Here is a 57,671-nt window from a genome sequence, read left to right on the forward strand (position 1 = left end):
GATGCTGCTGCGGCTATCTACAGATCTGAAATCTGACTACTGAATAGACTGTCTAACTAAATAGCGAGCGGCACTAACCAGTCCTTTTGCTTGCGCCCGGGAGGGCCGCATATGAAGTTTATCGCGAGTTCCGCACGCAAAGGAAAGCACTTAATGTGCTTTCCGTCTTGCGCAGGACTGTAGAGCAGGAAACTTCATATGCGGCCCTCCCGGGCGCAAGCAAAAGGGCGACCCCTGTCCGGAGTCGCCCTTGCGGTGCTGGTTATGTACGGCTGTTACTCGGCGTCGTGGTGACGGCGGGGCTTGCGGCCTCCGTTGTCGCCGGGACGGCGCGGACGGTCGCTGCGCTCAGAGCGCTCGCGACGCGGACGCTCACGGCGCTGGAAGTGCTCGCCGTCGCCCTCAGAGGAACCCTCGGCGCGAGCCGGGGCCTCGGGCTTGTCAAGACGATCGAGCGAGATCTTGCCACGATCGTCGACCTCGATGACGACGACCTTGACCTCGTCGCCCACGTTGAGGACGTCCTCGACCTTCTCCACGCGGCCCTTGGCGACGCGGGAGATGTGCAGCAGGCCGTCCTTACCGGGCAGCAGGTTGACGAAGGCGCCGAAGGGCTGGATGGAGACCACGCGACCGGTGTACTCCTCGCCCGGCTCGGGAACCTTGATGATGAGCTTGATGCGCTCGACGGCCTGGTCGACGGACTCGCCGGTGCCGCCGACAAAGACGGTGCCGTCCTCCTGGATGTCGACCGAAGCGCCGGTCTCGTCCTGGATGCCGCGGATGACCTTACCGCCGGAACCGATGACGTCGCGGATCTTGTCGGTCGGAACCTGGATGGAAACGATGCGCGGAGCGGTGCTGCGCGTGGTGTGGCGCGGCTCGGGGATCACATCGAGCATCTTCTGCAGGATGAAGGCGCGACCCTCCTTGGCCTGCTGCAGGGCGCGGGCCAGGATGTCGAAGGTGAGGCCGGTGGCCTTGTTGTCCATCTGCAGGGCGGTAATGCCCTCGGTGGTGCCGGTGACCTTAAAGTCCATGTCGCCCAGGAAGTCCTCGAGACCCTGGATGTCGGACAGGACCACGGTCTTGCCCTCCTCCTGGATCAGGCCCATGGCGATACCGGAGACCGGGCGCTTAATGGGCACGCCGCCGTCCATAAGGGCGAGCGTGGAGCCGCAGGTCGAAGCCATCGAAGAGGAGCCGTTGGACTCCATGACCTCGGAGACGACGCGGATGGCGTAGGGGAACTCGTTCTCGTCGGGAAGCACCGGAAGCAGAGCGCGCTCGGCCAGATTGCCATGACCGATCTCGCGGCGCTTGGGGCTGCCCATGCGGCCGGTCTCGCCGGTGCAGAACGGAGGGAAGTTGTAGTGGTGCATGTAGCGCTTGCCCTCGGTGGGCTCGATGGTATCCAGACGCTGGCCCTCGTTGAGCATGCCGAGCGACAGGACGGAGAGCACCTGGGTCTGGCCACGCTGGAACAGGCCGGAGCCGTGAACGAGCGGCAGGTAGTTGTCCTTCACCATGATGGGGCGAATCTCATCGGCGGCACGACCGTCGACGCGCTCGCCGGTCTCGACGACCATGGTACGCATGGCCTTCTTCTCGAGCTTCTTCAGCGCCACGGGGATCTCGCGCTCCCAAGCGGCCTGCTCCTCCTCGGTGAACTCGGCACGGATGGACTCCTTCAGAGCCTCGACCTTGCCGATACGGGAGAGCTTGTCGGCGTCACGCAGGGCGGCTGCCATCTCGTCGTAGTGGGCGAAGATGCGCTCCTGGACCTCCTCGACGGGCTGGTCGAGCGGGTACTCCTTCTTGACGATGGGGCCGTTGACCTGCTCCCACTCGGCGACGAACTCGTCCTGAGCCTGGCAGAAAGCAGCAAGGGCCTCCTGGCCAAACTTCATGGCGGCGAGCATGTCGTCCTCGGAGATCTCCTCGGCGCCGGCCTCGACCATCGAGATGAAGTCGGCAGAGCCGCCCAGCTCCAGGTCCAGATCGGAGTTCTCGCGCTCCTCATAGGTGGGGTTGACGATAAACTCGCCGGTCTCCACGTTGCGGCCGATGCGCACGCAGGCAAGCGGGCCCTCGAAGGGCACGCCGCCGAGCGTCATGGCCAGGGATGCACCCATGACGTTGATGACATCGAAGGGGTTGACCTGGTCGGCGACGAGCGAGGTGGCGACGATGTGTACCTCGTTACGGAAGCCGTCCGGGAAGCTCGGGCGAATCGGACGGTCGATCATGCGGGCCGTGAGCGTGGCCTTCTCGCTGGGACGGCCCTCACGCTTGAGGTAGCCACCCGGGATGCGGCCTGCGGCGTACATCTTCTCGTTGAAGTCGACGGTCAGCGGGAAGAAGTCGTAGTTCTTACGCTCCTTGGAGACGACCACGGTGTCGAGCATCGTGGTATCGCCCTGCTTGACCAGGCAGGCGCCGGTGGCCTGCTTGGCAAGCTCGCCCGACTCGAAGGTGTAGGTCTTGCCGTACAGCTCAAAGGTCTTGGATACGAGTGTCATTGTTCTCCTTTACCCCACAGGCCCCTTGCCTGCGGGCTTCTCATGTGACGCGGGCCCCCTGCCCCCGCCACGCTTCAGAGCGTGATTGTTCGCGCCCTTACACAAAAAGAGCGCCCCGCTGCGCAGGACGCTCTTAGCATGTACAAATCCTACTGGATGTTGTCGCGGATGCCCAGAGCCTTGATGAGCTCACGGTACTCGACGATGTCGTTCTTCTTGATGTAGGAGAGAAGACGACGACGACGGCCGACGAGCATGAGCAGGCCACGACGGGTGTGGAAGTCCTTCTGGTGGGACTTCATGTGCTCGGTCAGCTCCTTGATGCGCTCGGACAGGATGGCGACCTGAACCTTGGGGCTGCCGGTGTCGACCGGGGTGTTACCGAACTGGGCAGTCAGCTCCGCCTTGCGCTCTTTGGAAACAGTCATTGTTTCACCTTTCGTTTCTTGTCGCCCGCGGGCGACTCGATTCGCCTCGGACTGGGAAGCCGCCGGTGGAGCGAGCAACCAAGGTCGAGGTACCAACAGGTCGGTATGTTACCACAAGCAGCCCGCGCCTGCGCATCATCACCGACCCAACATGAATTCCATCGCACGGAGGCGCTGATCGGTGTGCGTGGCGGCCCAAACATGCGAAAGCCCGAGCAAGAACGCCGCCGTATGCGGGTCGATTTTCTCGGCCATAAGCGCATCGAAGGTCATCGACATGAGGGCGCGCAGCCACGCGACCTCACCGGTCGACACCAGCTCGGCACCCGGAACGCTCGATGCGCACGACCCGCACATGAGACCGCCCGCCTGGGGCGAAAAATACGACAGCATGGGGTCTCCGCACAGCACGCAGGCCGAAAAATCGGGTCGATAGCCAACGTGCGACAGCAGCTTAAAGACATATGCCGCCACAAGTAGATCCATGTGCGCTGTGTCGAGCCCGCTGCCCGCCAGGGCAAGCGCTCGCTGCGTGATGGCAAAGGTAAACGGGTCCTCAGCGTCCTCGAACGAGCATACGCGCGCGACCTCGGCGATCGCGCTTGCGGCGCAGGTCGTCTCGTAATCGGGCGTAGCGCTGAGCGGCGCCTCCATAAGCTCGGCCTGGGAAACCACGTCGAGCGACCGTCCATGCGCGAGCAGCATATCGACGGTACAGAACAGCTCGCAGCGCGCAGCCAGGCGCCCACCGGGTTTGCGGGCGCCCTTTGCCACGGCACGAACCTGCCGACCCCGCTCGTCAAGCATCGTCAGGATCAGGTCCGTCTCTTTAAGCTTCGTCTTGTCGAGGACGAGCACCTTGGTGCGATATGTCCGGGAGCCTGCCATGCGCGCCGCGCGTCCTTAGTCCTCGGCGTTGTAGCCAAAGCGGCGAATCTGGGCCTCGTCGTCACGCCAGCCGGCCTTGACCTTCACGTCCAGCTCCAAAAAGACCTGCGTGCCAAAGATACGCTCAAGATCGCGACGGGCGTCGATACCGATATGCTTGATCATCTCGCCGCCCTTGCCGATGATGATGCCCTTTTGGCCCTCGCGCTCGACGTAAATGGTGGCGTGCACGCGCAGTACCTTCTTGGTCTGCTCGAGTGCATCGCAGATCACGCCAACGGAGTGCGGGATCTCATCACGGGTGCGGCGCAAGACCTTCTCGCGCACAAACTCGGCAACGAGCGTTTCGTCGGAAGCGTCGGTACCCATATCCTCGGGGAACCAACGCGGACCCTCGGGCAAAAAGTGCGCAACGGTCTCGATAAAGGCATCGACGTTGAAGTTCTTGACCGACGACGTCACGATCTCGTCGTCATATTCCATGAGCTCGTGGGCTGCCTTGAGCTGCTCCATGACCTGTGCGGGGTCGGCCTCATCGGCCTTAGTGAGCACCAGGACCTTCTTGCAACGGGCGCATCTGACGCGCTCGGCAACCCAGGCGTCTCCCCTGCCGATCGGTTTGGTGGCATCAATCAAAAACGCGACGACATCAACATCGTTCAGCTCGAACAGCGCGCTCTTGTTGAGCTCGGATCCCAGGCCGTCCTTGGGCTTATGAATACCCGGGGTATCGACAAAGACCAGCTGGTAGCCGGGACGGTTGACGACGGCGCGCATGCGGCGGCGGGTCGTCTGGGCCACCGGCGAAGTGATGGCGACCTTCTTGCCATAGCAGGCGTTGAGCAGCGTAGACTTGCCGGCGTTGGGACGACCGACCAGGGCCACAAAGCCGCTGCGGAAACCGGGCTCCACGTCGCCAAAGCCCGCGAGGTTGTCGTCCTCGTCGCACAGGGCGTCGAGCTCCTCATCGCTCATGCCCTCAAACGGGTCGAACTCCTCGACTTCCTCGAGCTCCTCGGTATCCACCGCGTCCAGGGACTCGTCGTCCAAAATCTCATCGGCAGACTGCATATTGTCGGACATGGGAATCCCTTTCTAAATAAAGCCGAGCGCGTGGGCAAATACCAGCACGCCCACAATTGCGGCGGTGATGGAAAGAATGTAAACAGAGGCGGCGGCGATGTCCTTCGCACGCTTGGCCAGCGGATGGAGCTCCTGGGTCGCTAGGTCGACGATAGCCTCCATAGCGGTGTTGCACAGCTCGCCGTGAATCACCAGGCCACAACAGATGATAATCGTGGCCCACTCGGCAATGTCGAGGCCCACGATACAGCCGGCAATGACGGTGCACACGCCCGCCACGAGCATGACCTTGATGTTGCGCTCGGTCTTGACGGCGGTAACGAAGCCCTCCATGGCGTAGGAAAACGACTTTAAGAAGGACGGATGGTCCTTGTTCGATCCGGGAATCATAGACGGCTCCTAGTCGTGGGCGTGGTTGGTGATGGGGCCGACGTGGACTAGCTTGGGGTCCTCGCCGCGCTCGAACGCCAGATCGCGCAGGATGGCGTCCTCGCGGGCCTCCATGACCTCGGCCTCGTCGTCCTCGATATGGTCATAGCCCAGCAAGTGCAGCATGCCGTGTACGAGCATCAGACGACACTCGTCAGCGGAGCTATTGCCAAAACCGGGGGCCTGACGGGCAATAACCTGCGGGGCCAAGATGATATCGCCGAGCTCGAGCGTCTCGTCGGCGGGAATATCCTCGTCAAAGGCCGAGTCGCATTCAAACGAGAGCACATCGGTGGTGCGGTCGATACCGCGCCACTCGTGGTTGAGCTCGTGCATCTCGTCCTCGTCGACATACGAAAGGGAAATCTCGACTTCACGCTCAACGCCCTCGGCGGCAAGCACAACCTCGCAGATGTGCTCCACCTCCTGAGCATCGAGCAGCGTATCGAGCTCGGCATCGTTGCTGATCAATACACTCAACGGGACTCCTTTCGGTCGCGTGAGCGTTGCTCACGCACGTCATCATAAGCATCATATGCCTCGACGATACAACCCACTAGGGCATGACGCACCACGTCGGCACGCTCGAGGTGAGAAAATGCCACATCGTCGACACGGCCCAAAATCTTCTCGACATCCGCCAAGCCGCCACGACGACCCACCAGGTCGCGCTGACTCAAGTCGCCGGTAATCACGAACTTGGAGTTGAAGCCCAGGCGTGTCAGGAACATCTTCATCTGCTCGGGCGTGGTATTTTGCGCCTCGTCGAGCACCACGAAGGCATCGCTCAGCGTACGACCGCGCATGTAGGCGAGCGGCGCAATCTCGATCACGCCGCGCTCCATAAGCTCGTCGGTACGCTCACGATCCATCATGTCAAAAAGGGCATCGTAGAGCGGACGCATGTAGGGATCAATCTTTTCCTCGAGGGTACCGGGCAAAAAGCCCAGGTTCTCCCCCGCCTCGACAACCGGGCGCGTCAAGATCAGACGGCCCACCTCATGGCGCTTGAGCGCGGCAACGGCGAGCGCCATGGCCAGATAGGTCTTACCGGTACCGGCTGGACCCAGGCCAAATGTGATGGTGTGCGAGCGAATGGCATCCACATAGCGCTTTTGCCCAAGCGTCCTGGGGCGAATGACGCGGCCGCGATACGAAAGCAGCACGTCATCGCGAAGCGATGTGGCCTCATGCTCGCCGTCGCGTAAGACGGCCAGGCAACGCGAGACATCGTCGGCAGAAAGGGCACGGCCGGCCGCCGCCTCGCGAAAAGCATGTTCGAAAAAGCGCGCCACGAGCTCGACCTCGTCCGGGTCACCGCTCACGGCGATGCTATCGCCACGGGCGACCACATGGGCGCGAACCAAGCTCTCGAGCGCACGAAGGACGCCGTCGCCGGCGCCCAAAACGCGCGAGGGATCAATCCCCTCGGGAACGGTAAGTCTAATCTTCGAGGCTTCCATGAACCTCCCTGCGCGCATGGACCAAGCCGGAATCATCGACTTCGATGATAGCAACATCGAGCAGGCACGGGGCTGTAAGTCCACAGGTATCGTCAAGACGGGCATGATGGAACGAGCCGAGCGTCAGGTTGTCACCATACTCGAGCACGGCGCGCTCAACGGTGCCCACGCGACGACGAGCTTCGGCGATAGCGAGTTCCTGCGCCGCGGCCCGCATACGGCGGCTGCGCTCGGCCATAACCTCGGGCGGTACCTGGTCGGGCATATCGGCGGCGAGGGTGCCGGGACGCTTGCTATAGCGGAACACGTGCATACGCGAGAACCCCACGCGGCGGCACAGCGCCAGCGACTCCTCGAACTCCTCGTCCGTCTCACCAGGAAAACCGACGATGACGTCGCACGAAAGAGACGCCTGCGGCAGGATGGCGCGAATCATGCGCACCGTGTCCTCAAAGGCCTCGGCACTATAGGGACGACCCATGCGATGCAGCGTCGCCGTACAGCCGGACTGTACAGGCAGGTGCAAAAACGGGGCAATACGCTGCGGATAGCGCGCCATAACCTTAAGCAGGCGTTCAGAGATATCCATGGGTTCGACCGAGGAAATGCGCACATGCGCAATAGTCGTGCGCTCCATGATGGCCTCGAGCAGCTCATCGATTTCGACATGCTCGTCGGTCGCGCTCTTGCCATCGTAGGCACCCAGGTTCACACCAGTCAGCACCACCTCGGGCACGCCGGCCTCCTGGGCCTCGCGAACTTGCTCAAGCACGGACTCGACAGGCACGGAACGCTCGGGGCCGCGGGCCTTCCACACGATGCAATAGGTGCAACGGTGGTTGCAGCCATCCTGGATCTTCACGCCCAGCCGCGAACGACCGAGCGCATCGACCACGTCGCCATCGCTGCAGGCGGGAACGCTATCGGACTCAACGCCCAGCACATCGCAGACACGTTCGGCGACATCGATCTTAGACGGCTCGGCAATCACGCGATCCGAAAGCTCCAACAGCTCCTCGGGATGCAAATTGACCACGCATCCGGTCACGACCACATAGGGCTCATTTGGATGGGCCAGCGCATGACGGACGGCCTTACGGGTCTTGGCCTCGGCCTCGCCCGTAACGGCACAGGTGTTAATGACGATCAGATCGGCATCGTGGGGCTCCACCATAGCAAAGCCCAGGCGCATAAGATCAGCAGTGATGCGGTCAGACTCAACCCGATTGACACGGCAGCCGAGGTTGACGACGGAAATATGGGGTGCGAGCACGCGGGCTCCTTAATCGAGGATATCGTCGAGGGCACTCTTGATACGGTCGGTCACCGACTTCTTACCGGAAGCGACGTCATCGCCCATCTCATCGGCAAAAGCACGGAGCAGCTCGCGCTGCTTATTGGAAAGATTGGTGGGAACGACCACGCGCAGTTGCACGATCAGGCGGCCACGCGAACCGCCACCGCCAATGCGCGGCATGCCGTAATTATTGACGCTCACGGTGTCGCCGTACTGGGCGCCGGCGGGAACCGTCACCTTAACGACCTCGTCGGGCATAATGCCCTCGACCTCGATCTCGCAGCCGAGCGCAGCCTGTGCAATCGAGATATCGCTCACCAGGTACAAGTCGTCACCGTTGCGCTTAAAGCGCTCATGGTCGGCAACGCGCACGTTGACAATCAAGTCGCCCGAAGGCTCGCCGCGAAGGCCGGCCTCGCCAAAGCCGCTCACACGCAGCTGTCGACCGGTCGAAACGCCGGCGGGAATATCGATGTCGATCTTTTCATGCGAAGGCGTGCGGCCCTGACCGTCGCAGGTCTCGCAGGGATGGTCGATAACCGTACCCTCGCCATGGCAGTCGGGGCAAGGCGAGGAAGACTGAACCTGGCCCAGGAACGAACGCTGAACCGTCGTGACGTAGCCCGTACCGTGGCAGCGGCCGCACTGCTTTTCCTGTGCGCCCTCTGCCCTACCGGTGCCATTGCAGTCCTCGCAAGGAGCAAGGCGGTCATAGCTGATAGTCTTTTTGCAGCCGAGCGCCGCCTCCTCGAGCGTCACCGAAAGCGAGATGGCCATGTCACGACCGCGACGACGCTCGCGACGGCCGCGGGCACCACCGCCGGCGCCGCCGCCAAAGAACGACGAGAAAAGGTCGTCCATGCCCATGCCGCCAAAGATGTCGTTAATGTCGACATAGCCAGAGCCACCGGGGCCGTCAGGAGAGCCAAAGCGATCGTAGTTTGCACGCTTCTGCTCATCGGAAAGAACGGAATATGCCTCGTTGAGCTCTTTGAACTTGGCCTCGGCCTCGGGGTCGTCCGAAACGTCCGGGTGTACGGTACGGGCCTTCTTTAGAAACGCGCGCTTAATCGTCCGCGCGTCGGCATCCTTTTCGACGCCAAGTACCTCGTAGTAATCCCTATTTTCCGACACGACCGAATCCTTCCGACTTTCATTATTGTCACAGTGCGTCCTATACCCAAGCTGGGGCGGCCGCAAACAGAGGGTTTGATGTTAGTACATTCCGTACGGCGAAAGCATGGCACGCTGCGAGCAGCTCGCAAACCAAACCGACACGAGTGCAAACATAAATCCGTTGGCAAAACCGTTGGCAAACTGCATCGCGCCGCGTTTCCACCACAGCAGGCTGCGATGAAGCACGCCGTCCGAGAGCACCATGAACAGGCCCATGGCAAACGGAATAAAGCACATCATGGCAAAGGCCGAGAACACGCCCGAGATGGCCGACAGCACCAAAAACGGCGCCACGATGCCCATCAGGTAAAAACCGGTACGGGCCTTGCCTTCCAGGCGCTCGGCCTCGACATGGGCACGGCCGACCAGGTCGCCGCCCGCGGCACCGTTGGTGCCGGCGTGACCCATGCCGCCAATACGAACCTCGTCGCCATCGTGCGTGCCGGCAGGAAACTCAATCGTCTGCTCGGAGGTCACGCGGGTTCGACCGCTGCCACCGCAATCGGGACAGGGGTCGGCGACGACCTTACCGGAACCGCCGCACTCGGGGCAGACCGACTGGAACGTGCCGGCGCCAAACAGGAAGGACAGGTCGACATCGATGTGGCCGCGACCGCCGCAGCTCGGGCAGGTATGCGCATGCTCGGACGAGACGGAGCCCGAGCCGCCACAGTGACCACAGGTATCAAAACGCGTATAGCGGACGGTCTTACGGGCACCGCCCTTGGCCTCCTTGGCGTCGAGCTTGATGTCGACGACCACGTTGGCGCCGTTCTCGGGATTGTAGGCAGCCTGCCCACGACGCTGCTGGCCCCAGGCGCCACCAAAGGGGAAGCCGCCCTCAAAGGGATTGCCATAACCCGTGCTGCCGGCGTAGCCGCCACCATAGGGCGAAGCCGTAGGAGCACCGGCAAAGGGATTGCCCGAGCGCATGGCGTCATAGCGAGCACGCTTCTGCTCGTCCGAAAGCACGGCGTAGGCCTCGGAAACCTCTTTGAACTTTTCCTCGGCATCCGGCTCTTTATTGACGTCCGGATGGAGCTTGCGGGCCTTTTGCTGGAAAGCCTTTTGTATATCACGCGAGGTGGCGTCCTTGGAGACGCCCAGGATCTCGTAGTAATCTTTTTCGTTCATCGTCGCCATGCGCGGCAACCTCCTGCTCACAGCAGCGTATATAATGCGGTCATTCTACCCGAGCGGCCTAAGCTAGACCCCAAAACAGCTCGAACAGCACATTTCCATCGAGCCAACCCAAGTGTGTCGGCGCCAGGCGGGCACAGGAGCGGCCAGCGATGACATCGACAGAGGCGATAGGCCCCGCATGGGTATCACCGTGCTCGGGCACCCAAGTGGCAAGCCCAAGTTCAAGAGCGCGGTCACAAGCCGCTGTCAGTTCATCGGCAGGGATGACACGAGCCGCGCGAACCAACAGGTCGGACGCGACACCGCGCGTCATGCGACAAGCGAGCATCAAGTCTTCGGCGACAGCCTCACGCTGCGACAGATATTCGGCCTCGAACGCCGTCGCGTCATCGTCACGTTGCACCAGACGCACGCGGTACGCATCGCCTCGAGCAGACACGCCGGGGAACAAACCTGCAAGACGGTCGAAATCTTCGTCGTCGAGCATGCCCGCGGCAGAACGACCCAGGCCCAGGTAGCCCCGTCCGGTCCAGTAGGCAATGTTATGGGCGCACTCATGGCCGTCGAGCGCGTAGCTTGCCACCTCATACGGATGATAGCCGGCCGCACTCAGGCGCTCACGCGCCGCGTCCATGCACGAAGCCTGAAAATCCTCGTCGGGCTCGAGCGACTCGTCACGGCATGCCATGCGATAGAGTGGTGTGCCCTCCTCGAGCGTGAGCGGGTACACCGATACATGATGCGGCGCCGCCGCCAGCACGCCATCGAGCGTGCTCCGCCAGCTTGCGGCCGTCTGCCCGGGAAGGCCGCACATCAGGTCGCACGACACATCGAGCCCAACATCCTTCACCGCCGCGATAGCCTCAAGCGCCCGTTCGGCATCATGGATGCGGCCAATAGCAGCCAGCTCGGTATTGTCGAGGGTCTGCACGCCCAGAGAGATGCGCGTGACACCCGCCTCGGCAAGCGCTGAGGCGAGCTCAGCGGTCAGGGACTCAGGATTGGCTTCGCAAGTAAACTCAACGGGTTTGCACCACATGGAGATACGCCGGGCAAGTTCCACCAGGCGCTCCCCTGCCAGCGATGGCGTGCCGCCGCCAGTATAGACCGTGCGGACCTGCGCAAGCGCCCCGGCGTCGCTAAAGGAATCGAGGCGCGCATACAACTGCTCAAAATAGGAATCAAGCGCGGCATCCAAATCACACGCAGCGAAGCTGCGCGAGTCAAAGTCGCAGTACCGGCACTTTTGAGCGCAAAACGGCACGTGCACGTACAGCGCGGTAACGGCCACCGTTAGGCCTCCAGCGGATGAGCAGGCACCGACTCGCCGGCGGCAAACGCGGCCTCGCAGGCCACCACGTCGCGCTCGATATCATCGACCAGCGCCATAAACTCCTCGTACGTAGAGCAACGCACCACCTGAGCGCGCCAGGCGGCGGCATGGGGCATGCCCTTTAAGTACCAGCTTGCGTACGTGCGAGCACGCGACATGAGCGGCAGAAGCTCGTGCGTCAACGTCAGGTGCTCGCGCAGAGCCTCCAGGCGCTCGACCGAGGAGCGAGAAGGAACCGGCGTGCCATCGAGTGCAAGGGCTCGGGCATCGCCGAACACCCACGGATTGCCGTAGATGCCGCGCGCGATAAACACCGCGCTGGCACCCGAGCCGTGCAGATGCTCAGCAGCGTCCTCGGCCGAGAACACATCGCCCGAACCAATCACGGGAATCTCGACAGCGTCGGCAACCTCATCGACGACCGACCAATCGGCCTGGCCCGTGTAGAGCTGCGTGGCGCAACGACCATGCACGGCGACTGCGGCAGCCCCTGCACTCTCAAGCATCTGGGCAAATGTCGCGGTATTGCGGTCCTCGGCATAAAAGCCCTTGCGAATCTTGACGGTCACGGGCACGTGCGCCGCGCCAACCGTGGCCTCGACGATCTTCTCCGCCAGGTCGGGCGTGCGCATGAGCGCCGAACCCTCGCCCTTGGTGACAACCTTGCGGGCGGGGCATGCCATATTGATATCGATGAGCGACAGGCGATCGCCAACGCGCTCCTCGACGGCGGCGACGGCGCTCGCAAACTGCTCGGGCTTGGAGCCAAAGAGCTGCACGCAAATCTGCTGCTCCTCGTCGGCCGGCAGCACCAGGCGCCAGGTCTTGTTGCTGGCATAGGCAAGACCCGCCACGCTCACCATCTCGCTGTAGGCAAGGTTGGCACCGCGGCGGCGACACATGATGCGATAGGCGGGGTCGGTCACGCCCGCCATGGGAGCCATAAGGAACGGCTGCTCGGCATAGGCACCCAGCAGCCGCTTGCTGTATTCAGAAAGCGCCATGGACCTACTCGTCCACCTTGAGGATCGCCATAAACGCCTCCTGCGGGACCTCGACCGATCCGATGGCCTTCATACGCTTCTTGCCCTCTTTCTGCTTCTCGAGCAGCTTGCGCTTACGCGAGATATCGCCGCCGTAGCACTTAGCAAGAACGTCCTTGCGACGCGCCTTGACGGTGGAACGGGCGATGATCTTGTTGCCGATAGCACCCTGGATGGGCACCTCGAACAGCTGACGCGGGATGATCTCCTTGAGCTTGTCGCACAGGCCACGGGCCAGGCCATATGCCTTGTCCTTATGGACGATAAACGACAGCGCGTCCACCTCGTCGCCCGAAAGCAGGATGTCGAGCTTGACGAGCTCGGAGGGACGATACTCGTTGAACTCGTAATCGAGCGAAGCATAGCCCTTGGTACGGCTCTTGAGCTGGTCAAAGAAGTCCAAGATGAGCTCGGCGAGCGGCATATCGAAGCGCATCTCGACCGATTTGCTCGTCAGGTGGATCATGTCGGTCGTGACGCCGCGGTGCTCGATGGCGAGCTGCATGACGGCACCCGTGTACTCAGGCGGACAGATGATCTTTGCCTTGAGGTAGGGTTCCTCGATACGTTCGATGCGCGTGGCCTCGGGAAGGTCCTGCGGACTGCGGACATCGATCATTTCGCCGTCGGTCTTGTAGACGTGATAGTCGACCGAGGGACTCGTGGCAATGAGGTCCAGGTTGAACTCGCGCTCCAGGCGTTCCTTGACGACTTCCATGTGCAGCAGGCCCAGGAAGCCCACGCGAAAGCCAAAGCCGAGCGCCACCGAGGTCTCGGGCTCCCACACCAACGACGGGTCGTTGACGTGCAGCTTATCGAGCGCGTCGCGCAGGTTCTCGTAGTCCTTGTTGTCGATCGGGAACAGGCCCGTGTAGACCATGGGCTTGGCCTCGCGGTAGCCCGGCAGAGGCTCGGGACAGGGGTTGGAAGCCCACGTAAGGGTATCGCCCACGCGCACAGCCTCGGGGTCCTTCAGACCCGTGACCACATATCCGACCTCGCCGACCGACAGCGCGTCGACCGGGGTCTCGGCAGGACGCTTGACGCCCACGCCGTCGACCAAAAAGTCGCCCTTGACCTGCATCATAAGCAGGGTATCGCCCTTTTTGATGGAACCATCAAAGACGCGCACCGTGGCGACGACACCACGATACTCGTCGAAGTACGAATCCAGGATGAGTGCCTTGAGCGGCGCGTTCGCATCGCCCTTGGGCGGAGAGATCAAAAAGACAATGGACTCCAGCAGATCGTGGATGCCCTCGCCGGTCTTGCCCGAGACGCACACGGCATCATCGGCAGGGATCGCCAGGTCATCCTCGATCTCGGTCTTAACCTCGTCGGGATGCGCCGAGGGCAGGTCGATCTTGTTGATGGCCGGCACAATGTCCAGATTGGCGTTCATGGCGAGCGTCGCGTTGGAGACGGTCTGCGCCTCGACACCCTGGGTGGCATCGACGACGAGCACCGCGCCCTCGCAGGCGGCCAGAGAACGCGAGACCTCGTAGGTAAAGTCAACGTGGCCCGGCGTATCGATCAGATTGAACTGATACGTCTCACCATCGTCGGCGTCATAGGAAACGCGGACGGCATTGGACTTGATCGTAATGCCGCGCTCGCGCTCGATATCCATGGTGTCGAGCAGCTGCGACTCCATGTCGCGTTCGTCGACGGTATGGGTGAGCTCGAGGATGCGGTCACTGATCGTGGACTTGCCATGGTCGATGTGCGCAACGATCGAGAAGTTGCGGATGTGGGAAATGTCAATTGAAGTATTCATGCGAACTATCTTACCCGAGCGGTACAAAAAATGGAGCCTGTTCCATAAAACAGGCTCCATTTATGCGCGTAATCTGTGTGGTGTGAAATTTACAACTTAGGCGTTGATGCTGTTCACGAGCTTGGCAAGACCGGACTTGCGGTTGGAAGCCTGGTTCTTGTGGATAACATGCTTGGCGGCAGCCATGTCGAGACGCTTGGTGACGGTCTTGAGGGCAGCCTGGGCCTTCTCGGCGTCGCCCTCGGCGACGGCGGACTGGACGTGCTTGGTCAGCGTCTTGAGCTCGGACTTGACAGCCTTGTTACGCATGCGAGCTGCCTCATTGGTGCGGATACGCTTCTTCTGAGACTTGATGTTTGCCACTTCTGGAGTTCCTTTCGAGTTCCTTGCAAAAAATGTATGACACCTCTGAGACACGGTGAGGTCATGCAAGCGCCTACTATAGCACGCTCCCCCTCAAAGGGATAGAACGAATTTGTCAAATAGGCAGGTATCATCACGATTTTCTCAAGATGTTCGTAATCCAGAGCAAAAGCGCCGTCTGAGAATCGGCCGAACCCTTGAGCGCGAGCTCCACATCAACGGCACCCTCGAGCGCTACGATGAGCTCTGCCATCGAAAAGCGACGTGCCCAGGTCAGGTGATTCTTGACCTGCCAGGACTGGAGCTTGAGCGTTGCGGCCAGCTCGCGACCCTGCCCACGCGCGTCGAGCGCCTTGGCGACGATAAGCTCGCGAATGCGACCGCACAGCAATGTGTAAGTCCACACGTAGCTCTTGGAGGGTAGGAGCTTAAAGAGCTCGAGCGAACGCCGCATATCGCGAGCCGAGACGGCGTTGAGGAAGTCCCAGGGTTGAACCTCGGCCGTACGAACAATCCAGCGCTCAACATCGGCAAGTTCAATCTGAGGCGACTCGACCATCTGGGCAAGCTTAGCCAAGTCGTTATCGAGCATGCGCGTGTTTTCGCCCGAACGCGAGACGAGCTCCTCGGCGGCCGCCGTCGAAATCGACTTACCGCGCTGCGTCGCCATCTGCTGAACACGGCGCGGCAGTTCCCAGCGCTTGGTACCCGAGCAATCGACGATAGCCTTCTTGTCGATCTTGGCGATTGCCTTATACAGGCGCGTATTCTTGGCAAGTGAGTCGGCGATGATGAGGCAGACCGTTGTGGGGCTGGGACTCGCCAGATACCCAACGAGCGGCTCCGAGACCGCCTTGGCAAGCTTTGAGCAGCCATCGAGGATTACCAGACGAAACTCGCTGCCCATCGGAAAGGTGTTAAGCGATCCGATAATGGACTCGATATCGGGGTCCTTGGTCATGTCTCGCTCGTCGAGGTTGAACTCGACCATACCCGACTTTTCCAGACGCGCTTTCATACGCGAGACGGCGTGGTCGCGCTTAACTCCGTCGGTACCGACGATCAGATATGCCGGCAGCAAACCAGTTTCGGACATTGCGCTCCCCTCCCGCAGGCCTTCGAATTCGTTCCGTGCCATTCTAGCCCAGGGGCCCACCACACGCCAACGACGTCGTCACGGTCGCTGGCATCGCATCGCAAAGCCATTCGCAGTCGGTGTGACGGTAATGTCGCCGTGTTCGACGGTACACGCGAACACACCACCCGCTTCCTTAACGGCATCGATGCAGGCATCGGACGGATGGCCGTATCGATTCCCCTCACCGGCGCTTGCGAGGGAAAGCTCGGGCTTCAGAATGTCCAGCAACTCACCATCGACTGAAACCTTGGAGCCGTGATGCCCAAGTTTAAGGACATCGATATCCCCCACCTCCTGCACGAATTCCCGTTCTTGGTCGAGCTCGGCATCACCGGTGAGGAGTATGCGCAGGCCCTTGCCTTCCTGAACATAAGAGAGCAGCAGGACAAGCGAGTCCTCATTTCCCTCGCCATCCACGGACTCGAATGGCCACATCACGCGGGCGCAAAATGAGCCGATGTCGACCATATCCCCACGGCGCACCTGCCGATACTCCACGCCAGGTCGGTTCAATACCTCGGCAGGAGCATCCTCCAGCGCATCCGCGGCCACGGCAATCGTTCCGACCGAAAACTGTTCGAGCACGGCAGGCAGACCACCCCAGTGGTCCTCATCCCAATGCGTCACAAAGACGGCGTCGATATGGTGCACGTTATTGCGAACCAACGCCGCCACCACGCGCTCGTCGAGTCCGCAGTCGACAAGTGCAACTGCGCCGCCCTGGCGGATAAGAATCGCATCGGCCTGGCCCACATCGAGCACCGTCACCGAAGGCGGAGCGAATCGATCCCAGTAGACGTACGGAATCGCAGCCAAAAGCACTAGGCATACAAGGCCCACCGCCATAGGACGTGCACGGGGACGCGGCCACCAGACCAGCAGAACCACCAGAAAACACGGCACTAAGTAAATCCACATGCTATCGGGCGGCACATTCACGGATGCACCCGGCACGGCGGCAAACAGCTGCTCGAAGAACAGCGCGCAACGGGCGGCAATCATGGGCACAACGAGCGCCCAAGTCCGCAACGGTGCCACGAACGAAAAGGGAACCAGCACGATCGACACAGCGAGCAGTACGCTCACCACCGGACCGAGGACCGCATTTGCCAGCGGAGCAATGAGCGAGAACGTACCGAAGGCAGGAATGGCAATGGGAAGTGTCGCCAGTTGCGAGCACAGCGTGACGGAAAGCATGCTGGCAACGCCCGATGGCACACCCAGCTCACCCAAAGCGTAGGTCGCATAGGGGCAAAAGCACAGAATGGCTAAGACGCTGGCGCATGAAAGCTGAAAGCCCATCTCGAACAGCACCGTCGGCCGCAGTAGCACAAAGATGAACATGGTTACGAAGAGTGCCGAAAGGCCGTGCCGACGACGCCCCGCGCCGTTTACGACAAGCGTCACGAACACCATGCAGCACGCGCGCACGGCCGAGGGAGACGCGCCCGTAAAGGCAGCGTAGCCCACAAGCGTTATCGCCAATATCGCCCGCTGAAGACCACGTGAGCACCGAGTCTTTTGCAATACACCCTCGATTACAAACCCCACGATAGCCAAATGGCTGCCCGAGACGGCGATAAGATGCGCCGTTCCCGTCACCGAAAACCAGTCGCCCGCCGGCTGGGCGCGCAGCTCGGCCGAACGACCGCAGACGACACCGGCTATGAGCGCACGCGCCGGGTCGGTCGCAGGCGCGATGGACGCAAGCAGCCCATTTCGCAGCCGAAGCAGCGGCCTCGGAGAACCCTCATCGACCGACACAATCCGAACGGCTTTAACCTTGCGCACCTCGCCTCGAAGCACGCGCGATCGTCCATACGCATCGTTCTCAAAACGTGACACGCGACCGATAACACGCACGTGCGCCCCGACCTTGAACTCACGGTCACACGATAGGCGAACCGTTGCCAAGTTCTTACCGTCCGAGCGTGCCTCGCAGGTATAGGAATACACGTCGTCATTTATGGATGGGTCACCCTGCACGACAAACTCGAGGCCGCTTGCCGCTCGACCGTCGAGCGCCTTCGAGGCGTTGAGCGCACCCACGGCCCACCACGCCGAAACGACCGCACCCGCCACGAGACCGACGGACGCGGCATACAGCCACCGCTTCAAAGGGGCAAGCCGCGCACAAGAGTGAGCCAGCACAACGAAAACCGCTGCCGCAACGGGAATGGCCCATAGCGGCCCGACCGCCGTCGCCCGCTCCCTCAGCAGCGCATCAGCGGCTATGCTGAGCACCAAGGCGCAGCTCACGCACATGCCGGCACACAGGGCCATCGTCCACGGAATCAGGGGTCGCGGAGGCATCACGTGCTCGCGCTCGGTCGCGCTCATACGCAGATGCAATCTTTGATTTTGGCAAGCTTCTTCTCGCCGATTCCCGACACACGCATCAGATCGTCAACCGAGGCGAAAGCACCGTTCTTTGTCCGCTCATCGATAATCGACTGGGCCATGGAGGGGCCGATGCCCGAAAGCGTCTGCAGCTCTTCTGCGCTTGCCGTATTGATGTTTACTAGGCCTGTTGCGCCACTAACGCCCGACGATGCGGAAGTCCCACCATCAACACCGGCTTCCGCAATGGACGCCTGCTGCTCCCCTACCGTTGGAACGTGAATTTTTTGTCCATCAGTGACCTTGGATGCACGATTAAGCCCCGTAACGTCTGCTTCGGGCGCCAGCCCGCCGGCGGCATCAATCGCCTGAGCCACCCGCGCCCCGTCTTTGAGGCGATATACACCGGGTGACACCACGGCGCCATCAACATCGACATAGACCTCTGCCGCGGCAGACGCCTTAGGCGAAGAGCCTTCGGATGTCTTTCCGCTCGAAGCATCGCCGGATCCCGGCTCCACTAACGTGCCCGAACCATCAGTGCGCTCAAACGACACACCGCCGGCACCGCCGCCAAGGTTCGCCATCGCCAGCCCACTCGCCATCGCAATGACGACCAGTATCGCCATCACCACTGCCTTATGACCGAGCAGTTTGCCCGCCCAGCGGTCCATCTTTTTGACTCGTTCGTGTTGTTCGCGCTGCGCCATGGCAAAACCTCCCAACACCATCGTGTCAGGAAAGGAGCTCCACAACAGCCACGCCCCAAAACCGGTTTTTGCGGTCAAACCAAAAACCGACCAAAACCTTGCACAAATCTGTCCATTTATTCAGGCACACGTCAGCAAATGAACGCTTAGCCGCAAAATGCCCAGATAGCAAAAGACCGACGATGCAGGCGCATCGTCGGTCTATGCACAAATTTACTCGTAATCTTGGTAAATCTCACGCGGAGCAAGCTCCGAATGTTTGCGTTTTAAGGTCTTAGGGGCCTTATATGTGTTGCTCTCGAAGTCGATGTACTCGGTCTGCTTGAGCAGGCGCTCGATCATCTCCTCATGATCGAACAACTCCCAGGCCTCATGCACGGCATCGAGTTTAGCGTGCGTCTCGGGTCGGCGCGGCATAAACAGCGTGCAGCAGTCGGGAGCGGCCTCAGTCGAGATATCGAACGTACCGATCTCCTCAGCACGCGCGATGATCTCCTGCTTGTCCGAACCGATGAGAGGACGGAACACGGGGATCTTCACGGCCTCGTTGACGGCCATGATGTTCTCAAGCGTTTGGGAGGCAACCTGCCCAAGCGATTCGCCCGTAACGATGGCCTTGGCGCCCTCGATGCGCGCAATGCGCTCGGCAACCGAATACATAATGCGACGATACATGATCACACGCAGGTTGCTGGGGCAGGTGACCGAAATCTCACGCTGGCAGTCGCCAAACGGCACCACGTACAGGCGGCCGATCTGGACACCCGGCTCAAGCGCACGGATGATGTCCTGCACCAAATACTCGCTCGTATCAGGCGTCTGCGGACGACCGGAGAAATGCACCGGCACGCACACCGCGCCGCGACGCGCGAGCATCCAGGTCGCCACCGGAGAATCGATACCCGACGACAGCAGCGTCACGACCTTGCCGGCAGAACCCACCGGCAGACCGCCCACGCCGCGCTCGGAGCGCGCGTACACATAAACGCTACCCTGGACCACCAGTACGTGCACCATCACATCGGGGTCGTGCATTTGAACCTTTTTATCGGGGAAGGCCTCACACAGCACCTCGCCAACCTGTCGATTGATATCGATCGAGGTGAGCTCATAGTCAGTATTGGAGCGCTTGGCGTGCACCTTAAACGAATCGAAGGAACCAAACTCGCGCAGCGCCTTCACAGCGGCGGCGCAGTACTCCTGCGGGTCGCGGTTGGTGTGATACGCCAAAGACACACGGGCAACGCCGGGGACGGTGCGAATGACACGCGCCGCCTCGTCGGCCTGATGCTCGTTAAAGGTCACGAGGATATAACCGGAAATTCGAGACACGGCGTTCACGGAAAAGGCGGTCAAGGCCGCCTTGATGTTATCCATGAGGATATGCTCAAAATGTGCGCGGTTCTTGCCCTTCAGTCCAACCTCGTGATAGTGGACCAGGCAGACGCGAGCTGCCATTTAGGCTTCAGCAACCTTGTGGCCGAGCGCCTTCTCGTAACGGGCCTCGTCGTAAGAGATGTCGCCGTCGACAATCTCGTCCATAGCCATCGAGATGGTATCGGCACCGGAAAGCCCGATGGTGATGTCATCGACATCCTGGACGGCAAGCACGCGGTTGTGCTGGCCACGCAGCATGCTATTGATGTCGCAGGCGCGCTTGGAGGCAAGCGAAGCGAGCAGGAAGCGGTTGTGATCGGTCTTCTCCAGAAGATCGTCAATGCAAGGCTTTACAACGGACACGGACCTCAGATCCTTTCATGCATATCGAGAACGCGAACGAGCTCATCGGTCGCGCGGTCGAGATCGTCATTCACCACGACGTCGTCGTAGCGGTCGGCAAGGGCAAGCTCATCGGCGGCGTTTGCCATACGCAGCTCAATCGTCTCGGGCGTCTCGGTACCGCGACCGACTAGACGCTCGCGGAGCACCTCAAGCGAAGGCGGCTTGATAAAGATCAGCACGGCCTCGGGGAAACGCTCCTTCACCTGCAGGGCGCCCTGGACATCGATCTCCAAAATCAGAGACGAGCCCGAGGCGAGCTTGGATGTGACCTCGCTCACCAACGTGCCGTAGCAGTTACCGTGGACCTCGGCCCACTCAACAAACTCACCGTTTGCCACGCGGCGGTCGAACTCCTCGCGCGTCAGAAAAAAGTAGTTGACGCCGTCGACCTCACCTTTGCGTGGTGCTCGCGTGGTAGCCGAAACCGTCAGGCCCAGGTTCGAGCGGCGCTCGCGCACACGAGTGACGAGCGTACCCTTGCCTGCGCCTGACGGTCCAGAAATCACAAAGAGCTTGGAATCCTGAGCGCTCACTTATTTGGTCAGCTGCTCGAGGAGCTGCTCGCGCTGACGGACGCCGAGGCCCTGGACGCGACGGGTAGCGGAGATACCGAGCTCCTCCATGATCTTGGCGGCCTTGGCCTTGCCATAACCAGGGAGAGACTCGATGAGAGTGGAAACCTTCATGCGGGAAGCGATGGGGTCATCGGAGTTGAGCACGGACTCGAGGGACTTCTCGCCCTTCTTGATCTGCTCGCGAAGCTCAGCGCGGGCGTGACGTGCGGCAGCAGCCTTCTCAAGAGCCTGCTTGCGCTGCTCGTCGGTAAGCTGAGGGAGTGCCATTCGTACCTCCAAATAGTTGGGTTATATCTGATTCAATAATTAGCATTTTAGCACGTAGAACGTACAAAATGCCCAATCGCGGCTCCATAGGTTAGACGATACCCGCAAAAAGTGCAATATACTGCGCCCAAAGTTAAGCCCCTGACCTGCGATTCCACACAAAGGATGGGAAAGTTTACGCAGGCACAGGGGCTATTTTGTGCTAATGAGACCCAAAAGTGGTGACTTAGGGGAATCTTTTACGCGACGTTTTCGACCAGCTCGGCGACGATGGCGTCAAAGGCGGCAACCGGATCGTCGGCACCGGTGATGGGACGGCCCACCACAATGTGGCTTGCGCCACGCTCGATAGCCTGGGAAGGCGTCGCCACGCGGGACTGGTCACCAAGGGCGGCACCCACCGGACGCACACCCGGAGTCACGATCAGGGCATCAGGACCCAGCAGCTCACGCATGTCGTGAGCCTCCATCGGTGAGCACACGATGCCATCGATGCCATTGGCCTGAGCAAGCTTTGCCAAGCGGGCGGCCTCCTCGGCCACGGGCGACTCGACGCCGATCTCGCTCAAGGCATCCTGATTCATGCTCGTGAGCACGGTGATGGCGACGAGCTTGGCGCGGTCCTCACGCGCCTCCTCGGCACCCTCGCGGCAGGCAGCGAGCATAGCACCCGAGCCCAGGCCGTGGACCGAAAGCAGGTCGGCACCGGCAAGCGAAGCCGAGCGGGCAGCGCCGCGCACCTGATGCGGAATGTCATGGAACTTAAGGTCGAGGAAGACCTTAAAGCCCAGGTCCTTGAACGTCTTGACGATCTGGGGACCCTCAGCGTAATAGAGCGTCATGCCGACCTTGAGCCAGGCAGCATGACCCGAAAGCTCGTGGGCGAGCTCGAGCGCGCGCTCACGGTCGCAGTCGAGGGCGACGATAACACGGTCGCGGGCATCATTCTCTAGCATTCGAAAGCACCTACCAGCTCGTTGATGTCCTTCACGCCCTGGGACTCGGCCCAGGCCTCGAGCTCATGCGCGATCTTAAGCGAAGCACACGGATCGACGAAGTTGGCCATGCCGACCGACACGCAGGTGGCGCCGGCCAGGATAAACTCAGCCGCATCCTCGCCGGTCATGACACCGCCGACACCGTTGATGGGGATATCGACGGCCTGGGCAACCTCCCAGACCATGCGCACGGCGATGTGGTGGCACAGCGGGCCCGAAAGGCCGCCCTTGGGTTTGGCAACGCGGGACTTGCGGGTGTGCACGTCAATGGCCATGCCCTGGATGGAATTGATGACCGAAAGGCCGTCGGCGCCTGCGGCCTCGAGGGCTTTGGCAATCTCGGCAACGTTGACCGGAGCCATCTTTACGAACAGCGGCTTATCGGTCACCTTGCGGCAGGCAGCCATAACGGAAGAGGCGCCCTCGGGCGTTGATCCCATGGCGGCACCGCCGGCGGCAATATTAGGGCAGCTCACGTTGATCTCGTAGCCGGCAGCCCAGGGGCACAGCTCGACATACATCTCGAGTGCGCGGACAAACTCGTCAACGGAGTGGCCGGCAACCTGACAGATGACCTGGCAGCCGTCCTTGGACAGCTGTTCGAGCCAAGGACCGGACTCACGGGCAAAGGCGGCCACGCCGGGGTTCTGAAGGCCCACGGAGTTGATCATGCCGCCCGGGATCTCGGCCATGCGAGGCGCGGGATTGCCGGGCCAGGGCTCGGCAGCGCAACCCTTGGTGGTGATGGCGCCCAGCTGGGAAACATCAAAGAAGTTCTGGAACTGCCAACCGTAGCCAAAGGTACCGGCTGCGGTGTTGATGGGGTTCTGCATCTTGACGCCGCCGAAATCGACGGCCATGTTCACGGTACCCACTAGAAGACCACCACCTTGGAAGCATCGAACACAGGGCCGCACATGCAGGCGCCCTTCATACCGTCGACCGTCTCGACATTGCAGGTGTTGCAGGCGCCAAAGCCACAGCTCATCATGCGCTCAAGCGACACCTCACAGTACGCACCGGCCTCGGCGGCTGCGGCGGCGACCTTCTTCATCATGACGGCGGGACCGCAGCTGGCCACGTAGTCGTAGCCGCCCTCGCCGAGCAGCTCGGCTGCCGGGTCGGTGCAAAAACCGTGCGTGCCGAGCGAACCGTCGTCGGTGCACACGTTAACCGTGGCGCCCAGCGCGCGGAACTCATCGACACCCACGGCCTTGGAAGCGGTGCCAAAGCCCAGGCAAACGTCGACATCCACGCCCTGCTCGACGAGCATGCCGGCAAGGCACAGCACGGGCGGAACGCCGATGCCGCCCGCCACGAGCAGCGCCTTCCTGGTGCCCTCGGGAACAAGCCAGCCGCGGCCGCCAGGGCCCAACAGGTTGGACTTGGAGCCGGGGGCCATCTGCGATAGACGACGGGTGTCGTCGCCCACGACGGCGTACCACAGCTCGACGGTACCGGCCTGGGCGTCGGCGCGATAGAAGCTCAGGGGCACGCGAAGCAGCGAGGACGCATCACCGGGCACGGCGATGTTCACAAACTGACCGGGCTTGAGCGCACTAGCAAGCTTGGGGGCCGAGATGACGAGCGAGAAGATGCCGTCGGCGATCTCCTGGTTCGAGACGACCTCGAAGTCGTGCATGCGTGCAGTGGAAGGTGTGGGCATAGACGCTCCAATCCCCCATGCGATTGCATGGTCAAAACGAACAGAAAGCGCGGCACCGCAAGGGCACCGCGCACAAAAGCGATAAGGCTATGCTAGCAGATGCAGCCGTCGGCGAGCGTCTGCTTACCGCCGACAAACACATCGGTGGCACGACCGGTGAGCATGCGGCCGGCAAAACCGGAGTTCTCGGCACGCGACTCGTAGCCATCCTCGCCGACCGTCCAGGTGGCGGACGCGTCGAAGACGGTCAGGTCGGCGATGGAACCCGCCTTGACCTGAACCTGGTCGAGACCCAGGATCTCACGCGGCTTGATGGCCATGAGCTCGACCATGCGGCCCATGCTCATCTTGCCCGTGTTGACCAGCTCGGTGAGCACGAGCGACAGCGAGGTCTCGAGGCCGATCATACCAAAGGGCGCAAGCTCGAACTCGCGGGCCTTCTCCCACGGGGTGTGAGGAGCGTGATCGGTGACGATAACGTCGACGGTACCGTCGATGACGCCCTGACGGATAGCCTCGGCATCCTCCTCGGTACGCAGCGGCGGATTGACCTTGAGCGAGGTGTTGTAGGTCTCGTCCAGGTCGTTCTCGGTCAGGAACATGTGGTGCGGGGTAGCCTCGCAGGTAACCTGAACGCCAGCGGCCTTACCGGCACGCACGATCTCCAGACCATGGGCGGTGGAGATGTGCTGGATGTGCAGCTTGGCACCGGTCAGCTTGGCGATCTCGATGTCGCGGGCGATCTGGAGCTCCTCGCCGGCAGCCGGCCAACCCTCGAGGGCCAGACGGGTCGAGACCTTGCCCTCGTTGATCTGGCCGTGGCCGACCAGGTCCTCGTCCTGGCAGTGGCTCATAAAGACCTTGCCGAACATCTTGCCGTAGTCCATGCAGCGACGGAGCATGCCCGCGCCCTGCACGCCGCGACCGTCATCGGTGAAGGCGACGGCGCCGTGGGCGACCATATCGCCCATCTCGGACATGGCCTCGCCCTTAAGACCGCGGGTCATGGCGCCCGACGGATAGACGCGGCAGTGGCCGACCTCGGCAGCGCGGGACTTGACGAACTCCACGACGGTGCCGTTATCGGTGACGGGATCGGTGTTGGGCATGGCGCACACGCCGGTAAAGCCGCCCTTGGCAGCTGCGCGGGTGCCGCTCTCGATGTCCGCTTTGACCTCGTAGCCGGGCTCGCGAAGGTGAACGTGCATGTCCACCAGGCCGGGGACGAGGTACTTGCCGGAAAGGTCGCGGACCTCGGCCCCCTCGACGGCGAGATTCTCGCCGACCTCGGCGATCTTGTCGCCGTCAATCAGGACGTCAACGACACCGTCAAGCTCGACGGACGGGTCGACGACGTGGGCATTCTTAAGAAGCAAGGCCATTATCGGCACCTCCAAGCAGCAGATACAGGATAGCCATACGCACGCAGATACCGGCGTAGACCTGCTCCAGGATGACGGAGCGTTGCGGGTGGTCGGCCATATAGGAATCGAACTCGACGCCGCGGTTGATGGGGCCCGGGTGGCAGATGATTGCGTCGGGCTTCATGAGCTTCTCGCGGTCCTTGGTCAGGCCGAAGAGCTTGTGGTACTCGCGAATGGTCGGGAACGGGGCACCCTCGAGGCGCTCCTGCTGCACGCGCAGCATGTAGACGACGTCCAGCTCGGGCAGGACGGAATCGAGGTCGCTCGTCACGTGGTCGCAGCCCAGGACCTCGGGCGACGGCGGCAGCAGCGTGCCGGGGGCGACGGCGTAGGTCTCGCAGCCCATAATCTTAAGGGCGGGGATCAGCGAGCCGCAGACGCGGGAGTGCGCGATATCGCCGACGACGGCGACCTTCAAACCGTGGAAGTCACCCTTGTGCTCCCAGATGGTGTACAGGTCGAGCAGGGCCTGCGTGGGATGGTTGTGCTTGCCGTCGCCGGCGCAGATGACGCTCGCGGGCGAATTCTGCGTGACGATATAGGGCGCACCGGCGTGCTTGTCGCGCACGACGATGCAGTCGATCTTATAGGCGTTGAGGGTCTCGACGGTGTCGACGAGGCTCTCGCCCTTGACCGTGGAGGTCGAGGAGCCGCCAAAGTTGAGGCTGTCGGCCGAAAGACGCTTCTCGGCGAGCTCGAAGGAGCTGCGGGTGCGCGTCGAGGGCTCGTTGAACATGTTGACGATGGTCTTGCCCTTGAGCGTGGGGACCTTCTTGATGGCACGCTCGTTGACCTCGGAGAACGCCTTGGCGGTCTCGAGGATGAGCTTGATGTCCTCTTCGGAGTACTCGGTAATGTCGATCAGGTGCTTATGGTTGAACGCCACGGTACTACTCACCTCCCAGCGGCGCGGAGCCCACGTGGGAACCCGGCGCGACGTCGTTAATCTCGACGGCGGTGTGGCCGTCGACTTCCTTCATATATAGGTGCACGTTCTCCTCATGCGACGAGGGAACGTTCTTGCCGACAAAGTCCGGCGAGATGGGGAGCTCGCGGTGACCGCGGTCAACGAGAACTGCCAGCTCGATGCGGCTCGGACGGCCCAGGTCCATGACGGCGTCTAGAGCGGCGCGGATGGTACGACCCGTGTACAGGATGTCGTCCACCAAAACGACGCGTTTGCCATCGACGCTGAAGGGAATGTTGGTGGCGTGGATCGCGGGAGCGAAATTGGTAGCGTAGTCATCGCGGTAGAAGCTGATGTCGAGGCTGCCGAGCGGAACGTCGACGCCCTCGATCTCCTTGATCTCCTCGGCGAGCTTCTTTGCCAGAAGGTCGCCGCGCGTGACGATGCCGACCAGAGCGAGGTCTTCACAGCCCTCGTTGCGCTCGAGAATCTCGTGCGCGATGCGGGTCATCGCTCGATTGACGGCGGTCTCGTCCATGATGACCGCCTTGGGGGAAGTCGTGCCCATCGATCTCCTTCCTCACATGTCTTGACTGCTGACACAGTCAAAAAAATAGATGCCCGACCGCTTAAAGCGGACCAGACACCCACAGGAAGGGCTGCTCGCATGGCAGCTATGTAATTCCATGTGGGTATCTCGTACCCCTTTAATGGTCAAGGAATAGTGTAGCCAACCTCGAGCTTAATTGCGAGCATAAATACAGAGCAATCCGTAAACGGAGCCCAATGCTCAATAAACCTATATATATTTGTGGGACGAGCTTGAAAACGCACGCGCGAGCTGGCATAATCCCCTCTGCTGCACGCAAATCGGATCTACGTCCAGGGCCGTGGCGTGAGCACTATCGCCAAAAGAGGAATATCTCTGTGTAGATTACGCACAGGGAGCTGCTTCTGTGCTATAGTTCAGGCTTGTTTGTTAACGCGACATGTTCGTTTGTCGCCCAAGGAGGGTCAGTTATGTCCAAAGTTTGCGAAGTTTGCGGTAAGCACCCCGTTGCCGGTCGCTCCATCAGCCACTCTCACCGCGTCACCAACCGTAAGTTCCGCCCCAACATCCAGCGCGTCTACGTCGTCGTCGATGGTCACCGTCGCAAGATGAACGTTTGCTCCACCTGCCTCAAGTCTGGCAAGGTTGCGCGCTCCTAAATAAGGTCTTACCAACAAGTACCTCGGACTCTCCGGGTCAAAGACCTCGCGTTCACATAGAACTTACCAAAGGCGCCCTCCCCTAAGGAGGGCGCCTTTTGCACTCATTGGGGACAGACTTACATGAGTGTTTGCAGATGTCAAAGGAATCATAGCCTAGCTGATATGCCTTAAAGCTTGACCAACGGTACGTCTCGAGTGAGTCGATTGCACTTTTCACAGGATTGAGATGGATATAATCGAGAAGCTGCACCGCCTGCGTGTCCGACTCAACAGCGACCCGCGAATAGCGATTATCAAACAGATGCCCCGTTCTCCCCGTTTTCCCATTGAAATACTTATTTTAGTCTGTCCCTAATGAGCGGGGCGATGCACTGGCAGATAGTTTTAGTTAAAACGCTTCAGTATATTGAAGCGTTTTAGTATGCCTTTTACGGGAATCTTGCCGTTCGCCGAATAATTTCTTGCTATCATGCAAGTCGTAGGGTAAATCTCCGATCGCAAGGAGACACAAATGGTGAAAAAGTCACCGGAAAACACTACTCCCGCAATTGTGGACAACGTAGAGGCGCTTGAGGCTAAGCTCGCTCAGATGCGAGAGGCCCAGGCGCTTTTTGCTACGTACACGCAGGAGCAGGTCGACAAGATCTTCTATGAGGCCGCCATGGCCGCCAACAAGGCTCGTATCCCGTTGGCGAAGATGGCCATCGAGGAGACCGGCCGCGGCGTTCTTGAGGACAAGGTCATCAAGAACCACTACGCCGCAGAGTACATCTACAACGCTTACAAGAACACCAAGACCTGTGGCGTTCTGGAGCGCGACGAGGCTTACGGCATCACCAAGATCGCCGAGCCCATCGGCATCGTGGGCGCCGTCATCCCGACGACCAACCCCACCTCCACCGCGATCTTCAAGACGCTGATCAGCCTGAAGACCCGCAACGGCATCATCATCTCCCCGCACCCGGCAGCCGCCAAGTGCACCATCGCCGCCGCCAAGCTCGTGCTTGACGCCGCCGTCAAGGCCGGCGCCCCCGAGGGCATCATCGGCTGGGTCGATGTCCCCTCCATCGAGCTGACCAACATGGTCATGCGCGACGTCGACATCATCCTCGCCACCGGTGGCCCGGGCATGGTCAAGGCCGCCTACTCCTCGGGCAAGCCCGCCCTGGGCGTTGGCGCCGGTAACACCCCGGTCATCATCGACGACACCGCCGACGTGCTGCTCGCCGTCAACTCCATCATCCACTCCAAGACCTTCGACAACGGCATGATCTGCGCTTCCGAGCAGTCCGTGACCGTCATCGACACCATCTATGACCAGGTCAAAGCCGAGTTCCAGAAGCGCGGCTGCTACTTCGTCAAGCAGGGTGCCGAGATGGAGGCCCTGCGTGCCGCCATGTTCAAGAACGGCGCTCTCGATCACCGCATTCCCGGCATGGCTGCCGCCAAGATCGCCGAGCTCGCCGGCATCGAGGTTCCTGCCAAGACCAAGATCCTGATCGCCGAGGTCACCTCCACCGACCCCGCCAAGGAGGAGTTCTCCCACGAGAAGCTCTCCCCGGTCCTGGCCATGTATCACGCCAAGGACTTCCAGGAGGCCGTCGACAAGGCCGAGCACCTGGTGCTCGCCGGTGGCCCGGGCCACACCGCCTCTCTGTACGTGCACCCCGCCCAGGCCGAGAAGATCAGCCTGTTCGAGCACGTCATGAAGGCCTGCCGTATCGTCATCAACACCCCGTCCTCGCACGGCGGCATCGGTGATCTGTACAACTTTGGCATGAAGCCGTCTCTGACCCTGGGCTGCGGCTCCTGGGGCGGCAACTCCGTCTCCGAGAACGTTGGGGTGAAGCACTTGATCAACGTTAAGACTGTGGCCGAGCGCCGTGAGAACATGCTGTGGTTCCGCGCTCCCGAGAAGGTCTACTTCAAGAAGGGTTCCACGCCCGTCGCCCTCGACGAGCTCGGTACCGTCATGGGCAAGAAGCGCGCCTTCATCGTCACCGACCAGTTCCTCTTCAAGAATGGCAACACCCGCGCCATCGAGGCCAAGCTCGACGAGATGGGCATCGCCCACGACTGCTTCTACGACGTCGAGCCCGATCCGTCGCTGCAGTGCGCACGTCGCGGCGCCAAGCAGATGGCTCTCTTTGAGCCTGACGTGATCATCGCCGTCGGCGGTGGCTCCGCTATGGACGCCGGCAAGATCATGTGGATGATGTACGAGCACCCCGAGTGCAAGTTTGAGGACATGGCCATGGACTTCATGGACATCCGCAAGCGTATCTTCACTTTCCCCGAGATGGGCAAGAAGGCCTACTTCGTCGCCGTCCCGACCTCTTCGGGTACCGGCTCCGAGTGCACGCCGTTCGCCATCATCACCGACAAGGAGACCGGCATCAAGTGGCCGCTCGCCGACTACGCGCTGCTCCCCAACATGGCTATCGTCGACGCCGACAACTGCATGACCGCCCCGCGCGGCCTGACCGCTGCCTCCGGCATCGACGTCATGACCCACGCCATCGAGTCCTACGTCTCCATCATGGCTTCCGACTACACCAAGGGCCTCTCCGAGCGCGCTGCTAAGCTCGTCTTCGAGAACCTGCCCTCCAGCTTCACGAACGGCGCCAAGGACCCGCACGCCCGCGAGGAGATGCACAACGCCTCCTGCATGGCCGGCATGGCCTTCGCCAACGCCTTCCTGGGCCTCAACCACTCCATGGCTCACAAGCTCGGCGCCTTCCATCACCTGCCCCACGGCCTCGCCAACGCCGTCATCCTGACCCGCGTTATGCGCTACAACGCCGCCGAGGCTCCCGTCAAGATGGGCACGTTCTCCCAGTATCCTTACCCCAACGCGCTGCACAACTACGCCGAGATGGCCAAGTACTGCGGCATCGAGGGCAAGGACGACAAGGAGGTCTTCGAGAACTTCATCACGAAGCTCGAGGAGCTCAAGGACTTCATCGGTGTCAAGAAGACCATCGCCGACTACGGTGTTGACGAGCAGTACTTCCTCGACACCCTCGACGAGATGACCGAGCAGGCATTCAACGACCAGTGCACCGGCGCTAACCCGCGCTACCCGCTCATGAGCGAGATCAAGGAGCTCTACCTGGACGCCTACTACGGCCGCGAGCCTCAGGACTACGCCGTCTGCTAGTTTTAGCACGGTTTTTAACGGCGGGGGTGCACGGGTGTTTCACACCCCCCCGCCGTCGCTTCTATCGCATCGTTGAAAGGATGCAACCATGCTGCTACCCGATTCCAAGACCGAGCTCGTCCGCCGTGGCAACAAGGTCGTTTACGACCTGGGCGACAAGATTGTCAAGGTCTTTAACGAGACCAAGCCTGTCTCCGACGTGTTCAACGAGGCTTTGAATCTTGCCCGCATCAATGAGTGCGGCATCCGCAGCCCCAAGGCTCTCGAGGTTTCCCAGCTCGAGAACGCCAACGGCTGGGCGCTCGTGACCGAGAAGGTTCCGGGCACCACCCTTGCCGAGAAGATGACTGCCGAGCCCCAGCGCTTTGGTGAGTATCTCGAGATGTTCGTCGACCTCCAAATCGAGATCCACGGCTACACCTCCCCGCTGCTCAACCGTCAGCGCGACAAGTTCGCCCGCATGATCGACAGCCTTGATCAGCTCAATGCCACCACGCGCTACAACCTTCAGGAGCGTCTGGACGGCATGACCAAGGAGTTCAAGGTCTGCCACGGCGACTTCAACCCCTCCAACGTCATCGTCGGCGACGACGGCCAGCTCTATGTGTGCGACTGGGCACACGCCACCCAGGGCTCCCCTGCTGCCGACGTTGCCACCACCTACCTGCTCTTCGCCCTCAACAGCAAGGATCAGGCCGAGGCCTACCTGGAGCTCTACTGCGACCGCGCCGACATGCCCATGCAGGTCGTGCGTCAGTGGACGAGCATCGTCGCCGCTTCCGAGCTCGCTCGTAAGCGCAACGTGAACGATGAGTTCCTGAAGAACTGGATCGACGTCGTCGATTATCAGTAATATCTGAGCGATTTATTTCGCATCGGAGGCACAAGAAAACCCCGCAGCTCATATGGGCTGTGGGGTTTTCCTTTACCCATCGAGTTTATTCACGCAACAAAATAGACTGCTCCGCATCTCTTCCTAAGAGAGATACGGAGCAGTCCCGCAATTACATCTAATAGCAGAAACATCGATTAACGGCGGGCCGCCTTAACAAGCTCGGCAACCTTGGCGACGACCTCGTCAATCGCCACGTCCTCGCGCTCGCCCGTGGCACGGTCCTTGAGCTCAACGGTGCCATTCTTAAGGCCACGCTTGCCAAGCACCACCTGATACGGGAATCCCATAAGGTCGTTATCGGCAAACTTAAAGCCGGGACGCTCGTCACGGTCGTCGACGACGACCTCGATACCCTCGGCGCACAAGCCCTCGATGATTTGGTCGCAGACGGTTGCGCACTCCTCCTTCTTGGGATCGAGCGGAATCACCGCGACCTCGTACGGGGCAACGGAAACCGGCCAGACGATACCGTGCTCGTCGTTGTGCTGCTCCACGACGGCAGCAAGCGAGCGGGACACGCCCACGCCGTAGCAACCCATGATAAGCGGCTTCTCCTTGCCGTCCTCGTCCATAAAGGTGGCGCCCATGGCCTCGGAATACTTGGTACCCAGCTGGAAGACCTGCGAGACCTCGATGCCGCGAGCAGCAGAGAGCGGCTTGCCGCAGTGCGGGCAGGGATCGCCGGCAACGACGGTGACCAGATCTGCCCACTCATCGACGGTAAAGTCGCGCTCGGGGCAGGCACCGGTAAAGTGATAATCGACCTCGTTGGCACCGCAGGCCCACTGCTTGGACTCGCGCAGGCTCTCGTCGCACACCAGACGGATGCCCTCGGGCAAGTTAACCGGTCCGATAAAGCCCTTGTGCAGACCGTAGGTCTGGAGCTCCTCGTCCGTCATCATGCGATAACCCTTGCCAAAGACATGCTCGGCCTTGCAGTCGTTGAGCTCATGGTCGCCCGGGACGATGGCCACGACGGGCTTGCCCTCGGCATCGATGAGCGCCAGGGACTTGCGCGTACCGTTCTCGGGGAATCCAAAGAACTTAGCAACGGCCTCAATGGTGCCCATGCCCGGAGTCTCGACCTTGGTAAGCGTACCGTCACCGGGACCCTCAGTCACGACGACCTTGGTGCTTGCAGCCTCATCATCGGCGGCAAAACCGCAGTCATCGCAATAGGCGAGAGAAGCCTCGCCGGCGTCGGCCAAAGCCATGTACTCGACGGAGGTATCGCCACCGATCTCGCCGGAGTCGGCAACGACGGGCAAGGCCTTGATGTAGCAGCGCTCGCAAATGTTAGCGTAGGCCTGCTTCATCTTGTCATACTCCTCCTGCAAGCTCTCCTGCGTGGCGGAGAAGCTGTAGGCATCCTTCATGATGAACTCGCGACCGCGCATCAGGCCAAAACGGGGACGGAACTCGTCGCGGAACTTATCCTGGATGTGATAGAGGTTCACTGGCAGCTGCTTATAGGAGCGCAGCTCGTTGCGCACCAGGGCCGTGACGGTCTCCTCGTGCGTGGGGCCCAGCACGAACTCGCGACCATGACGGTCGTCAAAGCGCACAAGCTCCTTGCCATAGGCATCGATACGGCCGGACTCACGCCACAACTCGGCATCGACCATGATAGGCATCATAAGCTCCTGGGCGCCGGCGGCGTCCATCTCGTCGCGCACGATGTTCTCAATCTTGCGAATCGAGCGCCATGCGAGCGGCAGGTAGGAATACAGACCGGCGGCCTCCTTGCGGATCATGCCGGCACGGAGCAGCAGGCGGTGGCTGGCGAGCTCAGCGTCCGCCGGATCCTCTTTAAGCGTCGGCGCATAGAGCTTAGACATATACATTGCTCGGGTCATTTATTTCTCCTCAATAAGCTTGTCGACCTCTGCCATAAGCGCGTCGACAATTTGGTCCTCAGCTACTTTACCAATGATCTGGCCATGCGAAAAGAGCAAGGCCTGACCACGTCCGCAAGCAACGCCCAGGTCGGCATCAGAAGCCTCACCGGGGCCATTAACGGCACATCCCATGACGGCAATCGAAAGCGGCGCGGAATAGTTCTTAAGCCGCTCGGTGACCTCCTCGGCGATGGGAATGAGGTTAACCTGGCAGCGGGCGCACGTGGGGCACGAGACAATCTCGGGACCACGGCGACGCAGGCCCAGCGACTGTAGAATTCCCCAGGCGACCGGCGGCTCCTCAACCGGATCGGCCGTGAGCGACACACGCATGGTGTCGCCGATGCCTTCGGAAAGCAAGATACCCAAGCCTACAGAGCTCTTGATGGTGCCCTGAAGCTTGGTCCCCGCCTCCGTCACGCCCAGGTGAAGCGGAACGTGGGGAATCTCACGTGACAGGGCTCGATAGGTATCGAGCGTCGTTTGCACGCTATGGGCCTTGGCCGAAAGCACAATGCTCGTAAAGCCGCGATCCTCAAAGTGCTTGACGAAGCGCTCGCTCGACATCACGAGCTTTTCGGGCTGCGTGAGGTCGTCGCGCTCGGCAATATCTTGCTCAAGCGAGCCCGCGTTCACGCCAATGCGAATCGCACAGCCCGCGGCACCCGCAGCATCGATCACCGCGTCAACCTTGGCCCAATCGCCGATATTGCCGGGATTGATGCGCAGCTTGGCGGCACCGGCCTCAACGGCACCAATGGCGAGCTTATGGTTAAAGTGGATATCGGCGACAATCGGCACCGGAGACTCGGCACAGATGGTGCGGAAGCCCTCAAGCGCGGCCTCGGAGGGCACGCTCACGCGCACGATATCGCAGCCAGCCTGCGCCAACGCGCACACTTGCGCAAGCGTTGCCTGGGCATCAGCGGTATCGGTGCAGGTCATAGATTGGACCACCACCGGCGCGCCGCCACCGATCTGCACGCCGCCCACATGCACGGAGCGCGTCAGCTCGCGAGGCAAAGGATGGGATAAAGACAATCCAAACACTCCCCTACAGAATAAATCGAAGGATGTCGGAACGAAGCATATAGACAAACAGCAGCGCAAAGAGCGCGATGCCCACATAGCTCACAATCGTCTGGACCTTGAGCGGAAGCTCGCGGCCCGCAATCTTCTGAATGATCTCGATGACTAGCTTGCCGCCATCGAGTGGCGGGATGGGCAGCAGGTTCATAAAGCCAAGCGAGAACGAAATGAGGGCGGCAAACGAAAGGAACGCGGCAGGGCCGGCAGCAGCAGCCTGTGAGGACATAACGCTAATACCCACGATCGAAGAGGACTGATCGAGAATCTCCATCGTATGCTGCGGCTGGAGCAGGCGCATCACGCCCTCCGCTGTCTGCACGACATAGGAGAACGACAGGCGAGCCGACGTGATGGGGTCTAAACGGACCACCTGCGTAGAGGCATACACACCTAGGCGCTCGTCCTCTTTGAGCGCAACCGTGGTCGAATGCTGCTTGCCGTCACGCTCGTACTCGATGGCGATATCGTCCTTACCGGCAGCCTTGCCGATGGCATCGTAGACATCCATCCAAGTAGAACATGAGACACCGTCAACCGAAAGGATCGCATCACCGGCCTCGATACCCGCCTTGGCGGCAATAGATCCCTCGTCAACCTGACCGATCACGTTGGTATCCATCGGCACGGTGACACCCGCAATGGAATAGATGCTCATAAGGAGCAAAAAACCCGTCAAGATATTGACGATAATGCCTGCGAGCAGCATAAAGGCGCGCTTGAGAAAGCCTTGGCCAAGATAGGTGTGCGAGCGTTCTTGCGCAAGGAACTCGGCCTCGCCGCACGGCAGCTCCCACACATCGCCCTCGGCAGTCGCATGTTCGCGATCGAAACGGCGACCATCAAAGGTGGTATAGCCTGCCGTGTCTCGTGGCAACGTCTGATATTTGGTGGGATAGTAGCTCGGCGAGGGCTTCTCCCCTTCCTCATACCAGGGCGCGATGGAGCCCCAGCCCAGCAAAAGGGCGCATGCCTCGAGCACATCCTCCTCGGAAAGTTCGAGCTCGACAGCAAGGTCGGCCACGGTCACGCGACCATGACGATAGATAGCCGCGAGCACGCGATCGGCGCACGAAACATCGGTCGGATCCATACCGCAGATGGCAGCGTAGCCACCCAGCAGCAGCGGGGTCACGCCAAACTTGGTTCCAATGCGACGCGACGTGTAATGGATGTCAAAGCGGCACGGCAGACCCAAAAAGAACTCGGTCACACGGACGCCGCAGGCACGCGCCGCCAAAAAGTGGCCGCCCTCGTGCAAAAACACGAGGACGGAAAGCATCAGCAGGCCCCAAAAGACCGATGAGAGAACGCTCAGAACAGTATCCATAAAACGAAAAGCAATCCTTATGGGTTAGGAACGGGTTGCGGCGAGCACCTGCGCAGCCTTTTCACGCGCCCACGCATCGATGTCGCGAAGCTGCTCAAACGAATCGACCGCCTGCATATCGTGGGCGTCCATGCAGGATTCCACAATGCGATCGATATCGGTAAAGCTGCAGCCATCGTGCAGGAAGGCATCGACGGCAACCTCGTTGGCGGCATTGAGCACGCACGGCATGGTGCCACCCGTCTTGCCGGCACGCTCGGCCAGCGCCAGACAGCGGAAGGTATCCATGTCGGCAGCATCAAACGTGAGCTGCCCCAGCTCGCGGAAATCGATACGAGGCGCCGGGGTATCCCAACGCTCGGGATACGAGAACGCGAACTGGATGGGAATACGCATGTCGGATGCACCGAGATGCGCCATCACGGAGCCGTCGGCGAACTCGACCATAGAGTGAATCTTGGACTGACGCTGCACGACCACGTTAATGAAATCGAGGTCGCAGTTAAACAGATGCATGGCCTCAATGCGCTCCAGGCCCTTGTTCATGAGGGTGGCGGAGTCAATGGTGATCTTGGCACCCATGGCCCACGTGGGATGCGCGAGGGCATCGGCACGCGTCACGCGATCGAGCTCGTCGCGCGTGCGGCCAAAGAACGGACCGCCCGAGCAGGTGAGCCAAATGCAGTGGGCCTCGCGCGGGTTCTCCCCCAGATAGCACTGGTAGATGGCGGAATGCTCAGAGTCGACCGGAATAAGCTGGCCCGGTTGTGCCAACGGCATAAGCAAGTCGCCACCGACGACGAGGGACTCCTTGTTGGCAAGGGCAAGGCGCTTATTCGAGGTCAAGGCCGCATGGCTCGCCTCGAGACCGGCGGCGCCCACAATAGCGACGAGCACGCAGTCGACATCGTCGCGACGCGCGAGCTCGCAAACCGCCTGCGCGCCAACGCCGAGCTTCGTTCCCTCGGGCAACTCCTGCAGCACGGCGTCATCGCCATGATCGACATCGGCCACGGCAACCGCCGGAACCGAGAACTCGCGGGCAGCGGCAACGAGCTCGGAGGTACTGGAGTTAACGGACAGCGCCGTCACCTGCAGGCGATCGGCATGCTGGCGGCACACATCGAGCGCCTGGGTGCCGATAGAGCCCGTACAACCCAGGATGGCAACGCGAAGGCGTCCATCGGGGCCATACGTCGTCTGGAAGGACATTACAGCACGCCTCCGATCATCAGCAACAGCTGCGCGGTGATGCAGCCGAAGATAAGCGAATCGCTACGATCGAGCATTCCGCCGTGGCCCGGGATAAGGTTGCCGGAATCCTTGACGCCCACACCGCGCTTGATGCGCGACTCGATAAGGTCGCCGATAACGCCCAGAATGGACACAACCACGCCGCACAGCAGCGCATAGGGCAGGCTGAGCTTGTAGAAGTGCGTCGCCCACAGGATGAGCCAAATCAAAACCGAGCCCAGGATGCCGCCGACAAACCCCTCCCAGCTCTTTTTGGGAGAAATCTTGGGAACCATCTTGTGCTTGCCGATACGGCTGCCCACGATGTAGGCAAACGAATCGGAGACCCAAAGGGACGCGCAAACGCCCACTGAAAGCAGGGCACCGGCAAAACCGGGCACGGCATCGCGCAGCAGCACGATAGCCGACAGCATAAAGCCAGTGTAGATGGGACCCATGAGCGTCACTGCCACATCAGAGATGCGGGTACGCGGCGACCAGACATACCAAATGCCCACAGCGAGCATCAGGGCAAAAAGCAGGGCATTCAGCAACATCGAATCGCCCAACGCCGACAGCGGAAAGAGTACGGCGGCAGCGATACCCATGCGCTCGTTAGCCATCTTGCCATCGAGCCTTGTCATACGGAAAAACTCATAGCAGCACAGACCGCTCATGACAGAAACAAAGATGGCCGTGGGCACGATACCCAAAACCAGGCACAGGATAAAGACAACGGCGTAGACGATACCGGCGGCGGCACGGGTAATAAAGCCCGCCAGCCACGAACCGGTGCCGCTCTTCGCTGCAGGCGCTCCCGCAGTGGCAGCTTTGCGCGCAGGCGTCTTGGGAGCAGATGCCTTGGGACGATCGGACACGATTAAGCCTCCTCGGTCTTGCTCAGTCCACCAAACCTACGGTCACGGCCCTGATAGGCCAAAATGGCGTCGACAAGGCCCCAACGATCAAAGTCGGGCCAATAGGTATCGGTGACGTAGAATTCGGAATAAGCCACCTGCCACAGCAGATAGTTCGAAAGGCGCAGCTCACCAGAGGTGCGAATCACAAGTTCGGGATCGGGAAAACCGGCGGTATAGAGGTGGGAAGCCACCATGTCGTCATCAATTGCGGCAGGATCGATCTTACCGGCGGCAGCGTCGGATGCGATCTGACGGACAGCGCGGGTAATCTCGGCACGCGCGCCGTAGTTGACGGCAAGCGCCAGCGTCATACCGGTGTGATCGGCGCACTCGGCAAGACCGCGCTCAAAGACATCGCGAGTCTTCTTGGGCAGCGCGGAAATGTCACCCAAAAAGACTACGCGCACATTTTCGCGCTTCAGAAGCGGCAGCTCGTCGATAAACGTCTTGGCAAACAGGTGCATCAGAACGTTGACTTCGTGCTGCGGTCGATTCCAGTTTTCGGTCGAAAATGCATAGGCCGAAAGCACGTCGACGCCCAGGCGCACGCAGGCGGTAATGATCTCGCGCAGCGAGACGATACCCGCCTTGTGGCCCTCGGTGCGTGCAAGACCGCGCGACGTGGCCCAACGACCGTTGCCGTCCATGATGCACGAGATATGGTGCGGAATGTTATTGAGGTCAAGGTCGGAAAAACCGACGCCCGCAGGGGCGTCGGCAAAGTACTCGACCAGTTTATGCTCGTCGTATTGCACCTTAGATCTCCATGACCTCGGCTTCTTTTTCCTTCAGAAGCTCCTCGACCTTGGCGACATACTCATCGGTGTGCTTCTGGACCTTGGCCTGCTCGCGACGGACATCGTCCTCGGTGAGCTCCTCATCGCGCTCGAGCTTGTTGTTGAAGTCGCGACGGATGTTACGGATAGACACCTTGGCCTGCTCGGCGTACTCGCGGCACTCCTTGACGAGCTCGCGACGGCGCTCCTCAGTGGGAGCCGGGAACGGAAGACGAACGACGGTGCCATCGGAGTTGGGGGTAATACCCAGATCGGAAGCGCCGATGGCCTTGACGATAGCATTGATGAGCGCCTTATCCCACGGCTCGATGAGCAGCATGTGAGCCTCGGGGGTCTTGACGGCGGCAACCTGCGTGACCGGCGTGGGGACACCGTAATAATCGACGGTGATGTCGGACAGAATGTTGGCGTTGGCACGACCGGTACGGACCTTGGAGAAGTTATGCTTGAGGGACTCGAGCGACTTGTCCATATGGGCGGTGATGTTCTCTGCCATGCTTAATCCTCCTGATAGACGAGCGTGCCGACGGGCTCACCCGCGAGCGCGCGCTTGACGGTGTCCTCGCCATCGATGTTGAGGACCAAAATAGGCATACGGTTATCCTGGCACAGGGCCGTAGCTGTGGAATCCATAACCTGCAGACCGCGAACGAGAACCTCGTGATAGGTAATCTTGTCAAAACGGACGGCATCGGCGCACTTGACGGGATCCTTGTCGTAGATGCCGTCAACCTTGGTGGCTTTAATCAGAATCTCGGCGCCGATCTCGCACGCACGAAGAGCAGCGGCGGTGTCGGTCGTAAAGTACGGATTGCCCGAACCGGCGGCAAAAATAACGACGTTGCCCTTGGAAAGGTGGTTGATGGCGCGACGGCGAATATAGGGCTCGCAGATCTCGTTCATCTGGATAGCGCTCATCACACGGCAGGGAACGTCGTTATGCTCGAAAGCATCCTGCAGGGCGAGCGCGTTCATAACGGTCGCGAGCATGCCCATGTAGTCGGCCTGAGCACGCTCCATGCCACCGGCAGCGCCTGCCATGCCGCGGAAAATATTGCCGCCGCCGACAACGACGCCGACCTCATGGCCAACGGCGAGCAGCTCCTTGACCTGCTTGGCAAGATGATCGGTAACCTTGGGGTCGATGCCATATTGGCCGTTGCCCATCAGCGCTTCGCCGGAAAGCTTAAGAAGCACTCGTTTATATCGGATGTCGGACAAAGCGATCCTCCTTTAATTAGACTCTCAATATGATATCAAAGGCTCTGATAAGAGCCATGAAAAAGCAGGCTGTGAGTAAAACCCACAGCCTGCTCATTACCAGCTACAAGAGCTTATTTACTCGCCACGGACCAGACGGTCAAAGGCAACGACGGTAATGGTGTCGCCGAGCTCCTTGGAGACCTGCTCAGCGTACTTCTTGATGGTGAGGGAGCTGTCCTTGATGAACTCCTGCTCGGTGAGCACGGACTGCTTGTAGAACTTCTCCAGACGGCCAACAGCCATCTTCTCCTGGATAGCCTCGGGCTTGCCGGACTCGGCAGCCTGGGCCATGTAGATCTGCTTCTCGTGCTCGACGGTCTCGGCCGGAACCTGATCGCGGGTAGCGCAGATCGGGGCGACGGCGGCAACCTGAAGGGCAACATCGTGAGCGAAGGTCTTGAAGGACTCAGCCTGAGCGGTCTCGGCCTTCTCGAAGGCGAACTCGACGAGGACGCCGATCTTACCACCCATGTGGATGTAAGAAGCGAGCGCGCCGTTCTCGGCCTTGCGGGCAGCGAAGCGGGAGATCTTCATGTTCTCGCCCATGATGTGAATCATCTCGGTGAGCTCGGAGGAAACGGTCTCCTCGCCCATCGGCTTCTCGAGCAGAGCGTCGACGTCAGCAGGCTCGGTGGTAGCGACAACCTCAGCGACCTTGGAAGCAAAGCCGGTGAACTTGGCGTTGGAGCCAACGAAGTCGGTCTCGCAGGAGAGCTCGAGCAGAGCACCGGTCTTGCCATCCTCGGAGACGAACGCGGCGACAGCGCCCTCGTTGGTCTCACGGCCAGCCTTCTTGGCAGCCTTGGCAAGACCGTTCTTACGCAGAACGTCGACAGCGGCGTCCATGTCGCCGTCAGCCTCGACGAGAGCCTTCTTGCACTCCATCATCGGGGAGTCGGTCATCTCGCGGAGCTGCTTGACCATAGCGGCGGTAATCTGGGCCATTGTGGTTCCTTTCAAAGAGATGAAAAAGAATTAACTAAGACTGATTTACTCGGCCTTGGGCTCAGCGGCCATCTCGGCCTCGGAGACCTGCTCCTTGCCGGAGCCAGCGAGGCAGGCGTCAGCCATGAGCTCGCACATAAGGGTGACAGCAGAGATAGCGTCATCGTTGCAGGGGATGCCGTACTCGACCTCGTCGGGATCGGAGTTGGTGTCGATCAGAGCGACGACGGGGATGTTCAGGCGCTGAGCCTCCTTGATGGCGTTCTCCTCGCGCTTAGTGTCGATGACGAAGAGAGCCTGGGGCAGACCCTTCATGTCACGGGCACCACCGAGGTTGGTCTGGAGCTTGGTGAGCTCCTTGCCGAGCACAGCCTGCTCCTTCTTGGGGAGCACTGCCATGCGGCCGTCCTCGACCATGGCCTCGAGCTCCTCCATGCGGTTGATGCGGGAGCGGATGGTGACGAAGTTGGTCAGCATACCGCCGAGCCAACGCTGGTTGATGTAGGGCATATTAGCGCGCTCAGCAGCGTTCTTGACGGCCTCCTGAGCCTGCTTCTTTGTGCCGACGAACAGCACGTTGCCACCCTTGGCGACGTTCTTGACGAAGGTGTAGGCCTGGTCGGCGTCGAGGATGGTCTGCTTGAGGTCGAGGATGTAGATGCCGTTGCGCTCACCGAAGATGAACGGCTTCATCTTGGGGTTCCAGCGACGGGTCTGGTGACCGAAGTGGCAGCCGGCCTCGAGCAGGGTGCGGATATTAATCTTGGTAGCCATGTTAAACCTCCTGTGGTTTGCCTCCGCGCGGGGTCATCCTCCAAAACCAACCCGGACATGTGCTACCAAAGCCCGGGCACCACGGTATGAAGTAGCCGCGCGTGCGTGATAAAAACATGTTGCCGTGAAGCAACCCGATGAATGATAGCAGGAATGCATCTTCGTGCCAACCCGCAATCAAAACCACACACCTGAGTGCGGCGCGGGACGTCCCAGCCACTATTCGCCTCGGGGATGGGCTTGAGCCACGGCACGTTTGAGCCGATCGGGCGTGAGGTGCGTGTAGATCTGCGTCGTGGACAGGCTCGCATGACCCAGCAGCTCTTGAACCGAGCGCAGGTCCGCACCGCCCTCGAGCAAGTCGGTCGCAAAGGTATGGCGCATCGCATGCGGGGCGATGTCGGCCGGAATGCCGGCGAGTGTCGCCAGAGTATGGAACCGCCGCCTGAGCATGGCGGCACTCATGCGATTACCGCGCGCCGATATAAGCAGCGGATGCGGCCCGGTAGTGGGGTCACGGCGCTTTGCCTGAGCGAGCAACTCCGGCCGCCCCTCCTCAATATAGAGACGCGTCGCCTCGAGCGCGCGACGATACAGAGGGACGATACGTTCTTTGCTCCCCTTGCCCCACAGGCGCAGCGTGCGTTCGGACCACACAATGGACTCCACATTGAGTGCTGCGAGCTCAGAGATACGGGCGCCCGAGGCATAGAGCAGCTCGAGCATCGCCGCATCGCGCAGTCCCGCGGGTGTTGAGGTATCAGGCGTCTTGAGCAGCGCCTCCACCTGTTGGGTCGTCAGCACACCGGGTAGATCGCGCGGGAGCTTGGGCGAGGAAATTGCCGAGACCACATCGCCCTCCACAACCCCCTCGGCAGCCATCCACCGATAGAGCGAGCGAATGGCAGACAGGTGTGCCGCAAGCGTTCGGGGAGCCACCTGCTCACGCGAAAGTTCGGCAAGATAGCGACGAATGGTGCGCACGTCGGCAGCGAAAGCATCTATATCCTCACGCTCGCACCAGGCAGCAAAACGCTCCAGCCTCGAGCCATAGGCCGTCACCGTGTTGGGAGAAAGTCCCTCGACACGTGAGATATAGGCGATAAACGAGTCGACGGTGTCGTACAGGTCAAAGGCTATGACCGGTCGCCTCCAAACAAATCGGGGCGAGTGGCCAGATAGGCATCAAGGGCCTCGAGCGCACGGTCCGCATAGGCCTGGTAGCGGTCGCGCTTGCTGCGGCGCTTACCATCCTCGAGTGGCGGCACCAGGCCAAAGTTGACATGCATAGGCTGATAGCCCACGGTGGCAGGATCGGTCGCATAGCCCACGAGCGCACCCAGGGCGCCCACACGCGGCAGCTCGACGCCCGCGGCCCCGATAGCCTCGGCATAGGTGTTGAGCGCCGCGAGCAGACCCGTCGCCACGGCTTCCATGTACCCCTCGGTGCCGGTGATCTGACCGGCCAGGCGCACGCCGGTGCCGGGCACGGCAAAGGTGCCATCGAGCACGTGCGGGGCGTCGACAAAGGTATTACGGTGCATGACACCGTAGCGGAAGAACTCAGCGTTCTCCAGGCCCGGCACCATATGGAAGACGCGCTTCTGCTCGCCAAAGGTCAAGTTGGTCTGGAAGCCCACCAGGTTATAGGCGGTCTTCTCCTTATTCTCGGCACGCAGCTGAATCGCCGCCCAGGGACGACGACCGGTTCGCGGATCGGTGAGGCCGACAGGCTTCATGGCGCCAAAGCGAATGGCGTCCTTGCCGGTGCGCGCAACTTCCTCGGCAGGCTGGCAGGCCTGGAACAGATCGCCGCCCTCAAAGTCCTTGAGCACCACGCGGTCAGCCGTGGTAAGCGCCTCGATAAAGGCCTCGTACTCCTCCTTATTGAGCGGAGCGTTGAGATAGTCGCCGCTCCCCTGCTCCTCGTAGCGCGACTGCGAGAACAGCACGTCCATATCGAGCGTGGAGGCATCGACGATCGGCGCCGCGGCATCGAAGAACGCAAGGGCGTCGCCACCGACGAGCTTCATGACCTCTTCGCTCAGCGCCGGCGAGCACAAGGGGCCGGCGGCAATGACCACGTGACCTTCGGGAATCTGCGTGACCTCGCCGTGAATGATCTCGATATTGGGACGGGCGGCAACCTCGGCCTCGACAAACTCGGAAAACTTGACGCGGTCGACCGCCAAGGCGCCACCGGCGGGAACAGCCGCGCGATGGGCGCAATCGAGCAGGACTGAACCCATGCGCTCAAGCTCGGCCTTCAGCAATCCAGCCGCGGAATCCGGACGGGTCGACTTAAACGAATTGGAACAGACGAGCTCTGCCAGGTGATCGGTATGGTGGGCCGGGGAGCTAACCTGGGGGCGCATCTCGCACAGCCTTACGGCGAACCCGCGATCTGCCAGCTGAATCGCGCACTCCGAACCCGCCAGACCGCCACCGATAACCGTCACCTGATCAAACAGCATCTGCAAACACCTTTCTAATTGACATGTTTTCCATTGTGACCGAAGGGTGTCTGAGCGTGAAGGGCAAACTTGGAGGGCGCATACCTTCCATCCATCATGCGCTCGATAAGGCCCTCGAGTTCAAGCGAACCCAAGAGTTTGAGTACGCCGACAGCATCGAGCGAGACAAGCGCCGCGATGTCGTCGACCTTGAGCGGAGAGGCGATGAGCGCATGCATCACGGTCTGCTGTGTTGGATCCAGGTCGGCAATGCCGGGAGCATCGGGGCGCGAGTAGCGCAGGGTGCCGTAGATGCGTGAGATAGCCATCTCGATAGATTCCTCGTCGATGATGCAGCAGGCACCGTTCGCAATGAGGTAATTCGTGCCACGCGACTCGGGCGATAGGATCGACCCCGGCACGACAAGAAGTTCGCGCCCCAAATCCATAGCAGCCTCGGCTGTAGAAAACGTCCCGGAAGGCATACCCGCCTCGGAAACAAAGAGGGCTTGCGACAGGGCCGCGATCACGCGATTGCGGCGCGGAAAGGCAAACTTGCGCGGGCCCATGCCCCACGGAGAGATCGACACGACCGCGCCACCCGTATCGAGCGTGCGCATAATAAGCCCCGCGCTCGAGCGCGGGTAGACCACGTCGGCGCCCGTCCCCAGCACCACGACGTGTTTGCCGCCGGCGTTGACCGCAGCCCAACCCGAGGCCTGGTCACAACCGACCGCGCCGCCCGAAACTACCGTCACTCCCGCCTCGACCGCCACCTTTGCCGCAAGCTCTGCCACGGCAAGACCATACGGCGAGGCCTTGCGCGCGCCGATGATGGAGAGCGCGGGCGTCGAAAGCACCTCGGGGTCGCCGCGCACATAGAGCGTCTGGGGTACATCAGAAAGCTCCAAAACGGTCTCGGGATACAACGCATCACCTGGATGCAGCTCGTAGGTCCCCTCGGCCATCATTGGTCCCTCCTTCCCTGGTACATCGCTGCCTCGAGCACGTGGTCCTGCGTCACTTGCTCGCTCTCGGCGACGTCGGCGATGGTACGCGCGATACGCACCAGGCGCACGATGCCGCGACCCGTGAGATGTGTGCGCTTCGACAGGCCGAGCACACACTTCTCCGCCGCATCATCGAGCTCAAAGGTCGAAACGACGCCGTCAATGGACCGTGTCTCGTCATCCTCGGCCTCGGCATCAGCATCGTCCATACGGGATTCGCGCCAAGCGCGAAAAGCGCGACCGCGCACAACGTAGTCACGTAACTCAGCTGACGACATACCCTCCGCGCCCTCGATAATCACCTGAGGGTCGGGACGGGTCACATCGATCATCATGTCGATACGGTCGGCCAAAGGACCGCGCAGTTTAGACCGATAGCGCTCGACCATCGCCGCCGAGCAGCGACACGGTACCTCACGATCGCCCAAAAAGCCGCAGGGGCAGGGATTGCTCGCAGCCAGCAGCTGAAAGCGCGACGGGAAGGTAAAAGCCCCGTCGACGCGTACGATCCTGACGTAGCCGCGTTCGATGGGCTGACGCAGCGTCTGCAGCACACCCGTGGGAAACTCAGCAAGCTCGTCCAAAAATAGCACGCCGCCATGAGCAAGGCTGATCTCACCCGGGTGCACCGGGCGCCCACCGCCGATAAGACCTGCGGTCGAAATACTGTGATGGGGACTGCGGAAGGGCCGGTGCCCCGCCAACAAGCCATCAATGTTCTCACCCAAAACCGAATGGATGCACAGCGCCTCCTGTTGATCCTCAACGGAAAGCTCGGGCAGGATGCCGGTCATACGACGCGCGAGCATCGTCTTGCCCGATCCCGGGGACCCGATCATGAGCAAGCCGAGTTCTCCTGCCGCCGCAAGCGCCATGCCGCGCTTGGCGACCTCCTGCCCCAGTACGTCGGCATAGTCGAGCTCGGGCTCAAAGGTCGCCTCGAGCACTTCAGAATCCAAGTAGTGCCGCGCGGCATCGCCCATGCCATGGGCAAGCTGAGACAAATGATCGATGAATCCACAATCCACGCCCGCAAGCGGCACATGCTGATCGGACCTGCCGGCGATAAAGGACAGCCCCATATCACGCGCCAATAGCTGAAACGCCACCTCGCCCTTGACAGGAAGCACCGTACCGTCCAAGCCAAGCTCACCAGCGATAAGACAACGATCGAGGTTGTCGCGGGGAATCTGACCATCGGCCGCCAATACCGCGATGGCGATGGGCAGATCAAAGCCGCTACCGGTCTTGCGAATATCGCCAGGCGCCAGATTGACCGTAATGCCCGAGCGCGGGATCTCGAACCCGGCGGAGCGCATCGCGCAGCGAATACGACCGCGTGACTCCATCACCTCCATGCTCGGAATGCCGAGCATCTGGATGCCCGGAACGCCACCGGCAAGCGAGACCTCGACCGTGACGTGAATCGCCTCGACGCCGCGGATGCAGGCCGCGTGAACGGCAAACGTCTCGAACGCCATCACGACACCTGCCAATCGAACGCGTTGTACTGATGCTCGATCTCGGCGATATGCCCGCCACGAATGGTGACGCCCACGGCATCGAAGCGAATCGCCTTGAGCGGATAATGCTCCATGAGGTAGCAACTTGCGATGCGGCGGTAGCGGCGTTGCTTTTGGGCGTCCACGGCCTCCTCGGGAAAGACCCGCGTGCTGCAATCCAGTGCAACTCGTCTGGTTTTGACCTCGGCCATCACCACGACATCGTCGAGCTCATCGAGCAGCACCAGATCGGCCTCGCCCTCGGTGCAACGATAACCCTGCTCCAGCAAGGTGTAGCCGCGCTCGTTAAAGTAGTCGATGGTGATCAGCTCGCCCAGCATGCCCAGCTCGCGGGGACTGAGTCCCTTGATAAAGTCGGGCGTCATCGCCCCACAGTCGAGCTCGCCGTTTTCCCAACGCTCCTTGAGTTGCTGCGTCTTGCTCTTTTTGCTTGCGGCACTCATGGGGTCTCCTTTCCCGCACACTGCATTGCCCCGATGATGAGGGCACCTTTCATGCGGGTAAGTACCGGAAGCAAACCAAAAGCTGACCAAATGCCGTCAAAAAACGGGCCGTACGCAGCAATGGTGTTGCATACGGCCCGCTACCAGCAGGTTTATAAAACCCCTGAGGTCCCTGTCTCCACAATTGACCTAGAAAAGGCGCTCAGTCTGCAGAAAGTTTCCGCAAAAGCTCACGCGGTGCAGTGGACAAAGTCCATGTTTGCGAATGGCCTCGATATGCTCGGGGCTTGCATAGCCCTTCGACTCGGCCAGATGGTACTCGGGATACTCGGCGTCGTACTCGACCATCATCTCGTCACGCGTGACCTTGGCCATGATGGACGCCGCGGCGATGCAGGCGATTTTGGCATCGCCCTTCACCACATCGCGCTCGTTAGGAACGGCGCCCAAGGGGTTGCCATCCATGAGGACGCAGTCGGGTTCAAGTCCCGTATCGGCCACGGCGCCCGCAACGGCAGTACGGATAGCACGGGCCATGCCCATCTCATCGATATCCTTCGGCGCGATATGGCAAAAGCCGATGGCAGTCGCCACCTCGGCTATCTTCACCGAGAGCAACTCGCGGCGCGCGGGCGTGAGCTTTTTGGAATCGTTGATACCCCAGACGCGCGGCTCCATAGGAAGACAGACGGCGCATACCGTCAAAGGGCCGGCCACCGATCCGCGACCTACCTCGTCGACACCAACGACCACCCCATCGCCGCCAAGCTCATGCATAAGTTCGTACATGTCATTGACGCGCTCGCGCTCGGCAAGTTCCTTGGCATGGCGCTTAAGAGCACGCTCGCAAGCCTTGATCACCTGCTGGCGCGGGTCCTCGCGATAATGCTCCACGAGGGCGGGGATCTCCTCAAACGTAGCGCTCGCCAACTCACCGGCAACCTGCGATGCCGAAACCGAGCTCGTCATATTGGCCATACCAGGCCCTCCTTGCATGCAAATCAGATAAAAAGAAGGGCCACCCGAAGGTGACCCTTGTGTCCAAACGAGTGGACAGACGCTGCGATCTTCTTAGCGCTTCTCGGGGATGCGAGCAGCCTTGCCCACCTTGTCGCGGAGGTAGTACAGCTTGGCGCGACGGACGCGACCATGACGAACGACCTCGAGCTTGGCGATCTTGGGGCTGTGAAGCGGGAAGGTACGCTCAACACCGACACCGAAGGACATCTTGCGGACGGTGAAGGTCTCGCGGGCACCGGCGCCGGCCATGCGGATGACGTCGCCCTGGAAGACCTGAATGCGCTCGCGGTCGCCTTCCTTAATGCGGTAGTGAACCTTGACGTTGTCGGCGACGCGAACCTGAGGAATGTCCTCGCGGATCTGCTGACGCTCGATTGCGCGGATGTAATCCATGTGCAATTCCTTACTCTTCTAGAGGTGCCGTACCACCTTGGCCGGCACGTAGTTGAACAAACGTATTCGAGTATACACGCGCGGGTTTCTGCTGCAAGAACAATTTTTTACGCAGACAAAAAGACAAAACCCGCACATGATAACCGCCCGTCTCACGAATGAGACGGGCGGCATGAAGGGAGACTACGCTAGGCGTCTAAACGCTAAACGCTAGGCGGAACGCTTGGCCTCGAGCTTGGCCTGAGCGGCAGCCAGGCGCGCGAGGGGCACACGATAGGGCGAGCAGGAAACGTAGTCCACGTCGGCCACGTTAAACAGGCCCTTGATGGACTTGGGGTCGCCGCCGTGCTCGCCGCACACGCCAAAGTGCATGTCGGGATTGGTGGCGCGGCCCTTCTCGACGGCCAAGCGCACGAGCTCCAGCACTGCCGCATCGATGGTCTCGAAGGGGTTGTCTTTCAGGATCTTTTTATGCATGTACAGCGGGATGAACTTGGCCTCGGCGTCATCGCGCGAGAAGCCAAAGGTCGTCTGGGTGAGGTCGTTGGTGCCAAAGCAGAAGAAGTCGGCATGATGGGCGATCTCGTCAGCGACCATGCAGGCACGCGGCAGCTCGAGCATCGTGCCCACGGGAATATTGAGCTCGACGCCTTCCTCGGCGGAAACCTCGGCGATCACGCGCTCGATAACCTCGCGGGTCTGGACATGCTCGGCCGTGATGGAAACGAGCGGAACCATGATCTCGGGGCGCGGGTCGACACCCTCCTTGATAAGGCGGGCAGCGGCCGTGGCGACGGCGCGAACCTGCATGAGCGGCAGATCGCCAAAGACGACGGACAGGCGCACGCCGCGCAAGCCCAGCATGGGGTTGGACTCGACCATGCCGTCAATGCGACGCAGGCGGGCGCGCAGGGCAGTGAGCTCCTCCTCGGGAGCGCCGGCGGCCTCCTTCTTGGTGATGGCGACCTCGAGCTCGCGAGGATTATCCAGGAACTCATGAAGCGGCGGATCGAGCAGGCGGACGACCACATCGCGACCGGACATGGTCTTGAACATCGCCAGGAAGTCCTCGGTCTGAACCTTGAGCAAGTCGGCCAGGGCCTGCTGCTTCACGGCCTCATCGTCAGACAGGATAAAGCTCTGGATGATGTTCTTGCGATCGCCCAGGAACATGTGCTCGGTGCGGCACAGACCGATGGCCTCGGCGCCAAACTCGAGCGCGAGCTCGGCATCCTCGGGGTTGTCGGCGTTGACGCGCACGTGGTTGGCGTGACCGTCGGTCTCGTCCAAACGGATCTCATCGGCCCAAGACAGGATGGTGTCCAGGTCGCCGGTGAGCTCTGCAGAGACCAGGTCGACCGCGCCGTCGACGACGATACCCTGGGTGCCGTCGATGGAGATGACATCGCCCTCGCGCAGCACGCGGTCGCTGCCCTCGATGCGCACGACCTTCTCTGCCGCGTCAATGTGGAAGCGCTCAACGCCGCAAACGCAGGGCGTACCCATGCCGCGGGCGATAACGGCGGCATGGCTCGTCTTGCCACCGTGGCTGGTCAGGATGCCCTCGGCGGCGACCATGCCCTTCAGGTCGTCGGGGTTGGTCTCCCAGCGGACCAGAATGACCTTGTGGCCCTCGTTGGCGCGCGCGACGGCGTCATCACTCGAGAACACGACCTCGCCCACGGCGGCACCGGGGCTGGCGTTAAGGCCGCTGGCCAGGGCCTCGTACTTCTTGGAGGAGTCGAACTGCGGGTGCAGGAGCTGATCGAGCTGCGCGGGATCGATGCGGCTCACGGCCTCCTCGCGGGTGATCAGGCCCTCCTCGACCATCTCGATAGCGATGCGCAGCGCGGCGGTAGCGGTGCGCTTGCCCACGCGGGTCTGAAGCATCCAAAGTTTACCCTGCTCGATGGTGAATTCGATATCGCACATATCGCGGTAATGATCCTCGAGCGTCAGGAACACGCGCTCGAGCTCCTCACCAGCGGACTCGAGGCCCGGGGTGGTCTTGAGGTCGGCGATGGGCTCAGTGTTGCGGATGCCGGCGACGACGTCCTCGCCCTGGGCATTCACCAAAAAGTCGCCATAGAACTCCTTGGTGCCGTCGGCCGGGTTGCGCGTAAAGGCGACGCCGGTCGCAGAGGTCTCGCCCTTGTTGCCAAAGGCCATGGCCTGGACGTTGACGGCGGTACCGAGCTCGTCAGAGATGCCGTGCTGTTTGCGGTAAATGCAGGCACGCTCGTTCATCCAGCTGCCAAAGACGGCCTGGATGGCAAGGCGCAACTGGAGCTCCGGATCATGCGGGAAGACGGGCTTGCCGTCGGCAACCTCAAGCTCGGGATACAGGGTCGCCTCGACGTTCTCGGAGAAGATGCCCTTAAAGGTCTCGACGAGCTCCTGCAGGTCCTCGGCCGAAAGCTCGGAATCGACACGAACGCCGGCGACCAGGCGGGCCTGGGTCAGAGCGTTCTCGAATAGGTCGGCGTCGACGCCCATGACGACGTTGGAGAACATCTGGATAAAGCGACGGTAGCTGTCCCAGGCAAAGCGCGGGTTCTGCGTCTGCGCAATAAGGCCCTGGACGGAATCGTCGTTGAGGCCCAGGTTGAGGACCGTGTCCATCATGCCGGGCATGGAGAACGGAGCGCCCGAGCGAACCGACACGAGCAGCGGATCGGAGGCATCGCCGAGTTTCTTGCCGCAACGGGCCTCGAGGTCCGCCTCGGCGGCAACGATCTCATCGAGTGCGCCTTCGGGCCAGACGTTGCCGGCACCGGAGTACTCGACACAGGTCTGGCAGGTAATGGTAAAGCCACCGGGAACCGGCAGACCGATGCGGCTCATCTCGGCAAGGTTTGCGCCTTTGCCGCCAAGCACGAAGTTCATGGATTTGTCGCCCTCAGTGACACAGGTGCCCTGGGCGTCGGTTCCAAAACGGTAAACCCTCTTGCAATCGCTCACGATACTTCCCCTTCCATGCGCTTACGCGCACGACCGTGGTAACGAATCGACCCGCCGGATGCGGGCCGTGAGGGAACTATACGGCGGGTTTTGGACAGGCTTGAGCAGAGGGTGCGCGGTTTGGTAAACGTGCTAAAACCGGCGGTAAACGGTAGGTAAAGGTGGTTACCTTATGAAGATACCACTACAAGGAAAATGCAGGTCGGATGCGATGTTTTTGCTAAATCGCTTTACCATTTATCAGCATTAATTCCAAGTATTCTCTTTGGTTAGCTAAAAGAGCCCCGTCCCAAATTAGCTACCCAAACAACCTTGTCCCAAGTGAGCTACTTTTGTTGAGCGCGGCGGGCGGCACGGCGGGCTCTGGCTTCCTGGATCTCCTCGAGGTGGGCAATGATCTCGGCAGCGCTTTCCTCGATGGCTTTGCCGTCGGTGCGCACCACAAAGCAGCCCAGGCGCTTCATGAGGGCACGGGCATCCTCAAGCTCGCTGCGCACGCACTCAGGCTCGGCATAGGAGCCTGCGACGGCGCGGGCGTAGTCGTCGCCCAAGCGGCTATCGCGAATCTCGGAAATCACATCGACGGTCGAAATCAAGCCGAACAGGCGCATCGGGTCAACCTCGTAAATCGACTTGGGCGGCTCCATGCCATGCGCCAACGGAACATTGGCGACCTTGTAGCCCTGATAGGCTAAATACATCGACAGCGGCGTCTTGGATGTACGCGACACACCCAGCAGCACGATATCGGCACCCGACAGATCGTCGCAACCGCGCCCGTCATCGTGCTCAACGAAATACTCCATGGCCTCGATACGATGGAAATACCGATCGTCGGTCTTGTGAATCACGCCCGCAACGCCTTTGGGCGGCACACCGATGAGCGACGACAATACGGCGAGCGTCGGACCGATCAGGTCGACCGAGCGAATGTGCAGCATGCCCAAATAATCGAGCACGCGGGCGCGAAGCGCCGGATCGACGATGGTGTGGAACACGGCGATATCGCGATGGTCGGCATCGACGCGCGGCCCCACAAATGACTTGACCTGCTCCACGGAGGTCACCTTAGGCAGGCGCAAAACGCGAAAAGCCCCTACATCAAATTGCCCGGACGCCGCAAGCACCACCTCACAAGCGGTATCGCCGAGCGAGTCGGAGATAACGATAACGGTGGGACGAGCGGTGACCGGGCAATCCATGCGGGGCTCCTTTTGCGCTTATGCGCAGGCTGGCTTACTTTTTGCGGGCAAGCTCACCGATGTTGGCAATGCCGGAGAAAACGGCCTCGAAGCGGTTGAGCAGCTTAAGGCGATTATCGCGAAGCTGCTCGTCTTTGTCCATGACCATGACCTCATCGAAGAAACGGTCGATGGGCGCGCGCAGGGCGGCGAGGGCGGCAAATGCGGCCGGGTAGTCCTCGACAGCAAGGGCGGCATCGACAGCGGTCTGAGCGGCCTCGGAGGCGTCGGCGAGCGCGAGCTCGACCTCGCCCATCAGGCTGCGGTCATACTCCGCACCAAGCTCAGGCTTGGAGATATGCGCGGCGCGGGCATAGGCGGTCGCCAGGTTGTCGAACGTCTCAGCGTCGTTCTTGCGGGCCTCGTCGAGGGCGGCGCAGCGGGCGAAGAAGACGGACGGGGCGATAATGTGCACCGCGGAGACGGCGGCAACGGTATCGGCCGGGATCTTTTCGTCGCGGGCCATGCTCACCAGGCGGCCATGGAAGAAGTCACGAACCTGCTGGGCGACCTCGGCGGCGTCGAACTCAATGCCCTGCTCGCTATAGAGCTCGAGCGCAAAGTCGATGAGCGACGTGGGATCGATCGGCAGACGGTCGCGCAGGATGTTGATGATACCGATAGCGGCACGACGCAGCGCGTAGGGATCGGAGGAGCCAGTCGGGGGCTCGCCGATGGCAAAGATACCGGCGATGGTATCAAGCTTGTCGGCGCAGGCCACGATGCAGCCAGCGGTGCCCTCGGGCAGCTCGTCACCGGCAAAACGGGGACGATAGTGATCGCGAATGGCGTGGGCGACCTCGTCGTTCTCCCCCATCGCGGTGGCGTAGTAACCGCCCATCACGCCCTGCTGACTCGTGAATTCGACGACGGCGTTGGATACCAGGTCGGCCTTGCACAGGTGCGCGGCACGAGCAGCGTCGGCGGCAAGATGGGCGCCCAAATGAGCCTCGCGGGCAATAGCGAGCGCGAGCTGCTCAATACGCTCGGACTTGGCGAGCACGCTGCCGAGCTTCTCCTGGAAGGCAACCTTGGACAGACGCTCACGGAACTCGTCGAGGGAGATCTTCAGGTCCTCCTCGTAGAAGAACTTAGCGTCGTCCAGACGGGCGCGCACGACGCGCTCGTTACCGTCGATCACGCGCTCGGCATTCTCGGGCTTGCTGTTGGAGACGACCACGAACTCACGCGTCAGCTTGCCCTCGCCGTCATAGATCGGGAAGTAGCGCTGGTTGGTGAGCATGGACTCGCAGATGATCTCGTGCGGGACCTTGAGGAACTCCTCATCGAAGGTACCGACGAGCACCGTCGGCCACTCGCAGAGGTTGATAACCTCCTCAAAGACCTTCTTGGGCGTATCGACATGGCAGCCGGGACGGGCAGCCTCGACCTCGGCGATACCGGCTAGAATCGCCTCGCGACGGCGCTCGGCAGAAAGCACGCCGGCGTCCTCGAGCACCTGCTCGTAGGCGGCGGGGCTAGCGACAACGTGGTCACCGGGGCCAAGCACGCGATGGCCGCGCGTAGTGTTGCCGCTCGTCACGTCGGCAAACGACACGGGCACAACATCCTCGCCCAGAAGGCAGCAGATCCAGCGGACCGGGCGCACGAAGGTGGCGTGCTCGTGGCCCCAGCGCTGACTACGGTAGTTGGGCCACTGCAGGCCGGCGATGGTCTTCTCGCACAGGGCCGTCAGGATCGGAGTAGCCGGAGCGGAAGGAATGTTCTTCTCGGCAAAGACGTACTCACGGCCGTCGGTGTCCTCGCGACGGACCAGATCCTCGGCAGCCACACCGCACTTGCGGGCGAAGCCCTGGGCGGCCTTGGTGGCGTTACCGTCAGCGTCGAAGGCGATGTTGGCCGCAGGGCCACGCTTGACCTCGTGAACCTCATCGGTCGCAGTGGCGACGTTGGCCACGAGCGCAGCCAGACGACGCGGACTCGAGATCACGCGGACCTCGCCATGGGCCAGACCGGCCTCGTCGAGGCCCTTGGCGATCATGGTGCCAAGCTGCTTGACAGCATTGTTCAGCGGTGCGGAGGGCATTTCCTCCGTACCGATCTCAAACAGGAAATCCTTAGCGTCTGCCATGGCTTACGCCACCTCGCCTTCCTGGTCGGCATTCTCGTTGACTCCGGCGACCTCGGCCATATAGGCCTCGCAGCACGCCTTGGCGACGGCGCGGACGCGCAGGATGTAGTTGGCACGCTCGACCGCGGACAGGGCGCCGCGGGCATCGAGCAGGTTGAAAGCGTGGCTGCACTTCATGACACAGTCATACGCTGGCAGCGGCAGCTTGCGCTCCAGGCAGGAATGGCACTCGGCCTCGTAGTCGTCAAACTTCTGACGCATCATCTCGACGTTGGCGACCTCAAAGTTATAAGCACTGAACTCGCGCTCGTTCTCGAGGAACACGTCGCCATAGGTCATGGGCGTACCGTCGGGCAGGTAGCTCCACACCAGGTCGTAAACGGAGTTGACGCCCTGGGCATACATGGCGATACGCTCCAGGCCATAGGTGATCTCGACGGGCACGGGGTCGACCTCGATGCCGCCCACCTGCTGGAAGTACGTAAACTGCGTGACCTCCATGCCGTTGAGCCAAACCTCCCAGCCAAGGCCCCAGGCGCCCAGGGTTGGGCTCTCCCAGTCATCCTCGACAAAGCGGACGTCATGGTCGTTGGGGTCCAGGCCAATGGCGGCCAGCGAACCCAGGTAGAGCTCCTGGGCGTTGACCGGCGAGGGCTTGATGAGCACCTGGAACTGATAGTAGTGCTGCAGGCGGTTAGGGTTCTCGCCGTAGCGGCCGTCGGCGGGACGGCGGCAGGGCTGCGCATAGCAGGTGCGCCACTCGGCGGGACCGAGCGAGCGCAGCGTGGTCGCGGTATGGAAGGTACCGGCACCGACCTCGGAGTCATAGGGCTGCATAATGACGCAGCCCTGCTCGCCCCAGTACTGCTGGAGGCGCAGGATGATGTCTTGGAAGGAAAGCGATGAAGCGTTCATGCCTCTAATATCCCCTCGTCGAAACGATTACACGGTTAGGTACTGTACTATAGCGGTTTTTAGTCGATAGCGCCGATGCGGTTGAGCGGCCAGTAGCGCACAAGCGCCACAGCGATCAAATCAGAGCGATCGACGGGACCAAAGTAGCGCGAGTCGGCAGAGTTTTCGCGGTTGTCGCCCATCACCCACAAGCACCCGTCGGGAACGGTGTAGGGATAACTCACCTGGGCGCCAGGCGCTTGGACCGAAAGCGGCCAGCTCATGCCGGTCGTATAGTCCTCATCGAGCGCCTGGCCGTCAACGACCACGCGACCGTCCTGCAAATCGACCGTCTGGCCGGCCGTGGCGATAACGCGCTTGACAAGAACATCGTGCTCGGAGGTGCCATCGGGGTTGTGAAACACCACGATATCGCCCTGCTTGACGGGCTGGCCGAGCTCAAGGCTCACCTTTTGCGCCAAGATCTGGTCGCCAATCTCGATCGTGGACTCCATGGAGCCGGTGGGCACCACAAAGGGCTCGACCACAAAGGTGCGGATCAGGAAGGTGGCCACGAGCGCGATTGCGATGACCGCGATCCACTCAAAGGCGCCCCTCAACGCGGAATGCTGCGATGGAACCATTCTCACTCCTCGCTCTGCGAATACGAAGCGTCCAGAATCTCCTGCGCGTATGCGCGCTCCTGGGGCGTAAGCCGCGCCGTCTCGATCAGATCGGGACGCCAACGACAAGTGCGCTCGATGGCATTCTTGCGGCGCCAGGCATCGACCTTAGCGTGATCTCCGCTCACGAGCACCGGAGGCACACCCTGGCCATTGAACTCAGCGGGGCGGGTGTACTGCGCATACTCGAGCAGGCCTCCGTCCTCGGCGGTCGAGAACGACTCGTCGACGTTGCTCATCTCGTCGCCCAGGGCGCCGGGAATCAGGCGTACGACGGCATCGGCAACGACCATAGCGGGAAGCTCGCCGCCCGTGAGCACGTAATCGCCGATCGACAGGCGCTCGTCGGCATACGCATAGGCACGCTCGTCGACACCTTCGTAACGGCTGCACACAAACAGCAGGCGCTCGCTTTTGAGCAGGCGCTCGGCCACATGCTGCGTAAAAGGCTCGCCGCACGGGGTGAAGAACACCACCGTCGGCTTGGGGCCCTCCGCGCTAATGGCCTCGATGGCCTCGGCGATAGGCTCGACCTTCATGAGCATGCCCTGCCCGCCGCCGTACGGCTCGTCATCGACGGTACGATGGCGGTCGTGCGTCCAGTCGCGCAGGTTATACGCCTTAAAATCAAAAAGGCCGGCCTTGCGGGCGCGGCCCAAAATCGATGTGGACATGACGGGCTCAAACATCTCG

The 57,671-nt window shown here is 61.2% G+C and carries 53 protein-coding genes (1 of these 53 running past the window's edge); 3 read left to right on the forward strand and 50 right to left on the reverse strand.

Going from position 1 to position 57,671, the window contains the following annotated elements:
* Positions 1 to 275: 275 nt before the first annotated feature.
* The 27 genes from DW892_RS07055 to pyrR form a co-directional block, all read right to left on the reverse strand.
* Positions 276 to 2,522: a polyribonucleotide nucleotidyltransferase gene (locus tag DW892_RS07055; protein WP_117583200.1), complete on the reverse strand. Its 2,247-nt coding sequence runs from the start codon at positions 2,520 to 2,522 to the stop codon at positions 276 to 278.
* Between the two features lie 149 nt (positions 2,523 to 2,671).
* Entirely contained in the window at positions 2,672 to 2,950 is a 279-nt protein-coding gene (rpsO, locus tag DW892_RS07060; protein WP_117766621.1) for a 30S ribosomal protein S15, read from the reverse strand.
* Positions 2,951 to 3,088: 138 nt separating this feature from the next.
* On the reverse strand, positions 3,089 to 3,838 hold the full coding sequence (gene recO / locus DW892_RS07065) for a DNA repair protein RecO (protein WP_117766623.1): 750 nt from the start codon (positions 3,836 to 3,838) through the stop codon (positions 3,089 to 3,091).
* A gap of 15 nt (positions 3,839 to 3,853) precedes the next feature.
* Positions 3,854 to 4,921, reverse strand: coding sequence for a GTPase Era (gene era, locus DW892_RS07070; protein WP_172676295.1), 1,068 nt, complete (start codon positions 4,919 to 4,921; stop codon positions 3,854 to 3,856).
* A 12-nt stretch (positions 4,922 to 4,933) separates the two neighbouring features.
* Positions 4,934 to 5,311 carry a diacylglycerol kinase family protein gene (locus DW892_RS07075; protein ID WP_035138512.1) on the reverse strand — a complete coding sequence of 126 codons (378 nt, stop codon included), beginning with the start codon at positions 5,309 to 5,311 and terminating at the stop codon, positions 4,934 to 4,936.
* A 9-nt stretch (positions 5,312 to 5,320) separates the two neighbouring features.
* On the reverse strand, positions 5,321 to 5,830 hold the full coding sequence (gene ybeY / locus DW892_RS07080) for an rRNA maturation RNase YbeY (protein WP_055285156.1): 510 nt from the start codon (positions 5,828 to 5,830) through the stop codon (positions 5,321 to 5,323).
* Positions 5,827 to 6,813, reverse strand: a complete 987-nt coding sequence (locus DW892_RS07085; protein ID WP_117766625.1) for a PhoH family protein — start codon at positions 6,811 to 6,813, stop codon at positions 5,827 to 5,829. Before DW892_RS07085 ends, ybeY begins: the two co-directional genes overlap by 4 nt.
* On the reverse strand, positions 6,794 to 8,086 hold the full coding sequence (locus tag DW892_RS07090; protein WP_117766627.1) for a MiaB/RimO family radical SAM methylthiotransferase: 1,293 nt from the start codon (positions 8,084 to 8,086) through the stop codon (positions 6,794 to 6,796). Before DW892_RS07090 ends, DW892_RS07085 begins: the two co-directional genes overlap by 20 nt.
* Before the next feature lie 9 nt (positions 8,087 to 8,095).
* The gene (gene dnaJ, locus DW892_RS07095) at positions 8,096 to 9,244 is read right to left on the reverse strand and encodes a molecular chaperone DnaJ (protein WP_117766629.1); all 1,149 of its coding nucleotides are present in this window, start codon (positions 9,242 to 9,244) and stop codon (positions 8,096 to 8,098) included.
* Positions 9,245 to 9,325: 81 nt separating this feature from the next.
* Positions 9,326 to 10,429: a DnaJ domain-containing protein gene (locus DW892_RS07100; RefSeq protein WP_187365004.1), complete on the reverse strand. Its 1,104-nt coding sequence runs from the start codon at positions 10,427 to 10,429 to the stop codon at positions 9,326 to 9,328.
* A 58-nt stretch (positions 10,430 to 10,487) separates the two neighbouring features.
* Positions 10,488 to 11,720, reverse strand: coding sequence for a radical SAM family heme chaperone HemW (gene hemW / locus DW892_RS07105; RefSeq protein ID WP_117766631.1), 1,233 nt, complete (start codon positions 11,718 to 11,720; stop codon positions 10,488 to 10,490).
* Positions 11,721 to 11,722: 2 nt separating this feature from the next.
* Positions 11,723 to 12,766 (reverse strand): tRNA dihydrouridine synthase DusB, encoded by a 1,044-nt coding sequence (gene dusB / locus DW892_RS07110; protein ID WP_117766633.1) that lies wholly within the window; start codon positions 12,764 to 12,766, stop codon positions 11,723 to 11,725.
* Between the two features lie 4 nt (positions 12,767 to 12,770).
* A complete protein-coding gene (lepA, locus tag DW892_RS07115; protein WP_117766635.1) occupies positions 12,771 to 14,582 on the reverse strand; it encodes a translation elongation factor 4 in 1,812 nt (603 codons plus the stop codon).
* A gap of 96 nt (positions 14,583 to 14,678) precedes the next feature.
* Positions 14,679 to 14,945: a 30S ribosomal protein S20 gene (gene rpsT, locus DW892_RS07120; RefSeq protein ID WP_022094714.1), complete on the reverse strand. Its 267-nt coding sequence runs from the start codon at positions 14,943 to 14,945 to the stop codon at positions 14,679 to 14,681.
* A 133-nt stretch (positions 14,946 to 15,078) separates the two neighbouring features.
* Positions 15,079 to 16,041 carry a DNA polymerase III subunit delta gene (gene holA / locus DW892_RS07125; RefSeq protein WP_117766637.1) on the reverse strand — a complete coding sequence of 321 codons (963 nt, stop codon included), beginning with the start codon at positions 16,039 to 16,041 and terminating at the stop codon, positions 15,079 to 15,081.
* A 78-nt stretch (positions 16,042 to 16,119) separates the two neighbouring features.
* Positions 16,120 to 18,423 carry a DNA internalization-related competence protein ComEC/Rec2 gene (locus DW892_RS07130; protein WP_117766639.1) on the reverse strand — a complete coding sequence of 768 codons (2,304 nt, stop codon included), beginning with the start codon at positions 18,421 to 18,423 and terminating at the stop codon, positions 16,120 to 16,122.
* Positions 18,420 to 19,133 (reverse strand): ComEA family DNA-binding protein, encoded by a 714-nt coding sequence (locus tag DW892_RS07135; protein ID WP_117564273.1) that lies wholly within the window; start codon positions 19,131 to 19,133, stop codon positions 18,420 to 18,422. Before DW892_RS07135 ends, DW892_RS07130 begins: the two co-directional genes overlap by 4 nt.
* A gap of 213 nt (positions 19,134 to 19,346) precedes the next feature.
* A complete protein-coding gene (thiI, locus tag DW892_RS07140; protein WP_117766641.1) occupies positions 19,347 to 20,591 on the reverse strand; it encodes a tRNA uracil 4-sulfurtransferase ThiI in 1,245 nt (414 codons plus the stop codon).
* Positions 20,592 to 20,873 (reverse strand): DNA-directed RNA polymerase subunit omega, encoded by a 282-nt coding sequence (locus DW892_RS07145; protein ID WP_035138532.1) that lies wholly within the window; start codon positions 20,871 to 20,873, stop codon positions 20,592 to 20,594.
* A 5-nt stretch (positions 20,874 to 20,878) separates the two neighbouring features.
* Positions 20,879 to 21,448, reverse strand: a complete 570-nt coding sequence (gmk, locus tag DW892_RS07150; RefSeq protein WP_099431806.1) for a guanylate kinase — start codon at positions 21,446 to 21,448, stop codon at positions 20,879 to 20,881.
* A complete protein-coding gene (gene mihF, locus DW892_RS07155; RefSeq protein ID WP_006236130.1) occupies positions 21,449 to 21,757 on the reverse strand; it encodes an integration host factor, actinobacterial type in 309 nt (102 codons plus the stop codon).
* Between the two features lie 239 nt (positions 21,758 to 21,996).
* Complete coding sequence (gene pyrF / locus DW892_RS07160; protein ID WP_117564271.1) at positions 21,997 to 22,713, reverse strand: orotidine-5'-phosphate decarboxylase; 717 nt, start codon at positions 22,711 to 22,713, stop codon at positions 21,997 to 21,999.
* Positions 22,707 to 23,615 carry a dihydroorotate dehydrogenase gene (locus DW892_RS07165; protein ID WP_006236128.1) on the reverse strand — a complete coding sequence of 303 codons (909 nt, stop codon included), beginning with the start codon at positions 23,613 to 23,615 and terminating at the stop codon, positions 22,707 to 22,709. Before DW892_RS07165 ends, pyrF begins: the two co-directional genes overlap by 7 nt.
* Before the next feature lie 14 nt (positions 23,616 to 23,629).
* Complete coding sequence (locus DW892_RS07170; RefSeq protein ID WP_117766707.1) at positions 23,630 to 24,397, reverse strand: dihydroorotate dehydrogenase electron transfer subunit; 768 nt, start codon at positions 24,395 to 24,397, stop codon at positions 23,630 to 23,632.
* Positions 24,398 to 24,513: 116 nt separating this feature from the next.
* Positions 24,514 to 25,803, reverse strand: a complete 1,290-nt coding sequence (locus DW892_RS07175; RefSeq protein ID WP_117766643.1) for a dihydroorotase — start codon at positions 25,801 to 25,803, stop codon at positions 24,514 to 24,516.
* Entirely contained in the window at positions 25,787 to 26,731 is a 945-nt protein-coding gene (locus DW892_RS07180) for an aspartate carbamoyltransferase catalytic subunit (RefSeq protein WP_055309882.1), read from the reverse strand. The genes DW892_RS07175 and DW892_RS07180 overlap by 17 nt, the downstream gene beginning before the upstream one ends.
* A 4-nt stretch (positions 26,732 to 26,735) precedes the next feature.
* A complete protein-coding gene (gene pyrR / locus DW892_RS07185) occupies positions 26,736 to 27,320 on the reverse strand; it encodes a bifunctional pyr operon transcriptional regulator/uracil phosphoribosyltransferase PyrR (protein ID WP_006236123.1) in 585 nt (194 codons plus the stop codon).
* Between the two features lie 452 nt (positions 27,321 to 27,772).
* On the opposite strand from pyrR, the gene rpmB reads away from it, so the two are divergent.
* The 3 genes from rpmB to DW892_RS07200 all read left to right on the forward strand — a co-directional run bounded on the left by rpmB (position 27,773) and on the right by DW892_RS07200 (position 31,977).
* Positions 27,773 to 27,961 (forward strand): 50S ribosomal protein L28, encoded by a 189-nt coding sequence (gene rpmB / locus DW892_RS07190; protein WP_022094725.1) that lies wholly within the window; start codon positions 27,773 to 27,775, stop codon positions 27,959 to 27,961.
* Positions 27,962 to 28,475: 514 nt separating this feature from the next.
* Positions 28,476 to 31,124 (forward strand): bifunctional acetaldehyde-CoA/alcohol dehydrogenase, encoded by a 2,649-nt coding sequence (gene adhE / locus DW892_RS07195; protein WP_117758530.1) that lies wholly within the window; start codon positions 28,476 to 28,478, stop codon positions 31,122 to 31,124.
* An 88-nt stretch (positions 31,125 to 31,212) separates the two neighbouring features.
* Positions 31,213 to 31,977: an aminoglycoside phosphotransferase family protein gene (locus DW892_RS07200; protein ID WP_006236119.1), complete on the forward strand. Its 765-nt coding sequence runs from the start codon at positions 31,213 to 31,215 to the stop codon at positions 31,975 to 31,977.
* A gap of 176 nt (positions 31,978 to 32,153) precedes the next feature.
* Here DW892_RS07200 and DW892_RS07205 read toward each other — a convergent pair whose 3' ends face one another.
* The 23 genes from DW892_RS07205 to trmD all read right to left on the reverse strand — a co-directional run.
* A complete protein-coding gene (locus DW892_RS07205) occupies positions 32,154 to 33,875 on the reverse strand; it encodes a proline--tRNA ligase (RefSeq protein WP_233546869.1) in 1,722 nt (573 codons plus the stop codon).
* Complete coding sequence (gene ispG / locus DW892_RS07210) at positions 33,876 to 34,958, reverse strand: flavodoxin-dependent (E)-4-hydroxy-3-methylbut-2-enyl-diphosphate synthase (RefSeq protein ID WP_117766645.1); 1,083 nt, start codon at positions 34,956 to 34,958, stop codon at positions 33,876 to 33,878.
* 13 nt (positions 34,959 to 34,971) lie between these two features.
* Complete coding sequence (locus DW892_RS07215; RefSeq protein WP_117766647.1) at positions 34,972 to 36,333, reverse strand: RIP metalloprotease; 1,362 nt, start codon at positions 36,331 to 36,333, stop codon at positions 34,972 to 34,974.
* A 24-nt stretch (positions 36,334 to 36,357) separates the two neighbouring features.
* The gene (gene dxr, locus DW892_RS07220; protein WP_117766649.1) at positions 36,358 to 37,545 is read right to left on the reverse strand and encodes a 1-deoxy-D-xylulose-5-phosphate reductoisomerase; all 1,188 of its coding nucleotides are present in this window, start codon (positions 37,543 to 37,545) and stop codon (positions 36,358 to 36,360) included.
* A complete protein-coding gene (locus tag DW892_RS07225; protein ID WP_233524910.1) occupies positions 37,545 to 38,444 on the reverse strand; it encodes a phosphatidate cytidylyltransferase in 900 nt (299 codons plus the stop codon). The genes dxr and DW892_RS07225 overlap by 1 nt, the downstream gene beginning before the upstream one ends.
* Positions 38,445 to 38,446: 2 nt before the next feature.
* The gene (locus tag DW892_RS07230; protein WP_117766651.1) at positions 38,447 to 39,241 is read right to left on the reverse strand and encodes an isoprenyl transferase; all 795 of its coding nucleotides are present in this window, start codon (positions 39,239 to 39,241) and stop codon (positions 38,447 to 38,449) included.
* A gap of 1 nt (position 39,242) precedes the next feature.
* Positions 39,243 to 39,779: a ribosome recycling factor gene (frr, locus tag DW892_RS07235; protein WP_006236112.1), complete on the reverse strand. Its 537-nt coding sequence runs from the start codon at positions 39,777 to 39,779 to the stop codon at positions 39,243 to 39,245.
* 2 nt (positions 39,780 to 39,781) lie between these two features.
* Entirely contained in the window at positions 39,782 to 40,504 is a 723-nt protein-coding gene (pyrH, locus tag DW892_RS07240) for a UMP kinase (protein ID WP_117766653.1), read from the reverse strand.
* Positions 40,505 to 40,621: 117 nt separating this feature from the next.
* On the reverse strand, positions 40,622 to 41,491 hold the full coding sequence (gene tsf, locus DW892_RS07245) for a translation elongation factor Ts (protein ID WP_022094736.1): 870 nt from the start codon (positions 41,489 to 41,491) through the stop codon (positions 40,622 to 40,624).
* 45 nt (positions 41,492 to 41,536) lie between these two features.
* Positions 41,537 to 42,265 carry a 30S ribosomal protein S2 gene (gene rpsB, locus DW892_RS07250; RefSeq protein ID WP_006236109.1) on the reverse strand — a complete coding sequence of 243 codons (729 nt, stop codon included), beginning with the start codon at positions 42,263 to 42,265 and terminating at the stop codon, positions 41,537 to 41,539.
* Between the two features lie 219 nt (positions 42,266 to 42,484).
* Positions 42,485 to 43,405 (reverse strand): tyrosine recombinase, encoded by a 921-nt coding sequence (locus tag DW892_RS07255; RefSeq protein ID WP_117766655.1) that lies wholly within the window; start codon positions 43,403 to 43,405, stop codon positions 42,485 to 42,487.
* Positions 43,402 to 44,739: a methylenetetrahydrofolate--tRNA-(uracil(54)-C(5))-methyltransferase (FADH(2)-oxidizing) TrmFO gene (gene trmFO, locus DW892_RS07260; protein ID WP_117766657.1), complete on the reverse strand. Its 1,338-nt coding sequence runs from the start codon at positions 44,737 to 44,739 to the stop codon at positions 43,402 to 43,404. The genes DW892_RS07255 and trmFO overlap by 4 nt, the downstream gene beginning before the upstream one ends.
* Before the next feature lie 14 nt (positions 44,740 to 44,753).
* Entirely contained in the window at positions 44,754 to 45,689 is a 936-nt protein-coding gene (locus tag DW892_RS07265) for a DNA-processing protein DprA (protein WP_316242606.1), read from the reverse strand.
* Positions 45,686 to 47,209, reverse strand: coding sequence for a YifB family Mg chelatase-like AAA ATPase (locus DW892_RS07270; protein ID WP_117766659.1), 1,524 nt, complete (start codon positions 47,207 to 47,209; stop codon positions 45,686 to 45,688). The genes DW892_RS07265 and DW892_RS07270 overlap by 4 nt, the downstream gene beginning before the upstream one ends.
* A complete protein-coding gene (locus DW892_RS07275; RefSeq protein ID WP_117766661.1) occupies positions 47,209 to 47,694 on the reverse strand; it encodes a YraN family protein in 486 nt (161 codons plus the stop codon). The genes DW892_RS07270 and DW892_RS07275 overlap by 1 nt, the downstream gene beginning before the upstream one ends.
* 189 nt (positions 47,695 to 47,883) lie before the next feature.
* Entirely contained in the window at positions 47,884 to 48,672 is a 789-nt protein-coding gene (locus tag DW892_RS07280) for a ribonuclease HII (protein ID WP_055250018.1), read from the reverse strand.
* A gap of 93 nt (positions 48,673 to 48,765) precedes the next feature.
* On the reverse strand, positions 48,766 to 49,107 hold the full coding sequence (rplS, locus tag DW892_RS07285) for a 50S ribosomal protein L19 (protein WP_006236098.1): 342 nt from the start codon (positions 49,105 to 49,107) through the stop codon (positions 48,766 to 48,768).
* A gap of 210 nt (positions 49,108 to 49,317) precedes the next feature.
* Positions 49,318 to 52,068, reverse strand: coding sequence for a pyruvate, phosphate dikinase (gene ppdK, locus DW892_RS07290; protein ID WP_117766663.1), 2,751 nt, complete (start codon positions 52,066 to 52,068; stop codon positions 49,318 to 49,320).
* 326 nt (positions 52,069 to 52,394) lie between these two features.
* Entirely contained in the window at positions 52,395 to 53,270 is an 876-nt protein-coding gene (locus tag DW892_RS07295) for a pyruvate, water dikinase regulatory protein (protein ID WP_117766665.1), read from the reverse strand.
* A 34-nt stretch (positions 53,271 to 53,304) separates the two neighbouring features.
* On the reverse strand, positions 53,305 to 55,401 hold the full coding sequence (gene glyS, locus DW892_RS07300) for a glycine--tRNA ligase subunit beta (protein WP_117639935.1): 2,097 nt from the start codon (positions 55,399 to 55,401) through the stop codon (positions 53,305 to 53,307).
* A 3-nt stretch (positions 55,402 to 55,404) separates the two neighbouring features.
* Positions 55,405 to 56,316, reverse strand: a complete 912-nt coding sequence (locus tag DW892_RS07305; protein ID WP_117639937.1) for a glycine--tRNA ligase subunit alpha — start codon at positions 56,314 to 56,316, stop codon at positions 55,405 to 55,407.
* A gap of 59 nt (positions 56,317 to 56,375) precedes the next feature.
* Complete coding sequence (lepB, locus tag DW892_RS07310) at positions 56,376 to 56,939, reverse strand: signal peptidase I (RefSeq protein ID WP_117766667.1); 564 nt, start codon at positions 56,937 to 56,939, stop codon at positions 56,376 to 56,378.
* A 2-nt stretch (positions 56,940 to 56,941) separates the two neighbouring features.
* Positions 56,942 to 57,671, reverse strand: partial view of a tRNA (guanosine(37)-N1)-methyltransferase TrmD gene (trmD, locus tag DW892_RS07315; RefSeq protein ID WP_117639941.1) — the 3' portion only. The gene runs 29 nt beyond the window's last position; only the last 730 of its 759 coding nucleotides appear in the window; the start codon falls outside the window, past its right edge; the stop codon is at positions 56,942 to 56,944.

Source organism: Collinsella sp. AM40-7AC (assembly GCF_003468125.1).
GTDB classification, from domain to species: Bacteria; Actinomycetota; Coriobacteriia; order Coriobacteriales; family Coriobacteriaceae; genus Collinsella; species Collinsella aerofaciens_O.

Bases quoted from the DNA above. Each gene is read 5' to 3' on its own strand.
- DW892_RS07055 (WP_117583200.1), bottom strand. From the start codon at position 2,522: ATGACACTCGTATCCAAGACCTTTGAGCTGTACGGCAAGACCTACACC.
- rpsO (WP_117766621.1), bottom strand. From the start codon at position 2,950: ATGACTGTTTCCAAAGAGCGCAAGGCGGAGCTGACTGCCCAGTTCGGT.
- recO (WP_117766623.1), bottom strand. From the start codon at position 3,838: ATGGCAGGCTCCCGGACATATCGCACCAAGGTGCTCGTCCTCGACAAG.
- era (WP_172676295.1), bottom strand. From the start codon at position 4,921: ATGTCCGACAATATGCAGTCTGCCGATGAGATTTTGGACGACGAGTCC.
- DW892_RS07075 (WP_035138512.1), bottom strand. From the start codon at position 5,311: ATGATTCCCGGATCGAACAAGGACCATCCGTCCTTCTTAAAGTCGTTT.
- DW892_RS07085 (WP_117766625.1), bottom strand. From the start codon at position 6,813: ATGGAAGCCTCGAAGATTAGACTTACCGTTCCCGAGGGGATTGATCCC.
- DW892_RS07100 (WP_187365004.1), bottom strand. From the start codon at position 10,429: ATGGCGACGATGAACGAAAAAGATTACTACGAGATCCTGGGCGTCTCC.
- dusB (WP_117766633.1), bottom strand. From the start codon at position 12,766: ATGGCGCTTTCTGAATACAGCAAGCGGCTGCTGGGTGCCTATGCCGAG.
- lepA (WP_117766635.1), bottom strand. From the start codon at position 14,582: ATGAATACTTCAATTGACATTTCCCACATCCGCAACTTCTCGATCGTT.
- holA (WP_117766637.1), bottom strand. From the start codon at position 16,041: ATGTCCGAAACTGGTTTGCTGCCGGCATATCTGATCGTCGGTACCGAC.
- DW892_RS07130 (WP_117766639.1), bottom strand. From the start codon at position 18,423: ATGAGCGCGACCGAGCGCGAGCACGTGATGCCTCCGCGACCCCTGATT.
- DW892_RS07135 (WP_117564273.1), bottom strand. From the start codon at position 19,133: ATGGCGCAGCGCGAACAACACGAACGAGTCAAAAAGATGGACCGCTGG.
- thiI (WP_117766641.1), bottom strand. From the start codon at position 20,591: ATGGCAGCTCGCGTCTGCCTGGTCCACTATCACGAGGTTGGACTGAAG.
- mihF (WP_006236130.1), bottom strand. From the start codon at position 21,757: ATGGCACTCCCTCAGCTTACCGACGAGCAGCGCAAGCAGGCTCTTGAG.
- pyrF (WP_117564271.1), bottom strand. From the start codon at position 22,713: ATGCTAGAGAATGATGCCCGCGACCGTGTTATCGTCGCCCTCGACTGC.
- DW892_RS07165 (WP_006236128.1), bottom strand. From the start codon at position 23,615: ATGGCCGTCGATTTCGGCGGCGTCAAGATGCAGAACCCCATCAACACC.
- DW892_RS07170 (WP_117766707.1), bottom strand. From the start codon at position 24,397: ATGCACGACTTCGAGGTCGTCTCGAACCAGGAGATCGCCGACGGCATC.
- DW892_RS07175 (WP_117766643.1), bottom strand. From the start codon at position 25,803: ATGGCCTTGCTTCTTAAGAATGCCCACGTCGTCGACCCGTCCGTCGAG.
- pyrR (WP_006236123.1), bottom strand. From the start codon at position 27,320: ATGGGCACGACTTCCCCCAAGGCGGTCATCATGGACGAGACCGCCGTC.
- rpmB (WP_022094725.1), top strand. From the start codon at position 27,773: ATGTCCAAAGTTTGCGAAGTTTGCGGTAAGCACCCCGTTGCCGGTCGC.
- adhE (WP_117758530.1), top strand. From the start codon at position 28,476: ATGGTGAAAAAGTCACCGGAAAACACTACTCCCGCAATTGTGGACAAC.
- DW892_RS07200 (WP_006236119.1), top strand. From the start codon at position 31,213: ATGCTGCTACCCGATTCCAAGACCGAGCTCGTCCGCCGTGGCAACAAG.
- DW892_RS07205 (WP_233546869.1), bottom strand. From the start codon at position 33,875: ATGACCCGAGCAATGTATATGTCTAAGCTCTATGCGCCGACGCTTAAA.
- DW892_RS07215 (WP_117766647.1), bottom strand. From the start codon at position 36,333: ATGGATACTGTTCTGAGCGTTCTCTCATCGGTCTTTTGGGGCCTGCTG.
- dxr (WP_117766649.1), bottom strand. From the start codon at position 37,545: ATGTCCTTCCAGACGACGTATGGCCCCGATGGACGCCTTCGCGTTGCC.
- frr (WP_006236112.1), bottom strand. From the start codon at position 39,779: ATGGCAGAGAACATCACCGCCCATATGGACAAGTCGCTCGAGTCCCTC.
- tsf (WP_022094736.1), bottom strand. From the start codon at position 41,491: ATGGCCCAGATTACCGCCGCTATGGTCAAGCAGCTCCGCGAGATGACC.
- rpsB (WP_006236109.1), bottom strand. From the start codon at position 42,265: ATGGCTACCAAGATTAATATCCGCACCCTGCTCGAGGCCGGCTGCCAC.
- trmFO (WP_117766657.1), bottom strand. From the start codon at position 44,739: ATGCTGTTTGATCAGGTGACGGTTATCGGTGGCGGTCTGGCGGGTTCG.
- DW892_RS07265 (WP_316242606.1), bottom strand. From the start codon at position 45,689: ATGATGGCCGAGGGGACCTACGAGCTGCATCCAGGTGATGCGTTGTAT.
- DW892_RS07270 (WP_117766659.1), bottom strand. From the start codon at position 47,209: ATGGCGTTCGAGACGTTTGCCGTTCACGCGGCCTGCATCCGCGGCGTC.
- DW892_RS07275 (WP_117766661.1), bottom strand. From the start codon at position 47,694: ATGAGTGCCGCAAGCAAAAAGAGCAAGACGCAGCAACTCAAGGAGCGT.
- DW892_RS07280 (WP_055250018.1), bottom strand. From the start codon at position 48,672: ATGGCCAATATGACGAGCTCGGTTTCGGCATCGCAGGTTGCCGGTGAG.
- rplS (WP_006236098.1), bottom strand. From the start codon at position 49,107: ATGGATTACATCCGCGCAATCGAGCGTCAGCAGATCCGCGAGGACATT.
- DW892_RS07295 (WP_117766665.1), bottom strand. From the start codon at position 53,270: ATGGATTGCCCGGTCACCGCTCGTCCCACCGTTATCGTTATCTCCGAC.
- glyS (WP_117639935.1), bottom strand. From the start codon at position 55,401: ATGGCAGACGCTAAGGATTTCCTGTTTGAGATCGGTACGGAGGAAATG.
- DW892_RS07305 (WP_117639937.1), bottom strand. From the start codon at position 56,316: ATGAACGCTTCATCGCTTTCCTTCCAAGACATCATCCTGCGCCTCCAG.
- lepB (WP_117766667.1), bottom strand. From the start codon at position 56,939: ATGGTTCCATCGCAGCATTCCGCGTTGAGGGGCGCCTTTGAGTGGATC.